Consider the following 57,039-nt stretch of genomic DNA (forward strand, 5'->3'; position numbering starts at 1 on the left):
AGAATTATAGGCTTTCCTGAAATTTGTAAACCGCTTTTCAGGGAAGCCTATTTGGCTGCCACTTTGGGCAGGCCAATAATCAAAATCGCGTGCCGGGCCACTTAAAGGGTGTCTTAGTTTAGCTGCCTGCTTTAAAGCAGGCGCTTGCCAATAGATACAGGCCCCGGTACAAGACCCAACCCTTGGAGAGTATCATGTCTTTAATGCGCGAAATGCTTGAAGCTGGTGTGCACTTTGGCCACCAAACCCGTTTCTGGAACCCAAAGATGGCACCTTACATCTTTGGTCAGCGTAATAAAATTCACATCGTCAACCTTGAGCAAACTGTTGCCAAATACGCAGAGGCCACCAAGTTTGTGCGCCAGATCGCGGCCAAGGGGGGCACCGTGCTTTTTGTTGGTACCAAGCGCGCTGCGCGTGAAACCATTGCCGCTGAAGCTGCGCGCTGTGGTATGCCTTATGTAGACAGCCGTTGGCTGGGCGGCATGATGACCAACTTCAAAACGGTCAAAAGCTCGGTCAAGCGCCTAAAAGAAATGGAAGGCCAGCTCGTTGAAGGCAGCACAGAAACCGCCAGCAAAAAAGAAGCCCTCATGTTCGAACGTGAACTTGCCAAGCTCAATAAGGGCATTGGCGGTATCAAAGACATGAACACGCTGCCTGATGCGCTGTTTGTCATTGACGTTGGCTACCACAAAATTGCTATTGCCGAAGCCCGCACTTTGGGTATTCCGGTGGTCGGCGTGGTCGATACCAACCACTCGCCAGACGGCGTTGAATATGTAATCCCCGGCAACGATGACTCGGCCAAGGCAATCGTTCTGTACGCTCGCGGCATGGCTGACGCCATCCTCGAAGGTCGTGAACAGGCCCTCAATGGTCTGGTCGAAGAGATCTCCGAAGGCAACGAAGAGTTCGTCGAAGTCGAAGACGAGCGCGAATAAGCTGCTACGGGCGGGCGGGGCCCGCCCCGTCGATCAGGCCAGCCCGACCGGCACCCAGTGTGTCGCGCCGGGCGTGCGTTTAAGGTCGGCACATCCCGCCGCACGGCGTTGGTGACGGGTCTGTCTGTCACCCGCATTTGCCCCGGCCTGTCCGGGGCGTGTCTTAAAATACTGGAGAACATAGTGGCTCAAATTACCGCATCCATGGTTAAAGAACTGCGCGTGAAAACCGACGCTCCCATGATGGAGTGCAAAAAAGCGCTCACCGAAGCTGAAGGCGATATGGCCCGCGCCGAAGAGATTCTCCGCGTCAAGCTGGGCAACAAAGCTAGCAAAGCCGCCACACGCGTTACCGCTGAGGGCCTCATTGGCCTTTACATCGCTCCCGACAGCAAAACCGGCGCTGTAATCGAAATTAATTGCGAAACCGATTTTGTGGCTAAAAACGACGATTTCATCAGTTTCGTCAACCAGTTGGCCACGCTCGTTGCTGAAACAAATCCGTCTGACACAGCCGCATTGTCTGAACTCCCTATGGGTGAAGGTACGGTTGAAACCACTCGCGCAGCTTTGGTAGGCAAAATCGGCGAAAACCTTGCTGTGCGTCGTTTCCAGCGTTTCGAAACCACCAACCGGCTCGCCAGCTACGTTCATGGCGGCAGAATTGGTGTATTGGTTGACTTTTCCGGCCCAGAAGAAACAGGTAAAGATCTGGCCATGCACATTGCTGCCACCAAGCCTAAGGCGCTTGACGTCAGCGGTGTTGAGCCTGAGGCGATCGCCGCTGAACGTTCGGTTGCCGAGCAAAAAGCTGCCGAATCAGGCAAGCCTGCCGAGATCGTCGCCAAAATGGTAGAAGGCAGCGTGCAAAAATTCCTCAAAGAGGTTACTTTGCTTTCGCAGCCGTTTGTCAAAAACGACAAACAAACCGTTGAGCAGATGCTTAAAGAAAAAAATGCCAGCATTTCGCGTTATACGCTTTATGTTGTGGGTGAAGGCATCGAGAAAAAATCCGAAGACTTCGCCGCTGAAGTTGCTGCTGCAGCAGGCGGCAATTAAGGCGTAATGCTTCTTCAGGCAGGCAAGCTCTTGCCTGTTTTCACCAGGCCCGGTCGAGCCTGGCTCGATCGGCGACTGGTCAGGTATTTTCCTTCAGCCGCCTCCGACCTGCCGCAGCCTCATCAGGCTTCGGCGAAATAATCCAGGTCTGTGTATACACGCGGGCCTGGGTCTGGCTTACACTTTCGTTGGATTGTTCACCTGGGAAACTACCTATGACCACGAGATCGTATAAGCGCGTCTTGCTCAAACTGTCCGGCGAAGCGCTGATGGGCGAAGATGCCTTTGGGATCAACCGCGCCACCATATTGCGCATGACTGAAGAGATAGCCGAAGTTGCGACGCTGGGCGTCGAGTTGGCCATTGTCATCGGCGGCGGCAATATTTTTCGAGGCCTGGCGCCTGGGGCCCAGGGCATGGATCGCGCCACAGCCGATTATATGGGTATGATGGCTACGGTCATGAACGCGCTTGCCTTGCAAGATGCCCTTAAACACCGCGGCATAGACACCCGTGTCCAGTCCGCACTCAACATAGACCAGGTCGTCGAGCCCTACATACGTCCTAAAGCGCTGCGTTACCTCGAAGAGGGTAAAGTGGTTGTGTTCGCTGCGGGTACCGGCAACCCGTTTTTTACCACTGACACGGCAGCAGCGCTGCGTGGCGCCGAGATTGGCGCAGAAATCGTGCTCAAGGCGACCAAGGTTGACGGCATTTATAGTGCCGACCCCAATAAAGACCCCGATGCCACACGCTATGCACGCATCAGCTTCGATGAGGCCATTGTGCGCCGTCTTGAGGTTATGGATGCCACGGCGTTTGCATTGTGTCGCGACCAAAAGCTACCCATCAAGGTATTTTCTATTAATAAGCCAGGAGCCCTGAAACGTGCCGTTTTGGGCGAAGACGAAGGCACCCTGGTACACGTTTGACGAAGGAATTGTAATGAGTCTCTCAGAGGTCAGAAATTCGGCAGAGTCACGCATGGGCAAATCGATAGATACGCTCAAGGCCAACCTTGCAAAAATTCGCACCGGCCGTGCGCACGCCGGCATTCTTGATCACATAATGGTCGAGTACTATGGCTCGCCCGTGCCTGTCAGTCAGGTTGCCAATGTCAACCTGGTTGATGCCCGCACTATTAATGTGCAGGTATGGGAAAAAAACATGGCGGGGCCTGTTGAAAAGGCCATCCGTGATTCCGACCTGGGGCTCAACCCCATCTCCATGGGCGAAAGCATTCGTGTGCCCATGCCTGCGCTTACCGAAGAACGTCGGCGCGATCTGACCAAGGTAGTGCGTAACGAGGGTGAAGACGCCAAAATCGCCGTGCGAAATATTCGCCGCGAGTCTAATGAAACCCTCAAAAAGCTGGTCAAAGACAAAGAAATCAGCGAAGACGACGAGCGTCGCACACAAGATGACGTGCAAAAGCTCACTGACAAACACGTAGCTGAAATTGACAAGCTCGTTGCGGCTAAAGAAGCCGAGATCATGACGGTGTAGCCGCCAGTTTTGAAACGCTATATGCCCGGCAGTTCTACCACATTAGTCATTCCGGATAACACCGACGTCCCGCGCCATCTTGCCATAATCATGGACGGTAACGGGCGTTGGGCTACAAGCCGGTTTCTGCCCCGCACAGCGGGGCATGTACGAGGCGTGCAAGCTGTACGGCGCGTTGTCGAAGCCTGTGGCCGCCACGGTATCAAATACCTGACACTGTTTGCGTTTAGCTCCGAAAACTGGCGCAGACCGGCCGAAGAAGTATCGTTGCTCATGCGGCTTTTTATTCAAACCCTTGAAAAAGAAGTCAACAAGCTCGATAAGCGCGGTGCCAGGCTGCGCATTGTGGGCGACCTCTCGGCATTCGAGCCCGGTCTACAAAAACTTATTCGTGAGGCCGAGGCGCGCACGGCTCATAACTCAGCGCTGGTTCTTACCATTGCGGCCAACTATGGCGGTCGCTGGGATATCCTCCAAGCGATGCGGCGCTTACTTGAAGATCGGCCCGACCTCGCGCAGAATCCGGCCGACCTTAACGAGGCAGCGCTGGCACCGTATTTATCCATGTCCTATGCGCCCGAACCCGATCTGTTCATTCGTACCGGTGGCGAGCAGCGCATTTCCAATTTTCTCATCTGGCAACTCGCCTATACTGAGCTTTATTTTTCGCCCGATTACTGGCCTGATTTCGGGACGGCGCAGATTGACGCCGCCATCGATTGGTATAAGGCTCGGGAGCGCCGCTTTGGGCGCACCAGCGCCCAGCTCGCCGCAAAAAACTAACAGAGGTTGTTGAATGCTCAAGCAGCGCATCATCACTGCCATTATCCTTCTCGTGATACTGCTGGGGGCATTGCTTGCTGCCAGCCCATGGCCGTTGGTGCTGCTACTTACCCTTACGGCGGGTTGTGCGCTCTTCGAGTGGCTGCGGCTCACCTGGCTAAAGACGTCAGGTGCCATGCCCGCCATACTGGGCGTGCTCATGGGGGTCGCAATGTTGGCAGTTGCCTACCAATGGCTTGCCGCAACGCCCGCGCCCTGGGCGCTTGAGCTGCGAAGCGGGCTTAATTACTGGGTTATACCTGGTGTGGCCATTATCTGGGTTGCAGCGGCCACGGCCATGGTTGTGCGTGGGCAGGCGCAGCGCAAGGCGCATTGTGTCTGGCTTAGTTTGTTTGGCATCTTCGCCGTTGTGGCCGTCTGGGCGTCACTGGTGCAGCTCTATTTGCTGCACGGCGCTTGGTATCTGGTATCTCTGTTGGCCCTCATCTGGTTTGCCGATATCGCCGCCTATTTTGTCGGCAGGGCGATAGGGCGCCATAAACTGGCCCCCAAGGTTAGCCCCGGCAAAACCTGGGAGGGTGCCGTGGGCGGCGTTGTGGCTGCCACGGCCTGGGTGTTAATCAGCGCGTATTGGCCCGGAAGTTTCGGTGCGACACTGGCCTTGCGTTGGCCGGTCGGCATCGTCATACTTATTGCCATTGGGCTGGCAGCGATCTCCATAGTGGGTGACCTGTTTGAATCATTGCTCAAACGACGTGCGGGTGTTAAAGATTCCAGCCAACTCCTGCCCGGCCATGGTGGTGTCTACGATCGTATTGATGCACTGTTGCCCGTGGCGCCACTGGCTTTGTTACTGACGGGGCTTCCAATCTGATGAAATTTCAACGCGTGTGTGTGTTGGGCTCTACCGGTTCTATTGGCGAAAATACACTTGACGTCATCGCTCGCCATCCTGACTCGATGGCCGTGTATGCTTTGAGCGCACACAGCCGCGTTGAGCGGCTGGCTGCCCAGGCAGCCGCCACATCGGCCCCCGTTGTTATTGTTGTCGACACAGCCGCCCGTGCGCGCTTTATACAGGCCTGGCCAGCCGCTAGGCCGCTTCCTGAAATTCGCGTTGGCGCTCAGGCACTGGCCGATACGGCTGCCGATCCCGAGGTTACGACCGTCATGGCCGCTATTGTCGGCGCTGCAGGCTTGCCGTCGGCACTTGCTGCGGCCCAGGCGGGCAAGCGCGTGCTGCTGGCCAACAAAGAAGCGCTGGTGGCTGCGGGCGGTTTGTTTATGCGTACGGTGCGCAATCATGGGGCCGAACTGCTGCCCATAGACAGCGAGCACAACGCCATTTTTCAGTGCCTGCCAACCAATGCGTCGGCGTCGGCGCCGACCGAGCCGGCAAAAGGGGTGCGCCGCCTGCTGCTTACGGCTTCGGGTGGGCCGTTCCGGTGTACGGCACTTGACCAGCTAGATCACGTTACGCCCGATCAGGCATGTGCGCACCCAAACTGGAGCATGGGCCGTAAAATTTCGGTTGACTCCGCGACCATGCTCAACAAGGGGCTTGAGGTTATTGAGGCTCACTGGCTTTTTGCCATGCCTGTTGATCGCATCCAGGTGTTGATTCACCCGCAGAGCATGGTGCATTCCATGGTCGAATACGAAGACGGTTCCATTCTTGCGCAATTGGGGCAGCCCGACATGCGTACGCCCATTGCTTACGGTCTGGGGTTTCCGCAGCGTATCGAAAGCGGGGTGGGCTTGCTCCAGCTTGCTGCACTGGGTCGCCTTGACTTCGAACTCCCCGATTACGCCCGGTTCCCTTGCTTGAGGCTGGCGTTTGAGGCGCTGGTAGAGGGGCAGGCATCCTGTGTTGCCCTAAATGCAGCCAATGAAGTGGCTGTAGATCGATTTCTGAAAGAACAAATTGGCTATACTCAGATCGCGCGCATTATTGAGGCGAGTCTTGACCGGGTTGCCCGGCAGAGTTTGCCGGGGCCTGACACGCTCGAAGATGTGCTCGAGCTCGACGCACGTGCCCGAGGCATCGCTATAGAGCTTTGTACGTCGGTCGTCTGACGCGCGATTTTTTCCAGGATTCCATGCTTTTTACCCTGATTGCCTTTGCCCTCGCACTTGGCGTTTTAGTTACCTTTCACGAACTGGGCCACTATTGGGTCGCCCGGCTTTGTGGCGTTCGCGTACTGCGCTTTTCGGTCGGGTTTGGCAAAGTGCTTGCACGTCGTACCGACAGGCATGGCACAGAATGGGCACTTTCGGCCATACCTCTGGGTGGGTACGTAAAAATGCTTGATGACGCCCCTGAGGGGGCATCGCCTGCCGAGGCGGATCAAGCGTTTAACCGTAAAACCCTGGGCCAGCGCAGTGCCATCGTCATGGCTGGCCCTTTCGCCAATCTGTTACTGGCGGCCATACTGTATACGCTGCTGAACCTGATGGGCACAAGCGAGCCTGCAGCCGTGCTTGCACCTCCTGCGCACAGTACAGCGGCAGCACAGGCCGGCCTGTTGGGTGGGGACCGCATATTGGCGGTCAACGACCAACCCGTCAAGTCCTGGAGCGAGGTGCGCTGGCAGCTGCTTGACGCGGTTACCAGCGGGGGTGAAGCGAGTGTAACGGTAGAGGGCGAGAGCGGCGCGCAGCGAGAACGTGTCTTGCGTTTTCAGGCAGAACAGATCGAGCCCGATGGTGCAGACCCCATGGCCGAGGCGGGGCTTGCCCTTGCCTTGCCACGGCCGGTCGTAAAAAGCGTCAATGTGGGCAGCCCTGGTGCGCACGCTGGCTTGCGCGAAGGCGATATTATCCTTAGCGTTGAAGGTGTCCAGCAACCGACCGCACAGGTGTTTATCAAGCACATCCAGGAGCATGCGGGCAAGTCTGTGCCATTGACGGTGCTGCGAGATGGTGCGCCCGTTGCACTAAACGTGGCACCCAAGGCAGAATCAGGGGACGACGGTCGCGAAGTGGGGCGCATTGGCGTTATGCTGGGCGCTGATTTTCCAATGGTTACCGTTCGTTATGGTCTGTTTGATAGTGCCAGGCGCGGCGTTACACGCACGGTTGACACCGTTTGGTTGTCGCTAAAAATGATGGGTCGCATGGTTGTTGGCGATATCTCGCTGCGAAATGTTAGCGGCCCGGTTACTATCGCAGATTACGCCGGTCAGACGGCGCGTATCGGCCTGGCAGCCTATATAGGGTTTCTGGCACTAATCAGCGTCAGCATAGGCGTGTTAAATTTGTTGCCGATCCCCATGCTGGACGGCGGGCATCTCATGTACTACGCTGTCGAAGCTATTCGCGGCAAGCCTGTTCCTGAAAAATGGCTCGAAAACGGGCAGCGTGTTGGGCTTGGTCTGCTTGTTGCGTTGATGGGCCTGGCGTTCTTTAACGATTTTTCGCGCCTTTTCAGCTAGAGGCGTTGTGTCTTACAATCTTCCACTATTTAATCGCCCGAGGATCCTCCAGGATGTCGTTTAGCCGGAAACTACACTTTGTCAGACGCGGTCTTCCCGCATTGCTGGCAGCACTGGTCATACCAGGCATTGCAAATGCGTTTACACCTTTCGTGGTGCGAGACATCCAGGTACAGGGCATTCAGCGCGTCGACGCAGGCACGGTTTTCAGCTATCTGCCTGTTAAAGTCGGCGAGCAGTTTACCGAAGCCCAGGCCGCCGAAGCCATACAGAAGCTTTACTCCACGGGTTTCTTCAACGACGTGCGTATTGATACCAGCAATAATGTGCTGGTGGTTACGGTCGAAGAGCGCCCCACGATTGCATCGGTAACGTTTAATGGCATGCGCGAGTTCGACGCCAAGGCCATTACGCAGTCGCTGGCCAAGGTCGGTTTTGGGCAGGGGCGTGTGTTTGATAACGCCATGCTTGAGCGCGCGCGTTTCGAAATCGAGCAACAGTATCTGTCCAAGGGCAAGTACGGTGTTGAAGTTAATCCAATTATTACGCCGTTGCCGCGTAATCGCGTGGGTGTAAGTTTCGAGATCTTCGAAGGTGGCCGCGCCAAAATCCGAGAAATCCACGTCGTGGGCAATAAGGCCTTTAAAGAAGGTACCTTGCTCAAAGAAATGGATCTCACGACTAACGGCATGATGACCTGGTATACCAATACCGACAGGTATTCGCGCGAAAAGCTCGAGGGCGATGTAGAGCGACTTCGCTCCTTTTACCTTGATCGTGGCTATCTCGAGTATTCTGCCGAAGCGCCGCAGGTATCGATCTCCCCAGACCGCGAGAATATTTTCATTACCTATACGGTTCACGAAGGCGAGCCCTATACCGTACGTAGCGTAAAGCTCGCCGGCGAGCTGCTTGACCTTAACGACAAGATCGAGCCCTTGGTAAATATCAAGGAAGGCGAAACATTCTCGGCTGCCAAAGTCAACCAAACGGTCAAGGCCATTACCGAGTACCTCGGTACGTTGGGGTATGCGTTTGCCAACGTCAACCCCAACCCGGTGCTTGACCGCGCTACGCACGAAACCGACCTTACGTTTTTTGTTGATCCTGGCCAGCGCGTTTATGTTCGACGCATACAGGTTGGCGGCAACACGCGTACGCGTGACGAAGTCATACGGCGTGAATTGCGTCAGCAGGAAGCCGCCTGGTACGACGGTGATGCCATTAAAGCCTCACGCGATCGCGTTGATCGTCTTGGCTACTTCAACGAAGTCAACGTCACTACTGCACCGGTGGCCGGGTCAACCGATCAGATCGACATCAACGTCAACGTCAAAGAGAAGCCCACGGGCCTTATCAACCTGGGGGTTGGTTACGGGTCTACCGATAAGCTCATGTTGTCTGCAGGCATTAGCCAAGACAACATCTTCGGCAGTGGTAACACGCTTTCTCTGCAGGTCAACACCAGCGAAACCAACCGCGCTGTGGTTGTTTCGCATACTGATCCATACTGGACCCGCGACGGCGTCAGCAAGACAACTTCTCTGTACTATCGCCGCACCACGCCTTATGACAACGACTATTCTGATGGCGACTATCGGGTAACGGCGATGGGTGGTGGGCTTAATTTCGGCGTACCCATTTCAGAAAGTGATCGTGTTTTTGCAGGCGTTAGCTTCGAAAACAACAAGCTCAGCCGGTTGCGCGACACTACACCTCAGGCATATAAAGACTTCGTCGAGCAGTACGGCGAGTCTACCAACGCCTTTATTTTTAACGTGGGTTGGTCCAAAGATACACGCGACAGCGCTCTGGTTCCGAACAAGGGCAACTACACGCGTCTGTCTGCAGATGTTTCCACCCTAGACCTCCAGTACTACATGCTCAGCGCGCAGCAACAGTACTATCTGCCACTAGGCCGCTCCTTTACTCTGGCCTTTAACGGTTTGCTCGACTGGGGCCGTGCCTATGGCAACAAAGACTTTCCGGTCATCAAAAACGTGTACGGTGGTGGCATCGGCTCGGTCCGTGGTTATGAGGGGGCATCACTGGGTGGGCGCGATACAGGTTCTAACGATTATCTTGGCGGCTCCCGTCGCATGGTAGGTAACGTACAGCTATACTTGCCGTTTCCTGGAGCTACGCGTGACCGCACTCTGCGCTGGTTCATCTTTGCCGATGCAGGCCGTGTAGACAACACCGCAGGTGGTTGTATGCGCGGTGTTGACAACTATGCCGAAGATCCATGCGGCTGGAAGTACGCTGCTGGCTTAGGTTTCTCATGGCAATCGCCACTGGGGCCGTTGCAGCTGTCATGGGGCCGGGCACTCAACGCCAAGAGGGGCGACGACAAGCAGGCATTCCAGTTCCAGATCGGCACTGGTTTCTGATACAGCGTGTTTAATGGCACAATAGCTTTTTTATCTATGCATTTTCGCAAGGTAGATTTTTCATGAAGTCTAAATTCGCATTAAAACTTACTTCCGTTGCCAATGGCATCGGTCGCAGCAATCGGGCACTCGTGCTGGCAGCGGCACTTGGTATGAGCGTTGCTATCGCGGCACCCGTTCATGCACAGGCCACCAAAATCGGCTTCGTGAGTACTGAGCGCATTTTGCGCGACTCCAAGCCAGCCAAAGCAGCACAGGCCAAAATCGAGGCTGAATTCAAAAAGCGCGACACTGAACTGCAAAGCCTTGCAAACCAGTTGCGCAGCGAGGCGCAAAAGCTCGACAAAGACGCTCCCGTCATATCCGAGTCTGACCGCATCAAGCGCCAGCGTAAGCTCGCCGACCTTGACTCTGATCTGCAGCGCAAACGTCGTGAGTTCCAAGAAGACTTCAACCGCCGCCGCAATGAAGAGTTCTCCAGCATTGTCGAGCGTGCCGATGCAGCCATCAAAAAGATTGCTGAAGCGCAGGGTTACGACCTTATTCTGCAAGACGCCGTCACTGTCAGCCCACGGGTAGACATTACCGATCAGGTCATGAAAGCCCTGGGCGGTTAATTCAAGATGCCGGTATTGCTAGCGCCTGAACAGGCGCCTACGTTGCAGCAGTTGCTCGCTGAAGCTAATACCGCAGGTCTGGAGTGGCAGCTGGTTGATTCCGCCGACGAGCCCGGGCCCCTGATCAGGGGCTTGGGCTCTTTGGTGTCGGCTGGCCGCGATGAAGTCAGTTTTTTGGCTAATTCGCGCCTGCACGAACAGCTGAACCACTGCAAGGCGGCTGCTGTCATCATGACGCAATCCGCCTATCAGGCTTACACGACGCCTGATCATGGCTATCGTGTGGTCTTGTGCAGTGAGCCTTATCTTATGTATGCCCTGCTGGCGCAGTGGTTTGACCAGCACAGGCTTAATGCGCTCGAAAAAGGCATTCACCCCAGTGCCATCGTGGCAGCGTCGGCTCAAATCGGCCCAGGTGTCAGCATAGGCCCCCTGTGTGTCATCGAAGACGATGTGCACATTGGTGAGGGTACGCGTCTGGGGCCAGGGTGTGTCATTGGCGCAGCAAGTTCGCTAGGCCGCGACTGTTTGCTTCATGCACGTGTCACGCTCTATCACCATGTCAATGTGGGGGACCGTGCCATTTTGCATTCGGGCTGCGTGCTGGGGGCAGATGGCTTCGGTTTTGCACCTGATCCGCACAACGAGCCTGGAGCCTGGGCCAAAATCGCCCAGATCGGCGGTGTTGAGCTGGGCAATGATGTCGAAATCGGCGCCAATACCACGGTTGACCGTGGCGCACTCGAAAACACGCTGGTTGGCAATGGGGTCAAACTCGATGACCAGATCATGATCGGTCACAACGTAAAAATTGGCGATCATACCGCCATGGCGGCGTGTGTGGGTGTGGCGGGCTCAACCACCATAGGCAGCCGTTGCACCATAGGCGGGGCGGCAATGCTGTCAGGCCACCTGGTGCTGGGCGACGATGTGCATGTGTCGGGGGGTACTGCCATTACATCCAATGTTTCCAAGCCGGGGCGTTACACCGGGGTTTACCCGTTTGATGAACATGTCCAATGGCAACGAAACGCAGCCGTACTCGGGCAGTTATCGCAATTGCGCCGCCGTGTCAGGGCCGCTGAAAAAAACAAACCGTAATTATTTTTCCACCAAGCGCCACGCTCATGCTGGCGCCGCAAGCAGGCAGGATACCCAAAAAAAAATGGAACTCGACGTTAAACAAATCATGGAGCGCTTGCCGCATCGTTATCCGATGCTGCTGGTTGATCGCGTGCTCGAAATGGTGCCAGGCAAGAGTATTGTGGCCATCAAGAACGTGTCAATGAACGAGCCTTTTTTTACCGGGCATTTTCCGCATCACCCGGTGATGCCTGGGGTGCTCATTATTGAGGCTCTGGCGCAGGCCGCCGCGTTGTTTTCATTTGAAGGCCAGGAAGATGTTAATCCGGCCGATAAAAAAATTGCGTATTACCTGGTTGGGGTGGATGGCGCGCGCTTTCGTCGCCCAGTTGTGCCGGGAGATCAATTGCGTTTAGAAATTACCGCAGACAAAATCAGCCGTAAAATCTGTAAATACACCGCTACGGCGACTGTCGATGGGCAGGTAGCGGCAGAAGCCAAAATCATGTGCGCCATTCGCGTGCTCGAAGACAATGTCTGAACGAATACACCCCACCGCCATCGTTTCGTCCGGAGCAAAACTGGCCGATGATGTCACCGTTGGCGCCTATAGCATTATTGGGGAATATGTAACTCTGGGTGCGGGCACCACTGTTGGGCCGCACTGCGTGATCGATGGTCATACCACCATCGGCGCCAACAATATGTTTTACCGGTTCTGCTCCATTGGTGGCGCACCGCAAGACAAAAAATATGGCGGTGAGCCCACGCGGCTTGAAATCGGCGACCGCAATACCGTTCGCGAGTATGTAACCATCAATACGGGAACAGCCCAAGACGTTGGCGTGACGCGTCTGGGTGATGACAACTGGATCATGGCATACGTGCATATCGCGCACGATTGCCAGGTGGGTAATCAGGTTATTTTGGCCAATAGTGTTCAACTTGCAGGCCACATTCATATTGGCGATTGGGCAATTGTGGGTGGGCTGTCGGCCGTACACCAGTTTGTACGCATCGGCGCGCACACCATGATCGGTGGCACCAGCTCCATACGGCAAGACATACCCCCGTATGTTATTGGTGCAGGCGACCCATTTCGCCCTGTAGGCATCAATTCTGAAGGTCTCAGTCGCAGGGGCTTTAGTGCAGAAGCCATTGCGGCACTCAAGGAAGCCTACAAGCTTGTATATCGTCGCAAGCTGTCGGTCGACGAGGCTTGCGCGCAGATCAGAGTGATCAGCCAGCAACAGCCCGCCACCGCCGAGGCGCTTGCGCCATTGGTTGATTTTCTGGCCGCATCTTCGCGCGGCATTGCCAGGGCATGACCATGCATATCGGCATGGTAGCGGGTGAACCATCTGGCGACCTGCTGGCGGCCCGCGTTATGCAAGGCCTGCAGCAACAGGCCCCTGGAAGTCTTTACACCGGTATCGGTGGCCCGGCCATGGCGCGCCAGGGGTTAGATGCCTGGCACAGCATGGATGCGCTGACTGTTTTTGGCTATGTTGATGCATTCAAACGCCTGCCGGGGCTGCTAAACACGTATTTCAACGTTAAAAAACGTTGGCTTAACGACAAGCCTGACGTGTTTGTCGGCATAGACGCCCCAGACTTTAATCTGCGGCTCGAACATCAGCTTAAGCAGGCGGGTATTCCGACGGTACATTTTGTGGGCCCATCAATATGGGCCTGGCGTTACGAGCGTATACACAAGATACGCGCAGCCGTGTCCCACATGTTGGTGCTGTTTCCATTTGAAGAAGAAATCTATCAGAAAGAAGGGGTTCCGGTTACCTATGTAGGGCATCCGCTGGCAGGTGTCATCCCTATGCAGCCTGACAAGGTCACTGCCCGTAAATATCTGGGTGTAGACCCTAGGGCTCGGGTGCTGGCCATTTTGCCTGGCAGTCGCTCCTCAGAGATCAACCTGCTGGCACCCCGGTTTCTTCAGGCAGCACAAATATTGGCCCGGCAAGACCCTAATCTGCAGTTTTTGGTGCCCATGGTCAATATCAAGCGCCGCAAAGAGTTCGAAGCCATACTGCGCAGTTACCCTTTGCCCAATTGCCGCATCATCGACCAACATTCGGGCGCAGCAACGCAAGACCCCATTACGGCTCAGCTGTTCGCCGCAAACGACGCACGCCCAGCTGCCTGGAACGTGATGGAGGCTGCTGACGCCGTACTTGTTGCAAGCGGTACGGCAACTCTGGAAACCAGTCTGTTCAAGCGGCCTATGGTTATTTCGTACGTACTTTCACCCATGATGAAACGGCTGATGGAATGGAAATCGGGTCAGGCCCGGCCGTCTGTACCATGGGTTGGGCTGCCCAATATTTTGGCGCGTGATTTTGTGGTGCCTGAACTGCTGCAAGACGATGCCACGCCGGCAGCGCTGGCTGAAGCTTCCTGGAAGGCGCTTACCGATCAGCACTATGCCGATCAGGTGGCCGAAGGCTTCATGCTTATGCATGAAACGCTTCGTCGTGACACGCCCGCATTGGCCGCACAGGCTATCTTGCAGCAGGCAGGTCATGCCTAGGCGCGCGGCCCAGCCTGGTCTGTTCAGCACCGACGATCATTTTGGCCTGCACATTGCTGGCATTGACGAGGCGGGCAGGGGGCCACTGGCAGGGCCCGTGTATGCGGCTGCCGTTATTCTGGAGCCAGGCTGTCGCATCATAGGGCTAAATGACTCCAAAAAGCTGACGGCATTGCACCGTGAGGCACTTAGCCTTGTCATTCGAGAACAGGCTGCAGCCTACTGCATTGCCAGCGCTAGCGTTGAAGAAATCGACACACTGAATATTTTGCAGGCCACCATGCTGGCGATGCGACGTGCTTGTGAAGGCCTGTCTGTGCAGCCCGATAAAGCGCTAATCGATGGCAATCGCGTGCCGCAGGGCCTGGCCTGTGTGGCCGTGCCCGTAATCGGTGGCGATGCGACAGTGGCGGCCATTGCCGCTGCCTCGATATTGGCCAAAACCTCGCGTGACGCAGATTGTATGCTGCTGCATCAACAGTACCCTGAGTACAGCTTTGATCAGCACAAAGGGTATGGCACCAAAATGCACCTTGAAAGGCTGCAAGCTCATGGCCCATGCGCGGCCCACCGACGCAGCTTTGCACCCGTACGGCGGCTGCTCGATCTTGCGGTCCGTTCATGAAGCACATAAGTTCGCGCGATAACCCGCTCTTCAAACAGCTGCAGCGTATTGCCGCTGGCAAACGAACCCTAATAGATAAGCCCCAAGTGTCTGCGGTCGGGCATACACAGAACGACGCTGTTCCTTACGGCGTCCAGGTTGAGAGCTACGATGAGGGTCGCCCCATTCTGCTCGAGGGTGTTCATTTATGCCAGGCTTGGCTGCAGCACCAGGGCATGCCTCAAATTGTCTTGTTTGATGCGGAGCGCTTGGCGGCAAATACTGAGTTGCAGGCCTTGGCTTCCATGCTTGCGCATTGGGTAGGCTACACCTGCGACCCACGCCTTGCACATGTGTTGTCACAGGTACAGCACGGGCAGGGCGTATTTTTTGTGGCGCAAACGCCGGTTTCGCAAATTCCAGCGCGTATCGAGCACAATTGCATCTGGCTTGACCGGGTACAAGATCCTGGCAATGCAGGCACCTTGCTGCGCACGGCGGCAGCAGCAGGTATCCAGCATGCGTATTTTTCAGAGGGGTGTGTAGCGGCTTGGTCGCCTAAAGTTTTGCGCAGTGCCCAAGGGGCCCACTTCGTCATGGCGATATACGAGCACGCAAATTTGCAGGGCTTGCGTGAGCGACTCGATATCCCCTTGGTGGCCACGGCGCTGGAGGGTGCCGAATCACTGTTCACGGCAACGCTGCCCGCACGCTGTGCGTGGTTGATGGGCAATGAGGGTCAGGGCGCATCTTCTGAGTTGCTGGCGCTGGCAGACCTGCGTGTGTTTATTCCGCAGGTTGCCGAGGTCGAATCACTAAACGTTGCGGTGGCAGCGGGTATTTGCCTGTTTGAACAGCGCCGCCAGGCCTTGTTGGTATATTAATTTGCAGCAACGAACCACTGCGCAGGGCGAGCAGGGTGGTGGATATGGCTGATCAGACGCTTTAGGCTTTAGCGGATTTTAAAGCGCCTGTGCTTCAGCGTTAATCGTATTAGTAAATGCGGCGGTCTAGTCCCACCTCGTCAAGCACTTTGGTAGAAATCTCTTCAATCGACTTAGTGGTTGTCGACAGCCAGGGGATCCCCTCCATGCGCATAAGGCGCTCTGCATCGGCGACCTCTTGGCGGCATTGTTTAATGGATGCGTACTCGCTATTGGGGCGTCGTTCGTGGCGCACTTCGGCCAGGCGGTCAGGATGAATAGACAGGCCAAAAAGCTTTTTGCGATAGGGAGCCAGTGTGGCGGGCAATGAGTCGCGATCAAAGTCTTCGGGAATAAGCGGAAAATTGGCTGCTTTGACTGCATACTGCATGGCCAAATAGAGACTGGTGGGTGTTTTTCCGCAGCGTGACACGCCTACCAGAATCACGTCTGCCTGCTCCAGGCCGTGTACAAACTGCCCATCGTCGTGGGCCAGGCTGAAATTGATGGCGTCAATACGGGCGTTGTACTGCTTGGATAGCCCGCCCATATGGGAACGACCCACCGAATGGCTGGACTTCATGTCCAAAGCCTGCTCGATGTGTTGCACAAATGTGCCGAATAGGTCGAGAAACGTGCAGTTGGATGAACTGATGATGAGTGCAACCTCGGGATCAACCAGGGTGCTGAACACCAAGGGTGGTGCCTGTTGTTCCTCGGCGCAGCGATTGATACGCACAGCAGCGGCTTTGGCTTTGTCGAGCGTGTCAATGAAAGGAATGCGAATGGCTTCGAATTTAACCTTGTCAAACTGCGAAAGTACAGAATTACTGAAGGTTTCGGCAGTGATGCCAGTGCTGTCAGAAACGACAAAGACGGTGCGTTCGATTAGGGTTTCAGGCATGGGAGAGGAAACAGGAAGTAAAGTGAGCGCATCAGGGCCGATAAACGGTACAATCGCGAAGGTTAACAGCGATTCTGGTCGCCGTAAACGGACTAGGTAGTGTAACGCCTAGGCTAACATCAGGCCATAACGCGGTTTCAGTGTCAACAAGCATCATCCAAGGGCATTCACTGCCCTGTAGACACAGCCTGCTGCTCATGGTCACCGAGGCAGCGGGTAAGGCTGGTTTGCCTAGCGCATGTGGCCCATATCCTATTCAGGGTCATGGTGCGCTAAGCAAACTTGCTTTTTTTTACTTATAGGTGACTTATGTCTTATGTAGCGTCTTTCGAGCAACTCCGCATGACGGATGTCGACTCGGTAGGAGGTAAAAACGCATCACTAGGTGAGATGATCAGCCAATTGGCTGAAGCCGGTGTCAGAGTGCCAGGCGGGTTTGCAACCACCGCCGACGCCTTTCGCGACTTTTTAAAGTCAACCGGTCTGGATCAACGCATTGCCGATAGGCTTAGCACACTCGACTCTGACGATGTGCGCGAGCTGGCGAGTGCCGGGTCTGAAATTCGCCAATGGATTGTTGATACGCCCTTTCACGCCGACTTCGAGCAAGCGATCCGCACTGCGTTCGCCGAGCTCGACGCCGACGGCAAGGGCAGCTTTGCCGTGCGTTCATCGGCAACCGCTGAAGACCTTCCTGATGCGTCATTTGCTGGCCAACAAGAAACGTTTCTTAACGTGGTTGGTATTGACGACGTGCTTGATAAGATCAAGCACGTATTTGCGTCGTTGTACAACGACCGCGCTATTTCATACCGCGTTCACCGGGGTTATGCGCATGCCGAGGTGGCCCTGTCGGCTGGCATTCAGCGCATGGTGCGCTCAGACTGCGGCAGCGCCGGCGTTATGTTTACGCTCGACACTGAATCAGGCTTTAAAGACGTGGTGTTCATTACCTCGTCGTATGGCTTGGGCGAAACCGTCGTGCAAGGCGCCGTCAACCCTGATGAGTTTTACGTTTTCAAGCCTACATTAAAGTCAGGCCATTACCCCATCATCAGCCGCCGCATTGGTTCCAAACTGCTTAAAATGGAATTTGACGCCGAGCGTGTTTCCGGTGAGGCCGTGCATATTATTGACGTGCCTGTTTCGGAGCGCAATCGTTACTCGCTGACTGACGAAGAGGTCATCGAGCTTGCTCGTTATGCCGTCATTATCGAAGACCACTATCAGCGTCCCATGGACATTGAGTGGGGCCGCGATGGCATAGACGGAAAAATCTACATCCTTCAGGCACGTCCTGAAACCGTCAAGTCACAAACTTCACACAATGACGTGCAAGAGCGTTATCGCTTGAAAGCGACTGGCGACGTGCTGATCACCGGGCGCGCCATTGGCCAAAAAATCGGCTCGGGCCGTGTGCGTGTTGTGGCTGACGTCTCCGAAATGCATAAGGTTAAGGCTGGCGATATTCTTGTTACCGACATGACAGACCCTAACTGGGAACCCGTCATGAAGCTGGCATCTGCCATTGTTACCAATCGTGGGGGCCGCACCTGCCACGCCGCAATTATTGCGCGTGAGTTGGGCATTCCGGCAGTTGTGGGCTGCGCGCATGCTACCGACGTGCTGGGCAATGGGCTCGAAGTTACGGTTTCCTGCGCCGAAGGCGACGAAGGCCGTATCTATGACGGCCTGATCGAAACCGAAATCGAAGAGGTCAAATGGGGGCAAATGCCCGAAATCGGCCTCAAGATCATGATGAACGTGGGCAACCCACAACTGGCCTTTGATTTCTCGCAAATCCCCAATGACGGCGTAGGGCTGGCCCGACTTGAATTCATCATTAACAACAACATTGCCGTGCACCCCAAAGCGGTGCTCGACTACCCAAATGTTGATGGCGAACTTAAGCTGGCTGTTGAGTCTGCTGCCCGTGGCTATGCCAGCCCACGTGCCTTCTTTGTGGAAAAATTGGCCGAAGGCATAAGTACTCTGGCTGCGGCGTTTTACCCCAAGCCCGTCATCGTGCGTCTGTCTGATTTCAAATCTAATGAATACCGCAAGCTGGTAGGCGGTTCGCGTTACGAGCCTGAAGAAGAAAACCCCATGCTGGGCTTCCGTGGCGCGTCGCGTTACGTCTCCGAAGAGTTCGAAGAGTGCTTCCGCATGGAATGTGAAGCGCTCAAGAAGGTGCGCGACGAAATGGGGCTTACCAACGTCGAGATCATGGTGCCGTTTGTGCGCACCTTGCCACAGGCAGCCAAAGTGGTCGACTTGCTGGCCAAAAATGGTCTGGCCCGCGGTGAAAATGGGCTGCGCGTCATCATGATGTGCGAGGTTCCATCCAACGCCATTCTTGCTGAGGAGTTTCTTGAGTATTTCGACGGTTTCTCCATAGGCTCTAACGACATGACTCAGCTTACCCTGGGGCTTGATCGTGACTCAGGCATGGAGCTGCTGGCTGCCGATTTTGACGAGCGTGATGCGGCTGTGCAGTTTATGTTGCGTCGTTCCATACAGGCGTGCCTCAAGGCGGGCAAGTATGTCGGCATTTGTGGTCAAGGCCCCAGCGATCACCCTGATCTGGCTGTTTGGTTGCGTGACGAAGGTATTTTGTCGATGTCGCTCAACCCGGATACCGTGGTTGATACCTGGCAGCGCCTGGCCATCGCCAAGTAAGCGGGCAGGCGTAAGGGCGATATTCTTAGGGGTATCGCTCTGCAGGCAGGCTGCACAAAGCCTCACGTAGTACATCACACCCCAAACCCCGGATTTCTCTTCCAGTGTTTGGGGTGTTTTTTATGGGTAAGTGTTGCGTGGGATGGTGGGGCACGCGCAAGCGGCATCAGCTCGCGTCGGTATGCAAACGACCTATTCAGACAGCCGCAGAGGTTTTATCTGCCCAGGGCAACAATGTGCTCACGGTGGTGCCTGTAAGCTTGCTCTGTAGCTTAGCTTTACAGTGTGCCCGGATGGTATTTGCAAGTTTGCGCTATAGGTTCACTTTATCGCAGCATGAAAGACATGGCAGACAGGCTGTTCAGCATGCGTATGATGTGTTCCATACTATTGGCGTCAAAAGATAAAGAGGTTGCATCGAGTCGCTTTAGCATGGGCAACTGGCAAAACAAATCTGCTTGCCCGCTGGTTTGCGTAGCGAGATCACAGCTGAAGGTATTGCCAGGTAGACGGTAGGGCTGCAGAGATGAAATCAACGACATCGCCTCGGCGGCGGCCTTGCGTATCAAGCTGCAGGCATGCACTGGCGACAGCGATACACAGCTAGCCTGCCCGTGCGCTTGTTTAGTCTGCACCGCCAACGCGCCCGGAAATTGTTGTTGTGTTTCGGCGATGAAAACATCATCGCCTGTCATAAGCGCAACAGGCACGCCCATTTCACCTGCCAGCGCTCCGTAAAGCCCCGCCTCATTGAGCTCGATTCCGTTTACGGCGACACGTCTGAACGCGAAACTATTGATGGTATGGGCCAGCACGCCGCGCGTGCCAGCTCCTGAGTGGTACCCGACGAGAAATACCGCATCACATTTTTGCTCCAAGCCTGACATCATGCCCAGATAGCGCGGCTTGCCGGTAATACTCTGCACGCGTTCGTCCAAGTGATCGAGCAGCAGATTGCGAAAGCCTCCGTGTGAGTCATTAACGAACACTTCTGTGGCACCGCCATCAAATGCCCCCCGTATAGCGGCGTCGGCTTCAGCCGTCATCCACTTGCGGGCCCGTTCGTATTCAGGGTTGCCGCTGCGCACTTGCTCAGCGTGCGTAACGCCTGCAATGCCTTCAATATCGACAGAAACAAGGATTTTCATAGTTGGCTTCAAAAGATGATGGAAATAGGATGCAAGACGTACGCGATTGATGAAATTCGGTCGTAGTGAACCGGGGCCGTAAGCCAGGCTTAGGGCTTGTGGCTTGTAGTTTGTAGCTCATGGCTTATAGCTTGTAGCCTATGGTCTACGGCTGGTAGCTGGTAGCTTGTAGCTTATGGTTTATGGCCCGTGGCCTATGGCTTATGCAGAAGAATGTACTCATGGTTTTACAGCGAGGTGTGCGCGCCAGTTCGGCAACAGCTCAGTGATAGCTCTGCGTCGGTGCCCGTCCCGGCCTGTTACTGTGGCGGCAGACCACAGCGCGTTAACAATCGCCTGTTCTGTTGCTTCGGCAGTGGCTTCAAATAAAGCATCAAGCTCAGTTTCATGCAGCATGGCAAGTGCGGGCATAGGTTGGGAAGCCAGGGCAGGGATGCGATATGCGTTACTAAAAGCCAGTGCGATGTCACCGCTGCCATGTCCATAGACGGAACCTGTGCGCGCAAGGCCCGCGGCTGCACGTTTGGACACCCGACCAAGCTGGCGCGTGTCCAGCGGCGCGTCTGTCGCCAGCACAATGATAATGGAGCCCTTGTCTTGTTCTCGCAAATCATCTGGCGCTCTCGCGAATAGCTTGGCCGCCAGATCAGCGCCTAGTGGCTGCCCAGCGACTATTAAATTGGACAGCCGGCCAAAATTGGCAAGAACCAATGCGCCAACCGTGTATTGGCCATCGGTGCACGCTGCAATGCGGGAGGCTGAGCCGATTCCGCCCTTGAGGTGAAAACTTGACATACCGCGGCCAGCACCTACGGCCCCTTGTTGGAAATTGGGCGCGGTGTTGAGGCAGGCTTCGTGATAGTGTGTTTCGTTAACCGAAAATGCCTGGATATCGTTTAGATAGCCATCATTGCATTCGAGCACCAGCGGGTTGGCTGTTGGCCATTCGCGGCCAATCTGCGGATGCTGCGCGATGGCCTGACGCAGTTGCGCCGTAGCGATCTGGCCAACTGAAAACGTGTTGGTTAGCGCAATTGGCGTTTCGACGACACCCAGTTCATGTACCTGTATTAATCCAACGCTTTTGCCAAAGCCATTGATGATGCATGCTGCGGCGGGAGTTTTTTCCAGAAAAAGATCGCCGTCGTGAGGACGAATGACGGTAACGCCGGTCTGGATATTGCCGTCACAGAGCGTAGCATGGCCCACGGTTACACCTTGTACGTCGCTTATGCTATTGCGCTTGCCCAAAGGCAAACGTCCGACGCGAGGCGCTTCAAAAGAATTGCTATTTTTCATAAGGGGATACGGTCATCGATCTATTTTTGGATCCAGCGCATCGCGCAAGCCGTCACCCAACAGATTAAAAGCGAGCACTGTTAAAAATATTGCCAGAGCTGGAAAAATTGCCACATGCGGTGCCAGCAGCATGTCGGAGCGCGCCTCGTTGAGCATGGCGCCCCATTCGGGCGTAGGCGGTTGTGCACCCATGCCAAGAAATGACAAGCTGGCCGCGGTGATTATGGAGGTGCCAATGCGCATGGTGCCGTACACCACAATAGGGGAGATCGTACCCGGAAGAATATGGCGAAATATAATGACCGCATCTGAGGCCCCTATGCTGCGCATGGCCTCGATATAGGTCATGCTTTTAATCGCCAGGGTACTGCCGCGTACGAGTCGTGCAAATGCCGGTACGCTGAACACGGCAACGGCAATAATAACGTTCACCATGCTCGAGCCCAGTACCGCAACAACCCCAATCGCCAGAAGAATGCCTGGGAAAGCCAGCAACACATCTGACACACGCATGGTGATACGATCCCACCAGCCTTCATAATAGCCAGCAAGCAACCCCATAACCGTGCCAACCAGCGCTCCCATCGCCACGGATACAAAGCCTGCTGCCAGCGAAATACGGGACCCCATAAGTACCCGGCTAAAGATATCGCGACCTAACGAATCTACGCCCATCCAGTGCATCCACGAAGGGGGGCTGTTCAGAAAGTCGTAGTCGAAATAGTTTTCGGCGTCGTAGGGCGTAATCAAGGGTGCGAAAATGGCCAGCAATATCAGCAGCAGCACGAAGACGCCTGCCCACATTGCCAGCTTTTGCTTGCGGAATTTACGCCAGAACTCCCGCATCGGAGTGCGCACAGGCGCGTCAGACTGAGTGGACGCAGGGCTTATGGAGGCGGTTGGTGTCATGGCGGGCAACTATTTGTAGCGTATGGTTGGATTGATCAGGCCGTACAGCACATCGACGACCAGATTGATGACGATGAATTCGAGCGAAAACAGCAGAATCAGCCCCTGAATAACAGGGTAGTCACGCATGTTGACAGCATCGATCAGAAGACTACCCATGCCCGGCCAGGCAAACACGGCTTCGACGACAATGGAGCCGCCCAGGAGAAACCCAAACTGCAGTCCCATCATTGTGACGACGGGAATGAGGGCATTGCGAAACGTATGCTTAATAATAACAACCCGTTCGGCGAGCCCCTTGGCACGTGCCGTGCGGACATAATCTTCCTGCATCACTTCGATGAAGGCCGCTCGTGTAAAGCGTGCCATAACGGCGGCCACACCGGCACCCAGAGTAATGGAGGGCAGCACATAATGCAGCCAGCTTCCTGCTCCAACCGTAGGAAACCATCCGAGCTGCACAGAGAATATCTGCATCAGGACCATGCCCAGCGCAAAAGCAGGAAATGAAATACCCGAGACTGCGGCTGTCATCCCGATGTGATCCGGCAAGCGGTTGCGCCACACAGCTGAGATGACGCCAACCACGAGGCCAAACACAACTGCCCAGACCATGCTGGTAAGCGTTAGCAGCATCGTGGGCATGAAGCGTTCACCGATCTCAGTGGCCACGGGACGTCGCGTACGCAGCGAATTGCCCAAATCACCATGCAGCAATCGTTCTACGTAATGAATAAACTGTTGAGGCAGGGGCAGATCAAGGCCGAGCTTGTGGCGCACCACCTCTATTGTTGCCTGATCGGCCTCGGGGCCGGCGGCGAGCCTGGCGGGGTCGCCAGGCAAAGCATGCACGAACAGAAAAACCACCACTGCAACCAGAATCAGTGTTGGGATCATGCCGAGCAGTCGTTTGATGATGTATGTGATCATGGTAGTGCTGAGCGCGGCCACCCCTTTTTCAGATTGGGGTAGCCGCGCAAGAGTCCCGTATCAGGGGTTAAGATCTACGTCTTGAAACTGAAAAGACCCATCGGGCATGACATTGAAACCCGTCAACTTCTTGCTGTGTACTGACAGAAGTTTGATGGTGGTAAGAAATGCCCACGGCGCATCGTTCCAGATTTGATCCTGGGCGGTGTCGTAAAGCGCTTGTTTCTTGGCTTCGTCTGTTGTCAGCAATGCATTTTCAACGGCATCGTCAACCTTCTTGTTCGAGTAATACGCCGTATTATTAAATACAGGCGGCCAACCACTGGTTGTCAGCAAGGGGCGTATTGCCCAGTCTGCTTCGCCTGTAGATGCAGACCAGCCTGCATAATACATACGTACTGGTGCAGTCTCGGGGTCTTTGGCTGACTGCACGCGCTGAACACGCTGGCCAGACTCCAGCAGCTCGACCGACACCTTGATGCCAACCTGGCCTAATTGCTGCTGCAAGAACTGCACGACTTTGGCTGAAGTGCCATCGTTATAGGCAGACCACAGAGTGCTTGAGAAACCATCAGGGTAGCCAGCCTCTTTCAGAAGCTCTTTCGCCTTTTTTACATCATAAGGCCAGGGGTCCATCTTCTTGGCATAGGCGACCCCTTGTGGAACCACCCCTTGCGACGGGAAGGCGTAACCGGCGAAGGCCACTTTGGCCAGTGCTTCTTTGTTAATTGCATAATTAATGGCTTGGCGAACGCGCACATCATCAAAGGGCTTGTGCAGCATGTTCATCGAGATATAGCGTGCGATGATAGACGGTGCCGCCACAACCTCAAGTTTGTCGTTCTTCTCGAGAAGCTTTGCCTGCTCAAAGGGCAGGGGGTAGGCAAACTGCGCTTCGCCAGTTTGCACCATCGCTGCCCGCGTGTTGTTGTCCGTTACGGTGCGGAATGTCAGTGTGTCAATCTTTGGGTAGCCTTTGTTCCAATACCCATCGAACTTCTTGACCTTTACGTATTCAGCCGGCTTCCAGTCAACAAACTCGAAAGGCCCGGTGCCGACAGGATGAAAGGTAATGTCCTTACCCCATTTTTTGAGGGCTGTCGGTGAAATCATCATGGCCGACGGATGGGCCAGCGCGTTAACGAAAGCGGAGAACGGCTCTTTCAGCGTGATCTTGACCGTGAGCGGGTCGATTACGTCGACCTTTTCAATACGGCTGAACTGGTTGTAGCGAGCCAGACCGTTGGATTTGTCCAGCACACGGTCCAGATTGACCTTGACCGCCTCTGCGTTAAAGTCTGTGCCATCCTGAAACTTAACGCCATCACGCAGCTTAATCGTGTAGCTTAAGCCATCGTCGCTAGGTTGAGCGCTTTCAGCGAGCAGGGGCTGCACTTTAAGGTCTTTGTCGAACTGAAACAAGCCTTCGTAGTAGCTTTTTCCAACTGCTTGCGCGAGTGTAGAGTTGGTGTTGTAGGGATCGAGTGAATCCAGGGCAATTTCAACCGCTACGGTCACGTCTTCATTTGCCATAACTGGCAATGCACCGAATATACCTGCGGCGAAGCTTAATGCCAGTATCGAATTTTTGATCTTGAAGTGTTTCATGCTTGGTCCTCCAAACAACTAAAAAAGCATCGGGTTAATGGTGTGCTACATAATGACCAGCCGTTACTTCAATCAAAGGCAGGACGACGGGTTCGTCGCCAACGCTTCTTATTGGGCTGGGAACTTCTCCGACCAGTAGTTTCCGGTCGAGGTGACGGCGCGAGGGGTCCGCGATGGGCACTGCTGCCATCAGTTTCTTGGTATACGGATGCTGCGGGTTTTCAAATATTGAACGTCTGGGTCCGATCTCAACGATCTGGCCCAGGTACATCACGGCAACACGATGGCTGATACGCTCGACCACCGCCATGTCGTGCGAGATAAAGAGAAAGGCAATGCCCATCTCGCGCTGCAGATCCATGAGCAGGTTCACGATCTGGGCCTGTATGGAGACATCAAGCGCAGAAACGGACTCGTCTGCGATGACAACCTTGGGGTTGAGCGAAAGTGCCCTGGCGATGCATATACGCTGGCGCTGGCCGCCTGAGAATTCGTGTGGATAGCGTTGTGCCGCGTCGGGCGGCAGGCCGACCTTATCCAGCAGCCATGTCATACGTTCTCTGGCCTGGCTTGGCGACATCACTTTATGAATTAGTAATGGTTCGACAATTGAATAGCCTACGGTCATACGCGGATCAAGTGATGCAAAGGGATCCTGAAAAATAAACTGTATGTTTCGACGTAAAGTCTGCAAGTCCGGGCCGCGCATCTGGGTGATTTGCTGGCCCTGAAACTCAATTTCGCCGCTCTGGCTTTCAACCAGCCTTAGCAAGGATCGACCGGTTGTTGACTTGCCACAACCCGACTCACCCACGAGTGCAAGTGTTTCTCCCGGGTACAGGTCGAAACTGACTTTTTCGACGGCATGCACGCGTCGCGTTACACGACTGAAGATACCGGTACGGATATCGAACCGTGTACACAGTTCGCGCACCCGCAGTATCGGCTCGCCTCGCTGCATTGTGGCTGCGCTGATGTGGCCAACTACGCTTTTAGGCTGGATGAAGTCGGTCCCGATGTCTGCGTTGGTGCCCGTGCCTGTACTGCTGCTGTCTGCGCTCGTGTCTGGGTTGGTACTCCTGCCTGTGTTCGTGCCTGTGCCTGTGTTGGTACCTGTACCTGCGTCTGTGCTTGCATCTGTACTTGCGCCTGAACCTGTATTTTTCTGCCGTGCTGCATACTCGTCGCGTTGTGCCGTGGCATAGATTGCCGCTTCTGCGTCACTGGCTGTCGCGGACAGCACCGGGAAATGTTCTGGTGCATCAGTTCCACGCATGGAGCCCAGTCTTGGAACCGCAGCCAGCAATGCGCGCGTGTAGGGATGGGTGGGTTGATCAAAAATCTGTTGGGCAGGGCCTGATTCAACTTTGTCGCCGCGCAGCATGACCAGTACGCGATCCGCCACCTCAGCAACAACACCCATGTCATGAGTAATGAAGATGACGCCCATGTTCATCTCACGCTGCAGCTCCCGGATTAACTGAAGTATCTGCGCCTGTATCGTGACATCAAGGGCTGTAGTCGGCTCGTCTGCAATCAGCAAGGCTGGCTTGCATGCCAGTGCCATGGCAATCATGACACGTTGTCGCATGCCACCAGATAACTGGTGGGGATAACGCCCAAGCACGTTTTTGGCATCAGGAATACGCACCAGATCAAGCATGCGCAAGGCTTCGGCCAAGGCCTTGCGCATGCTCATGCCCTGATGCAGGCATAGTGTTTCGGCGATCTGGTCCCCAACCGTAAATATGGGATTGAGCGACGTCATGGGCTCCTGAAAAATCATCGCCATATCTGCACCGCGTACGGCACGCAGCTGAGCCCCCTTTGCAGTGGCCAGGTTAATGACCTGACCATTTCGCCGGGACAGCAACATAGTGCCGCCTAACAGGTGGCCGCCACCGTAATGGACGAGTCGCATCAGTGCCAGCGACGTTACTGACTTGCCGGAACCAGATTCCCCTACGATAGCCAGCGTTTCACCACGGTCTACATGAAAAGACAGATGCTTAACCGCGTCCAGCGTGCGTTCTGCACTCTTAAACTGCACGCTCAAGTCATCAACGCGCAATACGCGATTTTCTTCCAGCGAGAGGTTAGAGGTATTTGCTGCCGTCATTAACCCAGTTCATCCATAAGAATAGTTTTCTACAGGGCGGAAAGCACATAGCAGGGGTCATGGCCCGCCAAACTCCGCCTGCACTGCAAAGTTTTAATTACCGGTGTATGGCTACGAACGGCGTCTGACCCGACACTACATAGGCGCGATACATGCCCTCGGTATTGAAAGGCATGGCTATATTGCCTTGGGCATCAATAGCGATCAGTCCACCCGCACCGTCCATCGCAGGTAATTTGCTGTGTATCAACTGATTTGTTGCCTGCTCTAGCGAGTGGCCCGCATATTCCATTTGTGCAGAAACGTCGTAGGCAGCAACGGCCCGTATGAACGCTTCTCCCTTGCCTGTCGTGGAGACCGCGCACGTTTTATTGTTTGCGTAGCAACCGGCCCCGATGATGGGGCTGTCACCGATGCGCCCTGGCCATTTGTTTGTCATGCCGCCTGTGGAGGTGGCAGCGGCGAGATTGCCATAGCTGTCGAGCGCTACGGCTCCTACTGTGCCCATTTTGTTGCTTTCGTCGATTGGCGCTGCTGTCTGACCAAATGTGTTCGATACCGCCGAATCATGATCCAGAATAATGGTTTCACTTCCCGATCGTTGTGCCGCCTCAAGCTGCTCACGTCGTTCTGTTGTGGAAAAGAAAGTTGGATCTACGCACGCCAGACCTTGGGCGCGGGCAAATGCGTCGGCATTTTGGCCAACGAAGAAAACATGAGGGCTGTGATCCATGACGGCTCGCGCAGCGAGAATAGGGTTGCGCACCGTTCTGACGTTTGCAACAGAGCCACAGCGCAGTGTCTGCCCATCCATGATTGCGGCATCTAGCTCATGTTCTGCGTCACGGGTAAAAACGGCGCCATGCCCTGCGTTAAATAAAGGGCACTCTTCAAGCAGGCGCACAGCTTCAGCGACAGCGTCCAGCGCGAGCCCACCCTCTGTGAGCACGCGCTCGCCACCAGCCAGAGCGTGGCGCAACGCGTCTTCATACTGCTTACGTGTTTCAGGTGTTATCTGGGCGCGGGCAATGGCACCAGCGCCGCCATGTATCGCCAACACAGGCTTAATCATTCTTTCTTTCTCCATGAATCAGCCAGGGCATCACCGACTCGGTGAGCAAGGCAGCCGCAGTAACGGAATGCGAGGATTTGTGGGCAACAGCAGCAGACAGTGCTTCGATCATGCCCAACACCGCAGTTTCGGAGTTGGACAGCAGCTGGCGCTGGCTGTGTGCATACAAGCAAATATCGGCCAGCGGTGCGAGTGGCGACGAAGGTTTATCGGTTATAGCGAGTACAGCAACGCCCTTGCTTTTGGCCGCCCTGACCAATGTAATGGTGTCGGCCAAATAACGCGGGAAGGCAATGGCAATGACCAGGTCGTCGGACCCAATACGTGAAAGTTCGCGCGCTGCATGGGAGACGCCTCCCGGGCCCGCCAATGACTCGACCATGGCGCAGTGAAGGCTGAGACCGCGCTGAAGCAGGCCAGCCAGGAAGCCGCTGGATCCGAAACCAATAATGAAAACGCGTTTGGCGTCCAGGACTGCCTGTACAGCACGTTCGCATTGCTCTGCACTCAGGGACATGCGTGTGAGCTCTGAATTGCGCTGATCTTCATAGATTGACGCGGCGAAGATATCAGCGGCTGAGGCGGCCTTGCCTCGCTCCAGGCGCAGGCGCTCCACAGGCTTCAGGTTTTCTTCGAAGCCGCGTGCAAGCTCGGCCCGGAATTGCGCATAGCCTGGCAGCCCAAGTGCCCGTGCGAAACGGTTAGCCGTGGCAATCGACACTTGGCATTCTTGCGCAAACTCGTCGATGGTCATCATGGCCACTTTGAATGGATGTGCAAGCACGTAGTCGGCCATGCGTCGATGTGACGCACTAAGGGTCGACATCGTGCTTGAGATCCTCCCGGCAATCGTTACGGGCTCGGCATGCGCGGATGAAAGGTGCGAGTTCAAAGTAGTGAAAGGCCTTGGGGCTGGTGTGAAGTGGCGTGATTTTAGGATAATGAATTTACATGAATGTAATCGATATGAAAACAAATTTTCATAAGGATAAACCCGAAGTGCCCGCTAACTAACTGGTGTTAGCAACGGTGATTAGTGGTGAACGAAAATATTTATCGCTTGGCCCGAAAAATCTTTTAGACTCTGTTATGATTGCGCCTCTCTTGTTAGAGAGATTGATGCGAAAATATGGTCTAGTTACCATGCTAAGCATGCAGTGCCCAGGTGGCGGAATTGGTAGACGCGCATGGTTCAGGTCCATGTGCCGCAAGGTGTGGAGGTTCGAGTCCTCTCCTGGGCACCACCGAATACAAAGATTGGCTGTCGAAAGACGGCCAATCTTTTTTTTGGTGCCCAGGAAGCGATGTGCACTGCGCACATCGCGTGAGGACGAGAAAGGCCGGGCCTGCATGCCCGGCCGGGGTCGCGCCCGTGCGACCGAGCCTCTTCTGGGCTGAAAAAGTGATGTGGTTGGCGCGGTTACGCCTGCGCCAGGCCTTCGGTGCGCTGCAGGCCGCGCCGTGCACGGTAGATCAGCATCATCATGATGCTGGCATTGAGCAGGTTCCAACCTATACCGTTGATGAAGGCGGCCTTGTACGAGCCACTGGCGTCATAGATAACCCCTGACATCCAGCCGCCCAGAGCCATGCCAAATAGCGTGGCCATGAGTACGACGCCCACGCGGGCACCGGCTTCGCGCGGCGAAAAATACTCACGTACAACCAGTGCATAGGCGGGCACGATGCCGCCCTGAAACAAACCAAACATGCCTGAGATTACATAAAGCGAGACCAGGCCGTTGCCTGCCAGAAACATGCATAGCGCCAGACCCTGTAATGCGGAACCAAGCAAAAGCGTGCGCAGGCCGCCAATATGGTCGGAGATCCAGCCTGAGCCCAGGCGACTGATTATGCCCAGACCCAACATCAGTGACAGCATTTGTGCGCCGCGTGCCGCGCCAAAACCCAGATCCATACAATAGGCCACGATATGCACCTGAGGCATGGCCATGGCTACACAGCACGCAACGCCTGCAACGCATAACAGTGCCTGCAGAGCACTGGGGCTAAAGCCTAGCGGTCGTGCCGGGTTTGAGCTGGCGGCTTCCTGGGCGAAACGACGAATTGGGCCATTGCTGTGCGTTTTAAGGCCTGTGCTGCTTACAGGTGGACGAAGCCTGCACATCCAGGACAACGCAAGCATGCTGACCAGGCAGAACAGACCTGTACCTTGATAGGTCAGGCGCCAGCCTGCTGATTCAATAAAATGCTGTACGACGGGTGGCCAAAGCGTACCTGCCAGGTAGTTGCCGCTCATACAAATAGCCACCGCTATGCCACGACGCCGATAAAACCATTGTGACGTGTCGGCAACCAGTGGTGTGAAACTGCCCGCTGCACCAATGCCGATAAGCAAAGCCTGGGCTATGGAAAAAGCCAGCAGGCTTTGTGCAGCACCCGCCATCCAATACCCGCCGCCCAGACACACCGCGCCAAAGATAATGGTGCGAAAAATGCCGAACATATCGGCAAAGCGGCCCATGAGCACCGAACCCAGGCCAAAGCCTATCATCGTCAGCATATAGGGCAGGGATGCGTCGCCCCGACTTACCGAAAACTCGGTTTCAATTTGTGGCAATACGACGGTAATCGTATACATGCCAGAACTGCCTATCGTCATAATAAGCAGCGAAACAAATAGCCGCGCCCACGCATAAGGCGATTCAATGGCGTCGGGTGAGGCGTGGCGGATTGTCATGTTTGGTATTGAACACCAAAAACCAGCGTTTGTGGGGAGATAAACGCCCAAGGTGCGGTAATATTCGGCCGCGTCATGCGTTTGATCTGTGTGCCGCAAAGGGCGTGCAACCGCGAAACCTCGTGTTTTAATATCAACTTCTACTTCCAAGGGCTAGGTGCGTAATGACGCAACCATTACACCGTGTAGTCATTGTCGGCGGAGGCGCCGGCGGCCTCGAACTGGCGGCTAATCTGGGCCGGCAATACGGGCCCAGGCATGTATTTTTGGTCGACAAAGATGACACCCATATCTGGAAGCCATCGTTGCATGAGGTTGCCGCAGGCACACTCGATATACACCGCGAAGGGCTTTCGTATTTTATGCTGGCCAAAGACTGCGGCTTCTCGTTTGTGCATGGGGCGCTGCAGAGCCTGGATCGTGCCGGCAAACACATAACGATAGGGCCAGTTCATGCCGACACAGGCGATGAGGTGTTGCCTGAGCGCGTGCTTGCGTACGACACCTTGGTGATGGCAGTAGGCAGCAAGTCAAATTTTTTCGGAACACCGGGCGCCGCCCAATATGCCACCGCACTTGATTCTACCGAGCAGGCTGAGCGTTTTCGCTTAAAGCTGCTGCATGCGCTCAGCATGGCCAACCGAAACAAGGCGATGGGTGAAGGCAGGCCTATAAACATTGCTATCGTGGGTGGAGGAGCAACCGGCGTTGAGCTGGCTGCTGAGCTGCTTGAGGCTTACGCCAGCTTTACCTATTACGGGCTTGACCAGCTTGATCCAGGCCATGACTGCCATATAGCCTTGCTTGAAGGGGCTGATCGCATTCTGTCCAATCTACCTCCAAAAATGTCCACGGCTGCGCGCTCGCTGCTTGAAGAACGCGGCGTCACCGTTTATACGTCAGTACGCGTTGCTGCGGTTGAAGAAAAACACCTGATCGACAGCGAGGGAGGGCGTTACCCCGCTGATTTGTGTGTTTGGGCAGCGGGCATCCAGGCTCCGCTGTTTCTGACCGGGCTTGGTCTTGAAACCAACCGTATCCAGCAATTAGTGGTTGATGCACAGCTTCGCACCCAAGACGCCGATATTTTCGCGATAGGTGACTGCGCGCAGGCCCCATGGCTGGGCCAAGAGGGCTACTTGCCGGCGCGTGCGCAAGTGGCGCACCAGCAGGCCAGTTTTATGCTCAAACTTATCAAGTCGCGTATTGCTGGTCAGCCCGAGCCGGACACTGTCTTCAAATTCAAAGACTACGGTTCACTGGTGTCAGTAGGGCACAGTCGCGGGGTGGGGAGTTTGATGGGGGTGCTGTCGGGCAAAAGCTGGTTTGTTGAAGGGTTGCTGGCGCGGTTCATGTACATGAGCCTGCATCTACTGCATCACAAGGCCGTGTTGGGTCCGGTGCGCACCGCATCGCTGGCACTTGGGCGCTTGCTGATGAAACGGGGTGCGCCCCGCGTGAAATTGCATTGATAAGGCCGGCTTGCGGGGTGTACCCGTTGCCGCGCCATGACGGGAGTTACAGAGGTGGCATTACATGCTCAATTTATTTCGCTGTTGGGTCCGATTTTACTGAGTGCCGAGCGTGATCAGCTGACCGGCCTGTACTTTATCGGGCAAAGTGATTGCCCGGTAATTGATGGGCTCGACCGATCTTCGACCATTGATATGTTTGAAGCCGCTGAGGCGGGAAAAGAGGGCAACGTGCCCTGTGAGACGGCGGTGCGTACGGGCATGAATGGGGCAATCGCTGGTCAGTCTGGCAAGGCCGATGGTTCGGGCCCGAGCTCAGGCATGCATGCGGGCATGCCCATAAAAGATTTCAAGATACGCCGCCGCGACCTTAACCATGACCTGTTCAGCCGTGAAAATATGCTGCGAACCTGCGGTGAGACGCCTGATAAACCGTTTGCCGTAAAGCAGGGGGCTATTGTGCCCTTGCAAGACAACACCCCGGCGGCGACGCATGACATGTTCTGTGAGGTGCACAGTCAGTTGCAGGCGTATTTTGAGGGTAGGCGTGAAGTGTTTACCGTCCCCATGTTGTTGCAGGGCTCGTCGTTGCAAAAACGGGTTTGGGAGGCGCTGTTGACTATTCCGTACGGCCAGTATGTGTCCTACGGCGATGTGGCCGTGGCTGCCGGGCTTACGCGACAGCACAGCCGGGCAGTGGGCAAGGCGGTCGGGCAAAACCCCATTAGCATCATGGTGCCCTGTCACCGTGTACTGTCGGGCACGGGCCGACTCAATGGCTATTCTGGTGGCCTTGATCGCAAGGTCACGTTGCTTGAAATTGAAGGGTTTGACGTGTATTGATGGCCTTTACGCCAAAGCTATACAGCACGCAGCATAAAACGCGCAATACGCGGCAAGCAGCAAGAAACAAGCAACAAGTAGCAGGCCGAAATTCCCCCTTTTCTTGACAAGAAAATAAGCTAAGTCAGACGGTAGGAATACTGCACAAGTTTGCGTAGCCGCGTTTGGCATTTGCGTAGTCGCGTTTGACAGCCAAATCTGGCCACCAATGCAGCACTGCCTGCTGTGCGGTGTGCCAGGCACAACTCACGCCCCACGACCGAAGGCGAAAGAGCGAAGCCCTGCGACCGAAGACCGACCACGCCTGCGCGTGCCCATGCTTATGCACAGAACGGAAAACTTGTCTTTCCCGTGTGCATGGCGGTTAATGGCTTAAGACGAAGAGCAGGCCATACACGGCCGTTTGCGATCAGCCTACTGCGGCTTTGCGCGCGTATCGTGCTTCATGATGCGCTCTTTTTCACGCTGCCAGTCTTTGTCGCGCGACGTGTCACGCTTGTCGTGCAGCTTTTTGCCGCGCCCAAGACCAAAATCGAGTTTGATGCGCCCGTTTTTGTAGTGCAGGTTAAGAGGCACCAGCGTATAGCCACGCTGCTCTACCTTGCCAATGAGCTTGCTGATCTCTTCGGCACGCAGCAGCAGTTTGCGGGTGCGGGTGGCATTGGGGTGAATATGCGTGGATGCCGTGGATAGCGGGCTGATGTGCATGCCTATAATCCACAGTTCGCCATCGCGAACGATGACGTAGGCTTCTTTAAGCTGTACATGCCCTGCACGTATGGCTTTTACTTCCCATCCTTCAAGCACGAGGCCCGCTTCGAAGCGGTCTTCGATGAAGTAGTCGTGGGATGCTTTTCGGTTGTCAACGATGCTCATGAATCTGAAACGGCCATAAACGGTAAAATCAGTACATTCTATCGACTAACCAACTCTCATGCATGCATAAAGTAGAAAGATCTGTTCTGGTGCCCTACAGTAAGGCCCAAATGTTCGACCTGGTGGCCGATGTGGCCCGATATCCCGAGTTTTTGCCGTGGTGCGGCGGCACGGTTGTGCATCAGCACGATGAACGCGGCATGGAGGCTTCGATTACGATCAGCCTGGCGGGTATCAAGCAAACCTTTACCACTCGCAACGAACATGACTACCCCAACCTTATTACTGTCAATCTGGTCGACGGGCCATTCTCACAGCTCAAGGGTACCTGGGCGTTTCATGAACTCAGCGCCGATGCCTGCAAAGTAGCCTATACCATGGAGTACGCATTCGCCAGTCGGGCGCTCGCAGCCGTGGTCGGCCCCATTTTCAACCGCATCGCAACCAGTTTCATTGACTCGTTTACGCACCGCGCGCAAGTGGTCTACGGTGAATAAACGTATATCCGTAACCGTGGTGTATGCATCGGCGCCAGCTGACGCGTACACTGCAGTAACAGCCGCTGGCATCTGGCAAAAAAGCCTGAGCCTGGCATTTGGCACGACGGTAGGGCAGGCTATTTCAGAAAGCGGCTTTTTTGATTGCCACCCACAGTACTCGCGGCAAGCATTGGTCGTCGGCATATACGGCAAGGCGTGTGCGCCAGAACGCCAGCTGCTCGATGGTGATCGTATTGAAATTTATCGCCCGCTTAATTTCGACCCCATGGAGTCGCGGCGGCGGCGCGCCCAGCATAAACAAAACCGATTGTCGCAAACATGACAAAACACGCGCTGCAAACGCGCTATGGTTAACGGCATTCGTTAAATAGCACGTATACGGCAGCCCCGACTGCTGGCACAAGGAGACAAAAAAAATGGATTTTCGCCTTAGCGACGAACAACAGGCTTTTGCACAGGCCGCCCGCGATTTTGCCGTTGGTGAGCTGGAGCCCAATGCGGCCCGCTGGGACGCAGAAGGCATCTTTCCTAAAGAGACCTTTGCCCGTGCGGGTGAAATGGGGTTTTGCGCCATTTACGCGCCTGAGTCCATTGGTGGCCTTGGGTTGCCTCGCCTTGATGCCACATTGGTGTTTGAGGAAATGGCCGCCTATGACCCGTCAACCACGGCGTTTTTGACCATACACAATATGGCAACGTGGATGATAGGCTCGTGGGCTACAGTTGCCGTTCGCGACGCGTGGGGGCCCTTACTGGCCAGCGGCGAAAAGCTGGCTTCATACTGCCTTACTGAACCCGGCTCAGGCTCAGACGCCGCGTCGCTCAGCACCCGCGCCGAAAAACGCGGCAATGCCTACATACTTAACGGCGCAAAGGCGTTTATCTCGGGGGCAGGTGATACCGATGTGCTGGTCGTCATGGCGCGCACGGGCGGCCCAGGTGCCAGCGGTATATCCGCATTTGTCGTACCGGCAGACACGGCGGGCATTACCTATGGTCGCAAAGAAGAAAAAATGGGCTGGAACAGCCAGTCAACGCGGTCTATTACTTTTGATAATGTCGAAGTGCCGGCCGACCACCTGCTGGGTAAAGAGGGCGAAGGGTTTAAGTTTGCCATGAAAGGGCTGGACGGCGGGCGCATCAACATTGCTACGTGCTCGGTGGGTGCGGCCCAGGGTGCCTACGATGCCGCACGCCGCTATATGGGCGAACGAAAGCAGTTTGGCCAGGCTCTGGCAAGCTTTCAGGCGTTACAGTTCAAGCTGACTGACATGCTTACTCATATTGTGGCGTCGCGCCAAATGGTGCGGCTGGCGGCTGCCCGGCTTGACGAGGGCGACCCGCAGGCAGGCTCCTACTGCGCGATGGCCAAGCGGCTTGCCACCGACTTGTGCTTTCAGGTTTGTCTGGACGCGCAGCAAATCTATGGGGGCTATGGCTATCTGAAAGATTACCCGCTTGAGCGCCTGGTACGCGACACCCGTGTACATCAGATTCTCGAGGGTACTAATGAAATCATGCGTGTTATTTTGGCACGGCAAATTTTGGACAAAGGAGCAGACATTCGATGACTTCCCAGGTGCAATTCCAGATTCTGGACACAGCCGGCAGCAAAAAAATCGGCATTGCCACGCTTAACAGCCCGCAAACGCTCAACAGTCTGACTCTCGAAATGTGCGAAGCGCTTGCCGCACAACTGACAGCCTGGCAAGACGACGATAGCATCGGGGTGGTTGTGCTAAATGCAGCTGGCGACAGGGCGTTTTGTGCGGGTGGTGATCTGCAGGGTATGTATAAAGGCATACTCGACAACACCACCGGTGACGCCTGGAACAATGCCTACGCCCGTGAGTTTTTCGATGTTGAGTACCGGCTCGACTATCAGATACATACTTATCCCAAGCCTTTGCTGTGCTGGGGTAGCGGTATTGTGATGGGCGGCGGCGTGGGTCTGATCATGGGTGCCAGCCATCGCGTCGTCACAGAAACCACACGTTATGCCATGCCTGAAATCTCTATAGGCCTGTTTCCCGATGTGGGCGGCACATGGATGCTTTCGCGCCTGCCTGATGGTGTGGGTGTGTTTATGGCACTTACTGGCGCCCAACTGGGTGCAAGTGACTGCCTGGCCCTGGGCCTGGCTGACTATCAGCTTGATACCGGTGGCTGGGACACGCTTATAGGGCAAATGGAAGAAACGGTGTGGTCTGACGATAGCACCCAAAACAGTCATGTGTTGCATCAGTTGCTGGGGACCTTAGGCTCCGAGCTTTCGACCGAGCCAGGGCCGCTGCAGACGCATTTTTCATTAATACGCCAGGCCTGCGGTGATGCAGACTTTGACGCCGTGTGTGCAAGCATTGCCAGCTGGGCGGAGCATGATGACCCTTGGTTGCAACGCGCTGCTAAAACGTTTGGGGCGGGCTCGCCTGGTTCGGCGCGACTGAGCTTTACGTTGCTGCGACGGGTTAAGCTAATGTCGCTGGCTGATGTGTTTCGCGAAGAGTACATCGTATCGCTGCAATGTGGTGTCAAGGGTGACTTGCAAGAAGGCATTCGAGCGCTCATCATCGATAAAGACAAACAACCAAAATGGAATCCGGCAACTTCGGGCGAAGCCACCCACGAATGGGTGCAGCGCTTCTTCGAAGCACCCTGGGGCGATCCGGCCGATCATCCGCTGGCCGACCTGGGTACGAGCAAAGTTAAAGTTAGCTCGTAATCGGGTTGTAGCCCTGCAGTGATCAGGCGGCATCCGTTTTAGCCTTGCTGGTTAAGGGCAGTGTGCTCGGTGCCTGCTGCCTCCATAGCATAGGGGTGCGAGTTGGAAACCTGCCCGCGCTTAGCGTGTGAAAATTCGCTGAGCGTATAAGAATTAAGAAGCAAACTATACAAAATTTAACGTACACAGGAGACAAAAAATGAGTCATATTGCATTTATCGGGCTGGGGCATATGGGTGCGCCCATGGCACTCAATCTGCTCAAAGCCGGGCATACGCTGTCTGTATTTGACCTGGTGCCAAGCGCCGTCAAAACGCTGACTGACGCAGGTGCCAGTGCTGCCGAGTCGGCACAGGCTGCCGTCAAAGGCGTTGATGCGGTAGTAACCATGCTGCCAGCCAGTAAACATGTTGAAGGCCTTTACCTGGGCGAGACCGGGCTGCTGCAGCACATTGCCGCCGGTACCCTAGTGATGGAGTGCAGCACCATTGCTGCCGTTTCTGCCCGTAAAGTGGCTGAAGCGGCTGCCGCCAAGGGTGTACGCATGATTGATGCGCCGGTCTCGGGTGGCACAGGCGGGGCTGTGGCCGGCACGTTAACGTTTATCGTTGGTGGCACCGAGGCGGATCTTGAAGCGGCCATGCCTTACCTGGAAAAAATGGGCAAGAATATTTTCCATGCAGGTGCGGCAGGTGCGGGGCAAGTGGCCAAGATCTGCAACAACATGCTGTTGGGCATTTTAATGGCGGGCACCTCTGAAGCCCTGGCACTGGGTGTCGCAAATGGGCTGGATCCTAAGGTGTTGTCCGATATTATTGCAAAGAGCTCGGGGCGTAACTGGGCCACAGAACTGTACAACCCCTGGCCCGGTGTCATGGAAAATGCGCCAGCATCCAAGAGCTACTCGGGCGGATTCGGGGTTGACCTAATGCTGAAAGACCTTGGTCTGGCGGCCGAGTCGGCATTAAATACGCGTTCAGCTACACCGTTGGGTGAGCTGGCCCGCAATCTGTATTCAATACATAGCAGCCAGGGAAATGGCGGGCTGGATTTCTCCAGTATTTTGAATCTGTATAAAAAGTAGATATCGGGCCAGCCTGATTCTGGCTGAAGCAGCCTTGATAAGGCTAGGCTCACTGGTTAGGCCAGCAACCGGCTGCTTGCCGTATGCGGGGCCTTGTGTACGGACGCCTCCCACGGGTGTATTGTGAGAGGGTAGACATTAACTACCTACGTGCGCTTTAGTGAGTGACAGATATTGTCGTACCTAGGCCGTGACCTTGGAACGTGCACTAAGCGTTTGCAGCATGCCTTTACGGCAGGGATTGGTTGTGGGCACTGGGGCGATCAGCTGCCCCAGCCTGTAACCGTTGGCGGCTGGCGATGTGCGCTAAGCGATCGCTGCAAGCTGGTATGGCAAGGCGTGTTCACGGATGCTGGGGCCATCAGCGGCTCCCAGCCTGAAATCGGCCTGGCCCAGGTCAGCCAGTTGGACTTCCATCAACACATACAGCAAACCGTTGGTCTGGGCTGCATTAATGATGCGGCCGCAGGGGTTGGCGGGTGATGCCGCGTTGAAGGTGTCGGTACCGGGCAAACTGGCAAGCTCCAGGCCTTGAGGCACTGGTAATACGCCGCAAGCCATGCGTCGCTTTACGGTGCCGCGGTAATGCGCGCGTGCAACCACTTCTTGGCCGGGATAGCACCCCTTGGTGAAGTTAACCCCCTCGATCAGGTCAAAATTAAGTGTTTGGGGGATGAACATGTCTTGTGTGCTGGCTTGCACCCAAGGCAACCCAGCAGTGATGTCTGCCGCCTGCCAGGCCTGGCCAGCATCGGAGTCGCTAGCCAGGCCTGCAGATTGGGCCTGCTTAGGTTCTGCCTTGTCGCTGGCCTGTTCTGAAACCAGCCACCAGCGTGTTGCGCTGCCCTCCTTGGCAGGAGCGGCGATCCAGGTGGCATCGGCATGTCGCACAAGTGTCCACGGTGCGGCGTCGTCGGGCGGGTTCGTGTCGCCCAGAAAGGCATCTTGCATGGCAGAAACGGCTGCTGAAGAAGCTGTCTGAGCACCGGGGGTATGCGGTGCCAGTGTGCTTGCAGCGATTTGTGTGGCTTCAGTATCGTCAGACGATTGCGTCGCTGCACTGGCGTCGACAGCCGGCAAGCTCAGGCCTTGTGGGGCATGCCCATAGACGGCGAGTTCAGTGATGCTTAGCTTTACCTTTGCGCGCAACACAAACATGGTCAGCCTTTTTACCAGCGCCTCGGCGAGGTCGCGCCTGACAAGTGCGCGCAATACGGGTGCCTCGTCGCGGGTGTCTTTCCAGATGACCATAGAGGCCAGCAGCCGGCCCTTGGCGGTGCAATAACCGGCAAGCCTAGCCTGGGAATCAGGCAGGCCTTCGACATCTTGTGTAAGCTGCCCATGCAAAAATGAAACCGCGTCGGGGCCAACGGCTTCAATGACAGCAAGCTCGGGAAGGGGAACGAAAAAGGGGGAGGTAGTGTCCATGATGCTATTGATAATCCAAGACAGAGAAAGGCTCAACGATTATGATAACGGGCTTCGGCAAACCTTGCCGGCCTTGTCCATGTTATTTTGGGCTGCTGTTTGCCTGTCGCCCGGCGCAGCGACTACGCTAAACTTAATTATTCATGAAACAAATCAAAAACCTGATTCTCTACCCGCTGCTTATGCTGGCGTTGCTTGCTGCAGCGGCCAGTGGTGCAGCCTGGTACTGGTCAACAAGCCCCGTCACCATGCAACAAGAGCGCATTGACTACATTGTTGCTCCGGGTGCCAGTCCTCGCGCCGTTGCCAGGCTTATGCTCAAATCGGGTATTGATGTCAATGAAGAAGGTTTCGTGCTGCTGGCGCGCCTCAGCGGCCTCGACAAACAAATACAGGCCGGCGCCTATGAAGCCTTGCAGGGTGATTCACCGCGCCGCCTGCTCGAACGCATGGTTAACGGCGACATGACGCAGGCCAGGCTCACCCTAGTTGAAGGCTGGACATATCAGCGTATACGGCAGGCGTTGCGCGAAGCCCCTCAAGTCAAGCAAACCCTTGAAGGCGTTACTGATCAGCAATTGCTGAAGCAACTGGGCGCCGAGCAGCAGGCACCCGAGGGGCTGTTTTACCCTGACACGTATGTGTTTGTTCCGGGCTCGTCCGACTTTGAGATATTGCGCCGGGCCTACGAGGCTCATGAAACCATGCTTACAACCCTGTGGGCCGAGCGAGATCCCAAGCTGCCACTCACTTCTCCCTATGAGGCCCTGGTACTGGCTTCGATTGTGGAGAAAGAAACCGGGCACGAGCAAGATCGCCGGCGCGTTGCTGGAGTATTCATCAACCGTTTGCGTCTGGGCATGCCGTTGCAAACTGACCCTACTGTCATCTATGGCATGGGTGAGGCCTACCAGGGTCGCATTCGTAAAAAAGACCTTACAACTGATACTGCCTGGAATACGTATACGCGTGCCGGTTTGCCGCCAACGCCTATTGCCAGCCCCGGGCGCGCGGCGCTGGCCGCCGTGGTTCACCCTGAATCCCACGATTTTCTGTACTTTGTGTCACGAGGTGACGGCACCAGCGAGTTTTCAAGCAATCTTGCCTCGCACAACCGTGCTGTTTCCAAGTACATTCTTGGACAAAAACAATGACTACGCACACCCCGCGAGGTTGTTTTATCTCCCTCGAAGGCCTGGATGGGGCCGGTAAAAGCACTCATGTGCCCTGGCTTGTAGATCAATTAAAGGCCAGAGGCTTGCCTGTGCTCTGCACCCGCGAGCCAGGTGGTACTCCACTTGGCGAGCAGTTGCGCCAGATACTGCTGGAAACCAGCATGCATCTGAAAACAGAAACCCTGCTTATGTTTGCTGCTCGCTGCGAGCATGTAAATTCAGTCATTTTGCCGGCACTCGAAGCCGGGCAATGGGTGGTTTGCGACCGTTTTACCGACGCCAGTTATGCTTATCAGGGCGGCGGACGGCAGCTGGGTAAGTCAGCCGTTCATGTGCTTGAACAATGGGCCATACCGGGTATTCAGCCTGACCGTACCTGGCTGTTTGATGTGCCCCTTGAGGTAGCCCGTGAACGCCTTGCACGCAGCCGCCAGCTCGATCGATTTGAGCAAGAAGGCGAAGCGTTCTTCGAGCGCACGCGTCAAGCCTACCATCAACGTGTGCAGCAGCAGCCGCATCGTTTTCATCTTGTTGACTCGACGCTTCCCATCGAAGTGGTAAGGTCGCGCCTCGCTGCAGAGATTGATGCGCTTGTAAGCCGGCATGATCGTGACATTGAAGGCGACACACCCTGAGTGATGTTGTGCTATTTCTGCACTTCATTGATCGGTTATCGGCACGAAATAGTTAAAACTGCGCGGCGTTTAGATGTCGCTGCCATCATCAAGTTACACAGTCAGCGTAGCGGCGTGCTCGAAGCCGGCTAGGAAAAACTCGCCTTTTTGGGGTAATGCGTCCTTAGGGCCTTCTTGACCAGATGGCGGAAACTGCACCAACTAAGGCGTAAGATCGAACCATCTTTTCTTAGAGTTAAACAAAAAAATTGGCGAGATAGGCCGCTTACGTAGACGGACCACTTGCTACAGGACACAGGGACATTAGATGAGGCTGCTTACAATTTTCGTAGGTGTGTTGATCGTCCTGTCGGCAATCGGAGGCATTTTTTTCTGGGGCGTGCAGTCTGGTGAGCCTCTGGCGGTGTTTGACGGCTCAGTGGATACCGCGGTGTCGCTGATCAGGTCATGGGGAGTATGGGGTGTTCTGGCCTCTATGGCGCTGATGGCCGTGCATTCATTTTTGCCGTTCCCCGCTGAGGTCATTGCACTCGCTAACGGCATGGTCTATGGTCCGATTTGGGGCACGGTCGTAACGTGGGCAGGCGCCATGATTGGTGCATCGCTCGCGTTTTGGGTGGTGCGTTCATTGGGGCGGCCCTTCATTAGGCGCTTTGTGTCTGTCCGACACCAACAGGTGTTGGAGCATTGGTCACGTGATAAGGGAGCTGTTGCCTTACTCCTGAGTCGCTTTATTCCGATGATTGCCTTTAATCTCATCAATTATGCCGCTGCGCTCACTGGGGTGTCATGGTGGACCTTTCTCTGGACCACGGGTCTGGGTATTTTGCCACTGACCATCTTGCTCGCTACTGCGGGGGACCGGGTGATGGCGCTGCCCCTGTGGGTGTCGTTGGTGATAACGCTCTGTCTGCTGGCGGGCTGGTTCATCGTGGCGCACTGGCAGCGAAGACGATCGAGAGGTAATCCCCGTTGAGGGCCCAGAGTTTCAGAGAATACGCGTTTCTACAGCTCGATCAGCAGGTTCGTATCAAGCACGTCTGCCCGATCATGAGTCACCAGGATAGTTGGAATAGTTTGAATTGGCTGCGTAGAGTTTCATAGTTCCTGCTCCAGTGTCTGGCATTCAGCCCATACTTGGTGCACGATTTCTGCACTGAGATAGTGGTCGACGCGCCCGCGTACATGGCTGATTAAGGATTCTGAGCTCAGTTCATAAGACCAGTCTTCGGTGGCAGACTCGGCTGATTTGCGCTGCGAGAGCAGGCGCCATTTGGCGCACCAGGTAATAGACCACAACCACATAGCCAGACGCAGGGGGCCATGCCAGCCGCGAGTGGCCTTAGCCGTGGCGGCATCCATGGCGTCTTCCCAGGCGGTATAGGCCGATAGTACGTGTTCATGGGTCAGTTCGGCGTAGGTCTCGGTATCCCAGGTTGTTGACGTATATAGCGTGGCGTGTGCGAGATCAAACGAGGGATAGCTATAGCGTGCCTTTTCCAGATCCACCAGAATGGCCACGTGGTTGGGTGTTATTAGAAAGTTACCGGGATGTGTGTCAAATGAAATTAGACGCCGGGGCGGCCGAGCATGCGCCTCGCAGCGCTGGGCCAGATTTTGTAGCCCCTGACGTATTTCCCGAAGGCTGATGGGTGAGAGGCACGCCTGATCTAAAAATACCGCCTGCTGACTGATTTCATCGAGCATATCCTTCAAAGGATCGATTGAGTGCCGTAGTGGCGCACGTTCGGCCTCAATAGGCAACGGCAGAGCATGAAAACTGGCCATGGCGCGGCTAATGGCACCGAGATCGGCGGGCAAGCTAGGTGTAGTTCCGATGATTTCCTCGACCAGTAAGGCCCCGCGCGGTAGCGATGGGCCAGGCAGCAGAATATCGATCAGCTTTGGCGCATGGCCACCACGCGAAACTCGCCTGAACGCGGCCGCCTGGTAGCGCAGATTATCCTGTGGGCAGAGGCTCAACTGGCTTTGCTTGGGGATGCGTGCGATCACACCGGTACCGACGATGCGCACATGCTGGTGAGCCAGACCTTTGTCGGGCATTACCTCCAAACGGCAGTCGGCATAGTCGGATTTGCTGGCCAGCAGCGCCTGCGCCAGAGAACGACTTATTGTCTGACCGGGTGCCAGTAACTCTGAAACCTGCATGTGCCTTCTCGATGGGTAAATGTGCCGCGTAGCTAGTGGCCCCTGCCGTGATCAGCATACGTTTGTCGCTGATGTCCATGACTGACATTCTAAAGTTTGTCTTGTGTTTTTGTGTTGAAGTCGTTGGCGTCGTGGCGCTCGTGCAACTGCTTGTCGGGGTCGCCGGATACGCGGTTGACCATGCGACCGCGGGCCACTGCGGGTCGCGCCAGAATCGTGTCGGCCCATCGCTGTACGTTCGTGTAGTCTTGTACCGATAGAAATTCGGCCGCGCCGTACTGCCAGCCCTTGACCAAACCCCCGTACCAGGGAAATACCGCGATATCGGCAATGGTGTAGTCGCTACCGCCCAGGTACTCGCTTTCGGCCAGGCGGCGATCCAACACGTCGAGCTGGCGCTTGACCTCCATCGCGTATCGATCGATAGCGTATTCGATCTTGACTGGCGCATAGGTATAGAAGTGGCCGAAGCCGCCGCCCAGATAAGGTGCGCTGCCCATCTGCCAGAACAGCCAGGACAGGCACTCGGCGCGCGCGGGCTGCGCCGTCGGTATCAGGGCATCGAATTTTTCGGCAAGATAGACGAGAATGGCACCGGACTCGAACACCCGCACAGGTTCTGGGCCCGAGTGGTCCATTAGGGCGGGGATCTTGGAATTTGGGTTAACGTCGACAAAGCCGCTGCCGAACTGGTCACCGTCGCCGATGCGGATAAGCCATGCGTCGTATTCGGCACCCGTGTGCCCGAGGGCCAGCAGCTCTTCCAGCATGATCGTAATTTTCTGGCCGTTGGGCGTGGCGAGCGAATACAGCTGCAGCGGGTGGCGCCCGACTGGTAGCGCCTTGTCGTGGGTAGGCCCTGCGATCGGTCGGTTGACGCTCGCAAAGGTGCCCCCATTAGGTTTGTTCCAGGTCCAGACGTTCGGCGGTGTGTACTCGGTGGAATCCGTCATGCTTTCATGCTCCATAAATGCCTGCGCCTGTCTCAAGCGACAGGAGGATAGTTGGATGGGAAAAGTGCGCGCTTTATCAAAGGGCGCGAGGTCGCTATGGCAATTGCAGTGTTGCACAGCGAACCCAGCATTGCGATATGTTGCCACTTCGTGAAACGATTGGCGCATTTTTCGCAGATATAGTCGAGTGGTCGCTTAGTGAGCGTCAGCATAAAGCATGCATGCTGCCCAATTGATGACTCTTTCATGTGGTTTACATAGGGACGCCTGCATCAAGTCGCTAATGGCCAGAGAACGGCTTTCATTACGTTTACAATGCCAAGAAGCTTGGCGGTCTAGTTTAGGGTTTGCATTTTTCGGGTGATTAGCTGTGAGTATGTGCGTAGGCGTAATGACATTTAACGTGAAAAGCTCTTTGTTGAGTAGAGTTCTTGCTAATCTATCCACACTCACCAATTTAAGTTCTCAGTGGTTTACATTGAAAGCCATACAAAAGTATGGCGCGGGTAAAAGCACTCATGTGCCCTGGCTCATAGGTCGATTCGAGCAAGAAGGCGATGCGCCATGAGTGATCTTGTGTCATTTCTCCCCTGGCATGAAGCACCTGCACGACAATGGCTGTCGCAGCGCGAGCGCTTCGCCCATGCCTGGCTGATTCACGGGCTGCCTGGCATTGGCAAGCGGCAGTTTGCGCTGGCTGCTGCGGGTAGCCTGCTGTGCGAGTCTCCGGCGCAGGGTCTAGCCTGTGGCCATTGCGTGGCCTGCCAGTGGCTGGCACACGGTAATCACCCTGATCTTCGTCGTATCCGGCCCGACGCCGTGGCCTTTGAAGAGGGGGCGGGTCTGAATGACGCAGAAAGCGCGCAGACGGGGGCCACTAAAAAAGCACCTTCTAAAGAAATACGTGTTGATCAATTGCGAGCGCTCGGGGGGTGGTTTAATACCGCCACGCATCGCGGCGGATGGCGGGTCGCGGTTATATACCCGGCCAGGGCCATGAATCAGATTACCGCTAATGCACTGTTAAAGGTGCTCGAAGAGCCTCCGGCTCATACCGTGTTTCTGCTGGTGGCCGATGCCCCAGATCGTTTGCTCCCAACCCTGGTTTCGCGCTGCCGACGCTTGCCGCTGTCTGTGCCGGGGCCGCAAGAGAGTTTAAGCTGGCTGAAACAACAGGGGGTTGACCAGGCTTCTGATTGGCTGGCTGCTGCAGGAGGGGCGCCACTGCTGGCACAGACCATGGCCGAGGCGGGAGGTAGCCCTTGTCCGGCTTGGCTGCAAGATTTTACGGCGGCAGTTATGTCGGGGCCAACCGCCGATATCGGGCCGTTGGCCGATCAGCTCGAAAAAACCTCGCCTGAGGTCTGGATTGACGCGCTGCAACGGCTTTTTCTTGATCTGTTGCTGGCGGCATCGCAGGCCTCAGTTCGATACTACCCGTCCATTAGCAAGCAGACGGTGCGTATTGCCGACCGGGCCTCCCGCGCCAACCTGGCCGATACGGCCAAATGGTTGAATCAGCAGCGCGCCGTAGCTGGTCATCCGCTCAACGCCAAGCTATTTGTGCACAGCGCCTTGCAACGGGCGGCGCTTGCCTGCGCACCACAGGCTTAAAATAGCCCTACACTGAGGGTAGTCTAGGCCATGTGTTGGGCTTTCACCTCTTTTCATTCTTTTTGTCACAAGCACTTCTATGTATGTAGATTCTCACTGTCATCTTAATTTTCCTGAACTTGCAGCTAATTTGCCCGAGATTTTGCAGCGCATGGCGCAAAATCAGGTTAGCCATGCGCTGGTCGTCAGCGTGTGCATGCCTGATTGGCCGGGTTTGATGGCTTTGGTCGAGCCGCACGATCATCTTTATGCGTCGGTAGGCGTTCATCCTGATTACCAAGACACCCCAGAGCCTACGGTAGCTCAACTGGTTGAGCTGGGGCAGTCTGACAAGGTGGTTGCACTGGGTGAAACCGGGCTTGATTATTTTCGCCTTGAAGAGCCTCTTGAGTGGCAGCGCGAACGTTTTCGTACACATATTCGCGCCAGCCGTGAAAGCGGGCTACCGATTATTATTCATACCCGGTCAGCCAGCGAAGACACACTGCGCATCATGAAGGAAGAGGGCGCTGACAAAGTGGGCGGGGTAATGCACTGCTTCACAGAGTCGTGGGAAGTTGCCCGGGCAGCCATGGATCTTAATTTTTATATTTCACTGTCGGGCATTGTTACGTTCAAGAAGGCAGAAGATCTGCAGCAGCTGGCACGCAAAATGCCGCTGGACCGCTTGTTGATTGAAACTGATTCACCGTATCTGGCACCTGTGCCGCACCGAGGCAAGCTTAACGACCCGTCCAAGGTGATGCATGTTGCCGAAAAAATAGCTGATTTGCGCGGTATAACTGCTGCAGAGGTTGGTCAGGCTACAACTGACAATTTCTTTAAGTTATTCAATAAGATAAAGAGATAACCTCATGCTAAATATTTAAAGTTAATTATTGAATTATGCTTTAAAAAATAAGTTGTTTTAAATCAAATATATATATCAACTTATTAATGTTGATAATCTAAAGTATTTTATATGATTTTGCTTCTTAAACACCTAATTTTTGGGTGAATTTGATTAATGTAAATAGTGATATATCTAACCTAATGCATTGATTTATTTGGTTTAATGTTTCTGATTTCTGATTTCTGATTTCTGATTTCTGGTTTGAGGCATATAGCATCTGGCTTTTGTTTACCGATTGCCAATTGCTGTTTGTTGTTGTTGTTGTTGTTGTTGTTGTTGTTGTTGTTGTTGTTCCTGGCTCTTGTCGTTTTTAATCTTGCCGATACCGATACCGATACCGATCATGGGCTACGCAGGTAGGAGCGGCACATGGCTGTGTAAGTAGGAACAACACTTCGCCGTGCAAAGCATGATGAAGTCGTATTTATTAATAGCTTGTTCGGGGCAGGTGGTTTTGCTTGCCCAGTTTGTTTTACCCCGACGTATTCCTTTTACCCCGTTGTTTTATCTGTATGATTTATTTTGCTTCTGGAGACCGCATGACCCGTAAACTTGCCGCCTTTGACCCCAACCATCAGGCAGAACTCCATGTGGCGACGGGCAGCCGCGCTCGTTTATCTTCGGGTGCCCGGGCGAGCCTTGCATTGGCTGGTCTGTTGGTGTGTATGGTCGCGTATGGTGCAAACCCGGCAGGCTGGTGGGTAAACATCACCAACAATCGTGCTGCTGAGGTCAAAACCATGCTGGCCAAAGGGGCAGACCCCAACGCCGTCAGCCCCGATGGGCAACCTGCCATAATGCAGGCCATCCGGGACGGCGCCTGGGACGTCTATGATGTGCTATTAAATGATAGGGGCACGGTGCTCAATGCCATTAACATTCATCGCGAAACACCGCTGATGTACCTGGCAGTGTTGGGAGAAACCAAGCGAGCACAAGAGCTTATACGGCGTGGTGCGCTGGTCAACCGGATTGGCGGGTGGACGCCGTTGCAGTATGCGGCCTCAAAGGGGCGTCTGGAGACGGTGAAAATGCTGGTCGCCAACAAGGCAATTGTTAACGCACAGGCTCCTGACGGCACTTCTGCGCTGATGATGGCAGCGTACGCCGGCAGTGAGCCTGTTGTGCGTTATCTGCTAGAGCAGGGCGCTGATGTCACCATGCAAAATCTCAATAAATGGGATGCCGCTGATTGGGCACGGCACAAAAAAAATACGTCATTGGCCAAAAAACTCGACGACCTGACGGCCTCAGAGCTGGCTAGCCGCAATGTTCAACGCCAGGGTGGTGCATCTGCACCAGTGGCCGGCGGCACTGACAGTACTGTTACGCGCGATCAGCCCGGAAGTGCGCCCGAGTCTCAGGCAAGCCAGTCGGCATCAGAGCGTGACGATACAAATGCGGCAGCGGTATCTGCTGAATCGCCCTCATCACGCTACTTTAATCTGGATCGCTTTGATAAGCCGGCTGAACACTAAGCCCTGAAAAACAGTGTAGGTTAATAGCCTGCTTTTGTTCAAATTAAGTACATTCACCATCTGTCAGTGGGGAAACGCCACCTGGTCAATAGGCCGGTGGCGCTGCCTCAAACATCGTTTTGCAAAGCGACGAAGGGGCTGTCTTAATCGTAGATTTGCAAAACGATGGGGGCTGCTTGCATACGTAGCTCGCCATTGCGGAAAGAAAAAATAACTTACCGTGCGCAGCACCGTCCAGGCGCTTGAAGATCCGTCCAGGTGCATAAAGCTCCGGCCAGCGACCCATTGCTTTTGCTGCTGCGGGTTGTTGTAACCATGCTGTTGCAGCAACCCACAGCCAACTTTATGGCTTAAGAAGGCAAAAACTCAGGCTTGAGAATGCCGCGCAGGCTATCGTACGGAATGACTAACTCTGGCTGCCCGGCAGAATAAGGCGCGATCTGGTAAGAATCATATTTGATCAACAGGCCCCGGTCGGTAAAAGCGTAGTTGGTGCTCTCCTGAAACGGCCACTGCCTGACAAAGGTGTCTAGGTCGCCGACAAGCTCCGGGTTGGCCGACAGCCAGCGGGAATGCGCTTCTTTAAGGGCAGCGTTGTAAGCCTGGCGTTGGCCCGGGCGCAACACATCGGCCAGGCTCAACACCTTGGCCGTTTTGTTATCCCAATTAAGAAACTGGGTCGCCGAAATTCCATGCGCCATACCCGTCATGTACTGCCAGGTATCCAGCTCAACGACTGTGAGGCTGCTGTTGCGATAGCGGGTTCGGGCCGACAGCAGGGTAGAGTCGCGCGGTGCTGCTGTTTTCCAGAAGTATTGTTCGTATTCTGCAATGTTTGAATAGGTTGGCACATTACTGTTGCCGATGCCTGTCATATAGGCCAGCGCGTTATCGACGAGATCGCTCAGTTTTGGGTTACCAGGAAAGACGATGGAATCGACCTTTATCGTTGGGCAGTCGCCCTTGCAGCCTGGCTTGCTGTGCTCCCATTTAACGGGCTGTGTGAACAGGCCATCTTTGCTGGTTTCCTGACCTGTTTGAACGGGTATGCGTGAAATATTAGCTGGCGGGCTGGCGCAGGCACCAACCAGGCCGCAGACCGCGAGTGCCAGCGCCAGTTTGCGTGCTCGTTGCATACCAAAGGCTCTCAAGGTGGCAAATGAGCGCCACGACAAACGCTTTCCTGTAAGCCCGATGCTGGCGTAACCAGTGGCTTGTGCTTTTACACCCGCCAAAGCCAGGGCTGGTTCAGGCTTCTGCCGGGCAATGCCGTATCGCGGGCCGGCTGACGGCATGAAATGGGTTTCCAACATGTAGTTCATCTCCTGGGCTGGCCGCATTTATCTGACTGTGTTGGCATCTTGACCGAACAGAATTTTGCGGGATTCCTCATCGCTAACCGATGGGCCAGTATTAATTTTCTCTGCAAGCGCGTACGCACGTTGCGTGGCAGGGCGGTTGGCGATTGTGTCGAACCAGCGCTTTAGGTGGGGGAAATCATCCAGGTTTTGACCTTGCCGTGTGTGGGGCACAACCCAGGGGTAGCAGGCCATGTCGGCGATAGAATAGTCGCCCGCAATGAATTCACCCTTGGCCAGTTGTTTGTCCAGTACCCCGTAAAGGCGCGCTGTTTCGCGCACATAGCGGTCTATGGCGTAGGGCAGTTTTTCGACAGCATAACCACTAAAGTGGTGGTTTTGGCCGGCCATAGGGCCCAGGCCACCCATTTGCCAGAATAGCCACTGCAATACTTGGGTACGCGTTCGCAATGTGGGGGGAAGAAACTGGCCGGATTTTTCGGCCAGGTAAAGAAGAATGGCGCCTGACTCAAAGATAGAAATAGGTGCGCCGCCGCCGTCGGGCTCATGATCAACAATGGCTGGAATCCGATTGTTGGGCGATATTTGCAGAAATTCCGGCGCAAACTGGTCGCCTTTTCCGATATTGATGGGAAAGATTTTGTACGGCAGACCGGTTTCTTCAAGAAACATCGTAATCTTGTGCCCGTTGGGCGTCGTCCAGTAATACAGGTCTATCATCGATAAAGCTTCCTGGTAATGGTATGAGAAACGTGCATGGCCGCTACTTACTGTTTGGCGGCAGCCCATTGCCGGACAGCTGCCAGCGTGCGAGGCACATGCTCATCTGGGCTGCCGCTTTGATAGCTATAGTAAACCTTGTGGTCAGGTGTAATCACGTACGAAATGCGACTTGCCTTATCGGGCATGAAAGCACTCTGGGCACCATAGGCCTTGATGACTTTGGCATCAACGTCTGAGGCCACGGCAAACTTGCCGCGACAGGCACTGACAGAAAATTCTTTTAGTTTTTCGAGATCATCGGCCGATATGCCGAGAACGGTTGCGCCCGCCTGTTGGTAGTCACTCATGGCCTCGGCAAAGTTATGCGCCTCGATGGTGCAGCCTTTGGTAAATGCCGCCGGGTAAAAGTAAAGTACAACCGGGCCTTTTTTAAGGGCGTCGTCCAGGCTGAATGGAAAGGCTTCGCCTGCGAGCGTGGCTTCAAGTGTAAAGCCAGGCGCGGCTTGGCCGGGTTTAAGTTGGGCAGCGGCTGGGCCAGAAAAAATCACGGCGCAAGCCAGTAGGGCATTTCGTAAAAATACTGCCCGGGTTGCATTCATCATGGCAAATCCTTGTGTAAAACTCGGCTAACATGTACTTTTTTAGCAATAGAAGGCGTGTGTCGACATCCATGACCAAAATCTATCATAACCCTCGTTGTGGCACTTCACGAACGGTTCTGCAAACCCTTCAAGACCGTGGGCTGCAACCTGAAATCATTGAATATCTGAAAACACCGCTAACGCGTGAAGCATTGGCCTCGCTCATTCGTGATGCCGGGCTAACCGTTCGTGACGCCATGCGGGCTAAAGAATCGATATACGAAGAACTGGGGCTGGCCGACCCGGCCCTTACCGACGAGCAACTGCTCAATGCCATGGTCGAACACCCCATTCTTATGAACAGGCCTTTTGTCTGCACCGAAAAAGGTAGCCGTCTGTGCAGGCCTGCCCCGGTTGTCGAAGAGATTCTTTAATCGCACCCGTTCATGACAACTAGGGCTGATAGCCCATCAGTGACACTTCGCTATGACGCTTGAAGCGTTTCTGCTGGTTGTGTGCGCAGCCGCACTACACGCCACATGGAATCTTGTGTCTAAAAAAGCCGCCGGTGCTGCCGGTGACTTTGTTTTTACCTATCGATTAATTTCCATGGTGCTTTACGCGCCGTGGGTGGCCTATATTTTGTGGTTCGACGGCATGCAGTGGAATGCTACGGTGGTGCTGTTTGTTGTTCTGGCCAGCGTACTGCACTTGGCCTACAGCCTATGCCTACAGCGCGGCTATCAGGTTGCCGACCTGTCTGTCGTGTATCCCATTGCCAGAGGTACCGGGCCTTTGCTGTCCAGCCTGGGCGCATTCATTTTGCTTGGTGAGCATTCATCAGGTTCAGGGCTTTTGGGCATTGCCTGCGTTGTCGCAGGCATTATGCTGATTGCATCAGGTGGGCAGTTGCGTCGCTTTTTGACGCCGGCGGCCATGCAGGGCATACGCTGGGGGTTGTTCATCGGTTTTTTCATCGCGCTGTACACGCTCGTCGATGCATATAGCGTGAAAGTTTTGCTGGTCGCGCCGGTGGTGCTCGACTGGCTGTCAGCGCTGGGCAGTGTCATTCTCATGACGCCTCGAGCAATTGTGCGACGCAAAACAATGATGGTGCAGATGCAGGGGAAGTGGCGTTATGCGTTTATTGTTGGTCTGCTCTCGCCTTTGGCCTATATTTTGGTGCTTTATGCCTATCAGATGGGCGGCAACGTCAGTTTGATCGCACCGCTGCGGGAAATGTCGATGATGATGGGCACGATTGCAGGTTTTTTCATACTAAAGGAAAAAGCGTCGCCCGCACGCATTATGGGCTGTGTCATTATCATTGCTGGCGTGATCCTTCTGGCTGCGTGAACCGGTGTATCGGCATGGCGTTTTCCGTGTACGGAGAGTAAACTATCCGTAATCGGAGAAAATAATGAGTTTTGCCTACGCATACCCCCTCAGCCGTTTTGAACCTGCCGTTGTACCAGACCTTAATCACCGGGCCTCCCGCGAAAGGTTGACGGCTTCGGCACTTAAAGGTTTTTTCAAGCTTGCCCAAGCCTGGCAGCTTCGTGATGAAGACGCCTGCACGTTGCTTGGCGGGCTTTCGAGCAGTACATTTTACGAATGGAAAAAAAAGCCGGCGCGTGTGCTCGAGGTTGACCGAATTACACGTATTTCATACCTGCTGGGCATCTACAAAGCCTTGCATATTTTGTATGGCAGTAAGTTGGCGGATCAATGGGTTGGCATGCCTAACCGCAACCTGCTATTTGGCGGCAAAACCCCGCTGGCGTTTATGCTAGAGGGCGGCTTGCCTGCCATGCAGACTCTCCGACAACTGCTGGATGCACGCCGCGGCGGCATGTAACCGCCCATGCCCGCATCTAACCCACACAGACCAGGCTGGCGTGAGCCGCCGCTAACGGCTATGCGGCTGGTCGATACCTGTCGCTTGCTGCCTTCGCGTTTTGTTGACGAAGAAGATTCTGTATTAAGCGCGCTGGCTGATAATCAGGCACATTTGCAAGAATTATTCGAGCTTGATAATGCCACCAATCAGCGACTGGCGGCCGAGCGAGGTGCACGCCCGGGCATTGGTATTGATGAACTGGTATTTGGCGTGCCCAATTTTCGTATTATTAACGCGGCGTTTACCTACGCGCGCCCCGAAGGCAGTCGGTTTAATGACGGCAGTCGTGGGGCCTGGTATTGCGCGTTTGATGCAGAAACAGCGCTGGCCGAAATTATTTTTCACAAAACCGTGGAGTATGCCGAAATCGATTATTTTCAGGACAGTGTCAGCTATCAGCTGATGCTTGCTGATTTTAGTGCACAGTTTCATGATATACGCCGCGCAAAAGGCTATGGCAGTTGTCTGAATCCTGTCAGCTACATCGCTTCACAAGAGTTGGCTGCATTTCTTACCGAGTGCGGTTCTTTGGGGCTTGTATACCCCAGTGTCCGGCATGCAGAGGGCACCAATCTTGTTTGCTTCCGGCCTGCTCTGGTGAACAATGTGCGCAGAAGCTCGGCCTACCAGTTAACGTGGAATGGTTCGCCTACACCTGTCGTTTCAGTGCAAAAGGCCGTAAGACGGCGCAATAACAAAGGTAACGCTGTGACAAAACGGCAAGAGTAAGACGCTTTAAATGCGACCCGTGTTGTGGTTTGGGGTTACCCGTTGGGTGATAAATAAATGCACCCATCACGAGCAGGCAGCGTGACGGGTGCGAAGATGAAGCCTGCAGCAACGCGACGGTTTAAAAGATGCGGCGTCGGCGGGGGAATATACCCATAGTTATCGCAGGGCGTTACCGACGCTTATCCATGTTAAGCAGTAGCCTTGCCGCTGGCGTTAGTCCCAATAGCCTGGCTGGCGGTAGTAGGCATGCAATCGGGTTTCAAAATCACGATCAATGGGCGCGTCCTCATCGTACTCAGGGCTGTTTTTGATCTGCTCGCGCGTTAGCGAGGTTTGCACGGCGTTGTCCGTCCAGTCTATGCGAGTGATCCATTGTGACGATATCAGTACTTTCTTGCCGCCGGGCCACCAATTGCGCGTGTCGACCAAAATGTAGCGTATCGCCCATGCTTCATCGTCAAAAATAACGTCCTCGAGATGGCCGATTTCACCATCGGTGCCGGCAATGTGATAACCACTGATATGGTCGGCGCTGCGCAAATGGGCATCTTCAGGGTTGTCGCTGGCGCGTGCCACAACCTCATCAGGACGCAATTCGGGCGGCGCTATACCGATCGATTCGCGTAAAGGTAATTCAGGATACCCCGATGCGCCCCAAAGATAGGGGCCGCTCCAGTAATGACCATAGCCGTAATAGGCAGAGTACTCGCCCTCAAGTCGCCGCGAAACCGGCTCATGTGCATCAATTTCAGGGCTGTTTTTTACCTGATCCAGGGTTAATGACACCTGGACAACCGCATCCACATCATCGACGCGGACCACAGAGTAAGGTGACACTAAGACACTTTTTCGGGAGAACCACGAACCCGTTTGCACGATTAGATAACGAACCCCCCATTTTTCGTCGTCAAAGTAGATATCTTTGATTTTCCCCAACTCGTCGTCAGTCGCCTGGATGGCGTAGCCATAGAGCGTGCTTGCTTTGCGTAGCATGTTCTTTCTCCTTTTGTTCACAATTCTTCCGGACGTGTAGCAAGTGTCATGCCCGAGCGCTGCGACAAGGGGAAATGGCCTATGGGTTTGCTCGATCACGGTTGGCAATTGCGCTACACTGGATCGGCGCCGCGCTGTCGCTGAATCAACATGCCCAACACTTTCAGCGTGTGTACGCCATCATGTAGGAGTGCCGCATGCATCTTGATGCGCTGATGTTGTCCCGTATCCAGTTCGCGTTTACGATTTCCTTCCACATTATCTTTCCCGCCATTACCATCGGCCTAGCCAGCTATCTCGCTGTGCTTGAAGCCTGTTGGCTCAAGACAGGCCGCGCCAAATACCGTGAGCTTTATCACTATTGGCTCAAGATTTTTTCCGTTAATTTTGGCATGGGTGTGGTGTCGGGCCTGGTCATGGCTTACCAGTTTGGCACGAACTGGAGCCAGTTTTCGGCTTTTGCAGGGGGTATTACAGGCCCTTTGCTCGCGTATGAAGTACTCACGGCATTTTTTCTCGAGGCGGGCTTTCTGGGCGTTATGCTGTTTGGCTGGTCACGCGTGGGGCCAGGGCTGCATATGTTCTCCACCCTTATGGTCGCGCTGGGTACGCTCATTTCGGCTACCTGGATTATCGCCTCCAATAGCTGGATGCATACACCGGCCGGTTACGGCATTATCGATGGTCGCGTCGTTCCCTTAGACTGGCTGGCGGTTATTTTTAACCCGTCATTTCCGTACCGACTGGTGCACATGACCATTGCTGCGTTTCTTTCTACGGCGCTTCTGGTTGGGGCCTCTGCCGCCTGGCATTTATTGCGAGGCAATGATAAGCCGGCCATACGAAAAATGCTCTCCATGGCCATGTGGATGATGCTCATCGTCACGCCTATTCAGATCGTAGTCGGTGATTTTCACGGCCTGAACACCCTCAAGTATCAGCCTGCCAAGATCGCCGCGATCGAAGGTCACTGGGAAAACCAGCCAGGTGAAGCGGTGCCACTGACGCTGTTTGGCTGGCCCGATATGCAGGAAGAGAAAAACCATTTTGCGGTCGAAATTCCGCATCTGGGAAGCCTGATACTGACGCATACCTACGATGGGCAGTTTCCTGGCCTGATAGAATTCGCCCCCGAAGATCGCCCTAATGTGCCGATTGTGTTCTGGTCGTTCCGTGTCATGGTGGGGCTGGGCGTGCTAATGATAGGGTTGGGCATCTGGGCGGCATGGGCACGCTGGCGTGGCCAGCTTTATGATTCGCGGCCTTTGCTGCGTTTTGCCATGTATATGGGCCCAATGGGGTTGGTGGCGTTGCTGGCTGGGTGGTTTACCACAGAGATCGGGCGCCAGCCGTGGATTATTTATGGCCTTATGCGCACGGCCGATGCCGTCACCCCTAACAGTGCAGGGGCTGTGGGGCTAACCCTGGCCTTGTTTGTGTTGGTGTACTTTGTGATTTTCGGTGCGGGTATTGTTTATATACTGCGGCTGATACGTCAGGGGCCCCAGGCTATTGACCCGCAGCCATCAGGCAGCCACCTCGATGAGGTGCATCGCCCGGCGCGCCCCTTGTCGGCCGCTGACGATGGCCTGGATAACTCCATTATTTCTGGCAGCAGGTGACCGGCATGGGTATTGATCTTGCTTTAGTGTGGGCCGTGATCATTTTGTTCGGCATCCTGATGTACGTCATC

At 55.0% G+C, this 57,039-nt stretch carries 54 protein-coding genes and 1 tRNA gene (1 of these 55 only partly in view); 37 read left to right on the forward strand and 18 right to left on the reverse strand.

From position 1 onward, the window contains the following. The first annotated feature begins 194 nt into the window (after nt 1–194). From rpsB to FQ179_RS03855, 16 genes are all read left to right on the forward strand, one after another. Complete coding sequence (rpsB, locus tag FQ179_RS03780) at nt 195–944, forward strand: 30S ribosomal protein S2 (protein WP_149395922.1); 750 nt, start codon at nt 195–197, stop codon at nt 942–944. A 183-nt stretch (nt 945–1,127) separates the two neighbouring features. Then, entirely contained in the window at nt 1,128–2,003 is an 876-nt protein-coding gene (gene tsf, locus FQ179_RS03785; protein ID WP_149395923.1) for a translation elongation factor Ts, read from the forward strand. A gap of 215 nt (nt 2,004–2,218) precedes the next feature. After that, nucleotides 2,219–2,935 carry a UMP kinase gene (gene pyrH, locus FQ179_RS03790; protein ID WP_137237245.1) on the forward strand — a complete coding sequence of 239 codons (717 nt, stop codon included), beginning with the start codon at nt 2,219–2,221 and terminating at the stop codon, nt 2,933–2,935. A gap of 13 nt (nt 2,936–2,948) precedes the next feature. Continuing rightward, nucleotides 2,949–3,509 carry a ribosome recycling factor gene (gene frr, locus FQ179_RS03795; RefSeq protein WP_149395924.1) on the forward strand — a complete coding sequence of 187 codons (561 nt, stop codon included), beginning with the start codon at nt 2,949–2,951 and terminating at the stop codon, nt 3,507–3,509. A 21-nt stretch (nt 3,510–3,530) separates the two neighbouring features. After that, nucleotides 3,531–4,292, forward strand: coding sequence for a polyprenyl diphosphate synthase (gene uppS, locus FQ179_RS03800; RefSeq protein WP_149395925.1), 762 nt, complete (start codon nt 3,531–3,533; stop codon nt 4,290–4,292). Nucleotides 4,293–4,305: 13 nt separating this feature from the next. Continuing rightward, entirely contained in the window at nt 4,306–5,166 is an 861-nt protein-coding gene (locus FQ179_RS03805) for a phosphatidate cytidylyltransferase (protein ID WP_149395926.1), read from the forward strand. Beyond that, on the forward strand, nt 5,166–6,368 hold the full coding sequence (locus tag FQ179_RS03810) for a 1-deoxy-D-xylulose-5-phosphate reductoisomerase (RefSeq protein WP_370459831.1): 1,203 nt from the start codon (nt 5,166–5,168) through the stop codon (nt 6,366–6,368). Before FQ179_RS03805 ends, FQ179_RS03810 begins: the two co-directional genes overlap by 1 nt. Before the next feature lie 23 nt (nt 6,369–6,391). Further along, nucleotides 6,392–7,726 (forward strand): RIP metalloprotease RseP, encoded by a 1,335-nt coding sequence (gene rseP / locus FQ179_RS03815; RefSeq protein WP_149395928.1) that lies wholly within the window; start codon nt 6,392–6,394, stop codon nt 7,724–7,726. Between the two features lie 53 nt (nt 7,727–7,779). Beyond that, nucleotides 7,780–10,116, forward strand: coding sequence for an outer membrane protein assembly factor BamA (bamA, locus tag FQ179_RS03820; RefSeq protein WP_149395929.1), 2,337 nt, complete (start codon nt 7,780–7,782; stop codon nt 10,114–10,116). A 62-nt stretch (nt 10,117–10,178) separates the two neighbouring features. Continuing rightward, nucleotides 10,179–10,733 (forward strand): OmpH family outer membrane protein, encoded by a 555-nt coding sequence (locus tag FQ179_RS03825; protein ID WP_149395930.1) that lies wholly within the window; start codon nt 10,179–10,181, stop codon nt 10,731–10,733. A gap of 6 nt (nt 10,734–10,739) precedes the next feature. Continuing rightward, a complete protein-coding gene (gene lpxD, locus FQ179_RS03830; RefSeq protein ID WP_149395931.1) occupies nt 10,740–11,834 on the forward strand; it encodes a UDP-3-O-(3-hydroxymyristoyl)glucosamine N-acyltransferase in 1,095 nt (364 codons plus the stop codon). Between the two features lie 64 nt (nt 11,835–11,898). Then, complete coding sequence (gene fabZ / locus FQ179_RS03835; RefSeq protein WP_149395932.1) at nt 11,899–12,357, forward strand: 3-hydroxyacyl-ACP dehydratase FabZ; 459 nt, start codon at nt 11,899–11,901, stop codon at nt 12,355–12,357. Continuing rightward, nucleotides 12,350–13,144 carry an acyl-ACP--UDP-N-acetylglucosamine O-acyltransferase gene (gene lpxA / locus FQ179_RS03840; RefSeq protein ID WP_149395933.1) on the forward strand — a complete coding sequence of 265 codons (795 nt, stop codon included), beginning with the start codon at nt 12,350–12,352 and terminating at the stop codon, nt 13,142–13,144. Before fabZ ends, lpxA begins: the two co-directional genes overlap by 8 nt. Beyond that, nucleotides 13,141–14,361: a lipid-A-disaccharide synthase gene (gene lpxB, locus FQ179_RS03845; protein ID WP_149395934.1), complete on the forward strand. Its 1,221-nt coding sequence runs from the start codon at nt 13,141–13,143 to the stop codon at nt 14,359–14,361. Before lpxA ends, lpxB begins: the two co-directional genes overlap by 4 nt. Continuing rightward, nucleotides 14,354–14,986: a ribonuclease HII gene (rnhB, locus tag FQ179_RS03850; protein ID WP_149395935.1), complete on the forward strand. Its 633-nt coding sequence runs from the start codon at nt 14,354–14,356 to the stop codon at nt 14,984–14,986. Before lpxB ends, rnhB begins: the two co-directional genes overlap by 8 nt. Beyond that, nucleotides 14,983–15,849, forward strand: coding sequence for an RNA methyltransferase (locus tag FQ179_RS03855; protein ID WP_149395936.1), 867 nt, complete (start codon nt 14,983–14,985; stop codon nt 15,847–15,849). Before rnhB ends, FQ179_RS03855 begins: the two co-directional genes overlap by 4 nt. Nucleotides 15,850–15,958: 109 nt before the next feature. Here the strand turns inward: FQ179_RS03855 and FQ179_RS03860 are convergent, their stop codons facing one another. Beyond that, complete coding sequence (locus FQ179_RS03860; protein WP_149395937.1) at nt 15,959–16,792, reverse strand: pyruvate, water dikinase regulatory protein; 834 nt, start codon at nt 16,790–16,792, stop codon at nt 15,959–15,961. Nucleotides 16,793–17,101: 309 nt separating this feature from the next. Here FQ179_RS03860 and ppsA point away from each other — a divergent pair, with 309 nt between their 5' ends. Beyond that, nucleotides 17,102–19,471, forward strand: coding sequence for a phosphoenolpyruvate synthase (ppsA, locus tag FQ179_RS03865; protein WP_149395938.1), 2,370 nt, complete (start codon nt 17,102–17,104; stop codon nt 19,469–19,471). Between the two features lie 326 nt (nt 19,472–19,797). Here ppsA and FQ179_RS03870 read toward each other — a convergent pair whose 3' ends face one another. From FQ179_RS03870 to FQ179_RS03905, 8 genes are all read right to left on the reverse strand, one after another. Continuing rightward, complete coding sequence (locus FQ179_RS03870) at nt 19,798–20,619, reverse strand: M55 family metallopeptidase (protein WP_149395939.1); 822 nt, start codon at nt 20,617–20,619, stop codon at nt 19,798–19,800. Nucleotides 20,620–20,838: 219 nt separating this feature from the next. After that, a complete protein-coding gene (locus FQ179_RS03875; RefSeq protein ID WP_149395940.1) occupies nt 20,839–21,918 on the reverse strand; it encodes a P1 family peptidase in 1,080 nt (359 codons plus the stop codon). Nucleotides 21,919–21,930: 12 nt separating this feature from the next. Continuing rightward, nucleotides 21,931–22,827: a glutathione ABC transporter permease GsiD gene (gene gsiD, locus FQ179_RS03880; RefSeq protein WP_149395941.1), complete on the reverse strand. Its 897-nt coding sequence runs from the start codon at nt 22,825–22,827 to the stop codon at nt 21,931–21,933. Nucleotides 22,828–22,836: 9 nt separating this feature from the next. Continuing rightward, complete coding sequence (gene gsiC / locus FQ179_RS03885) at nt 22,837–23,757, reverse strand: glutathione ABC transporter permease GsiC (protein WP_149395942.1); 921 nt, start codon at nt 23,755–23,757, stop codon at nt 22,837–22,839. A 60-nt stretch (nt 23,758–23,817) separates the two neighbouring features. Then, nucleotides 23,818–25,365, reverse strand: coding sequence for a glutathione ABC transporter substrate-binding protein GsiB (gene gsiB / locus FQ179_RS03890; RefSeq protein ID WP_149395943.1), 1,548 nt, complete (start codon nt 25,363–25,365; stop codon nt 23,818–23,820). Between the two features lie 34 nt (nt 25,366–25,399). Next, nucleotides 25,400–27,484, reverse strand: a complete 2,085-nt coding sequence (locus FQ179_RS03895; RefSeq protein WP_149395944.1) for a dipeptide ABC transporter ATP-binding protein — start codon at nt 27,482–27,484, stop codon at nt 25,400–25,402. Between the two features lie 97 nt (nt 27,485–27,581). Then, on the reverse strand, nt 27,582–28,556 hold the full coding sequence (locus FQ179_RS03900) for an isoaspartyl peptidase/L-asparaginase family protein (RefSeq protein ID WP_149395945.1): 975 nt from the start codon (nt 28,554–28,556) through the stop codon (nt 27,582–27,584). Further along, entirely contained in the window at nt 28,549–29,448 is a 900-nt protein-coding gene (locus tag FQ179_RS03905) for a MurR/RpiR family transcriptional regulator (RefSeq protein ID WP_370459832.1), read from the reverse strand. The genes FQ179_RS03900 and FQ179_RS03905 overlap by 8 nt, the downstream gene beginning before the upstream one ends. A 267-nt stretch (nt 29,449–29,715) precedes the next feature. On the opposite strand from FQ179_RS03905, the gene FQ179_RS03910 reads away from it, so the two are divergent. Next, a tRNA-Leu gene (locus tag FQ179_RS03910) sits at nt 29,716–29,800 on the forward strand. A 176-nt stretch (nt 29,801–29,976) separates the two neighbouring features. Here FQ179_RS03910 and FQ179_RS03915 read toward each other — a convergent pair. Beyond that, complete coding sequence (locus FQ179_RS03915) at nt 29,977–31,257, reverse strand: MFS transporter (protein WP_149395947.1); 1,281 nt, start codon at nt 31,255–31,257, stop codon at nt 29,977–29,979. 164 nt (nt 31,258–31,421) lie between these two features. On the opposite strand from FQ179_RS03915, the gene FQ179_RS03920 reads away from it, so the two are divergent. Both FQ179_RS03920 and FQ179_RS03925 read left to right on the forward strand, forming a co-directional pair. After that, a complete protein-coding gene (locus FQ179_RS03920) occupies nt 31,422–32,729 on the forward strand; it encodes an NAD(P)/FAD-dependent oxidoreductase (protein ID WP_149395948.1) in 1,308 nt (435 codons plus the stop codon). A gap of 36 nt (nt 32,730–32,765) precedes the next feature. Continuing rightward, nucleotides 32,766–33,572, forward strand: coding sequence for a methylated-DNA--[protein]-cysteine S-methyltransferase (locus tag FQ179_RS03925; protein ID WP_149395949.1), 807 nt, complete (start codon nt 32,766–32,768; stop codon nt 33,570–33,572). 414 nt (nt 33,573–33,986) lie between these two features. On the opposite strand, the gene smpB is transcribed toward FQ179_RS03925, so the two are convergent. Further along, nucleotides 33,987–34,448: an SsrA-binding protein SmpB gene (smpB, locus tag FQ179_RS03930; protein ID WP_149395950.1), complete on the reverse strand. Its 462-nt coding sequence runs from the start codon at nt 34,446–34,448 to the stop codon at nt 33,987–33,989. 62 nt (nt 34,449–34,510) lie between these two features. Between smpB and FQ179_RS03935 the strand changes: the two genes are divergently transcribed. From FQ179_RS03935 to mmsB, 5 genes are all read left to right on the forward strand, one after another. After that, nucleotides 34,511–34,945, forward strand: coding sequence for a type II toxin-antitoxin system RatA family toxin (locus tag FQ179_RS03935; RefSeq protein ID WP_149395951.1), 435 nt, complete (start codon nt 34,511–34,513; stop codon nt 34,943–34,945). Beyond that, nucleotides 34,938–35,270, forward strand: coding sequence for an RnfH family protein (locus FQ179_RS03940; protein WP_255474821.1), 333 nt, complete (start codon nt 34,938–34,940; stop codon nt 35,268–35,270). Before FQ179_RS03935 ends, FQ179_RS03940 begins: the two co-directional genes overlap by 8 nt. A gap of 94 nt (nt 35,271–35,364) precedes the next feature. After that, entirely contained in the window at nt 35,365–36,519 is a 1,155-nt protein-coding gene (locus tag FQ179_RS03945; protein WP_149395952.1) for an acyl-CoA dehydrogenase family protein, read from the forward strand. Further along, nucleotides 36,516–37,670: an enoyl-CoA hydratase/isomerase family protein gene (locus tag FQ179_RS03950; RefSeq protein WP_149395953.1), complete on the forward strand. Its 1,155-nt coding sequence runs from the start codon at nt 36,516–36,518 to the stop codon at nt 37,668–37,670. Before FQ179_RS03945 ends, FQ179_RS03950 begins: the two co-directional genes overlap by 4 nt. Before the next feature lie 199 nt (nt 37,671–37,869). Continuing rightward, on the forward strand, nt 37,870–38,754 hold the full coding sequence (gene mmsB, locus FQ179_RS03955) for a 3-hydroxyisobutyrate dehydrogenase (RefSeq protein WP_149395954.1): 885 nt from the start codon (nt 37,870–37,872) through the stop codon (nt 38,752–38,754). Nucleotides 38,755–39,060: 306 nt separating this feature from the next. Here mmsB and FQ179_RS03960 read toward each other — a convergent pair whose 3' ends face one another. After that, nucleotides 39,061–40,182, reverse strand: a complete 1,122-nt coding sequence (locus tag FQ179_RS03960; protein ID WP_149395955.1) for a folate-binding protein YgfZ — start codon at nt 40,180–40,182, stop codon at nt 39,061–39,063. A gap of 143 nt (nt 40,183–40,325) precedes the next feature. Between FQ179_RS03960 and mltG the strand changes: the two genes are divergently transcribed. The 3 genes from mltG to FQ179_RS03975 all read left to right on the forward strand — a co-directional run bounded on the left by mltG (nt 40,326) and on the right by FQ179_RS03975 (nt 42,968). Then, nucleotides 40,326–41,336, forward strand: a complete 1,011-nt coding sequence (gene mltG / locus FQ179_RS03965) for an endolytic transglycosylase MltG (protein WP_149395956.1) — start codon at nt 40,326–40,328, stop codon at nt 41,334–41,336. Further along, nucleotides 41,333–41,992, forward strand: coding sequence for a dTMP kinase (gene tmk / locus FQ179_RS03970; protein ID WP_149395957.1), 660 nt, complete (start codon nt 41,333–41,335; stop codon nt 41,990–41,992). The genes mltG and tmk overlap by 4 nt, the downstream gene beginning before the upstream one ends. Before the next feature lie 307 nt (nt 41,993–42,299). Then, nucleotides 42,300–42,968: a TVP38/TMEM64 family protein gene (locus FQ179_RS03975; RefSeq protein WP_149395958.1), complete on the forward strand. Its 669-nt coding sequence runs from the start codon at nt 42,300–42,302 to the stop codon at nt 42,966–42,968. A 122-nt stretch (nt 42,969–43,090) separates the two neighbouring features. On the opposite strand, the gene FQ179_RS03980 is transcribed toward FQ179_RS03975, so the two are convergent. Next, nucleotides 43,091–44,161, reverse strand: coding sequence for an aminoglycoside phosphotransferase family protein (locus FQ179_RS03980; RefSeq protein ID WP_149395959.1), 1,071 nt, complete (start codon nt 44,159–44,161; stop codon nt 43,091–43,093). An 89-nt stretch (nt 44,162–44,250) separates the two neighbouring features. Beyond that, nucleotides 44,251–45,114: a glutathione-dependent disulfide-bond oxidoreductase gene (yghU, locus tag FQ179_RS03985; protein ID WP_149395960.1), complete on the reverse strand. Its 864-nt coding sequence runs from the start codon at nt 45,112–45,114 to the stop codon at nt 44,251–44,253. A 564-nt stretch (nt 45,115–45,678) separates the two neighbouring features. Here yghU and holB point away from each other — a divergent pair. The 3 genes from holB to FQ179_RS04000 all read left to right on the forward strand — a co-directional run bounded on the left by holB (nt 45,679) and on the right by FQ179_RS04000 (nt 49,098). Next, nucleotides 45,679–46,728, forward strand: coding sequence for a DNA polymerase III subunit delta' (holB, locus tag FQ179_RS03990; RefSeq protein WP_149395961.1), 1,050 nt, complete (start codon nt 45,679–45,681; stop codon nt 46,726–46,728). Nucleotides 46,729–46,807: 79 nt separating this feature from the next. After that, the gene (locus FQ179_RS03995; protein ID WP_149395962.1) at nt 46,808–47,578 is read left to right on the forward strand and encodes a TatD family hydrolase; all 771 of its coding nucleotides are present in this window, start codon (nt 46,808–46,810) and stop codon (nt 47,576–47,578) included. Nucleotides 47,579–48,159: 581 nt separating this feature from the next. After that, on the forward strand, nt 48,160–49,098 hold the full coding sequence (locus FQ179_RS04000; protein ID WP_149395963.1) for an ankyrin repeat domain-containing protein: 939 nt from the start codon (nt 48,160–48,162) through the stop codon (nt 49,096–49,098). Nucleotides 49,099–49,448: 350 nt separating this feature from the next. Here the strand turns inward: FQ179_RS04000 and FQ179_RS04005 are convergent, their stop codons facing one another. From FQ179_RS04005 to FQ179_RS04015, 3 genes are read right to left on the reverse strand one after another with little or no spacing between them, the layout of a single operon-like run. Continuing rightward, on the reverse strand, nt 49,449–50,411 hold the full coding sequence (locus FQ179_RS04005) for an RsiV family protein (protein WP_255474822.1): 963 nt from the start codon (nt 50,409–50,411) through the stop codon (nt 49,449–49,451). 27 nt (nt 50,412–50,438) lie between these two features. Next, the gene (locus FQ179_RS04010) at nt 50,439–51,137 is read right to left on the reverse strand and encodes a glutathione binding-like protein (RefSeq protein ID WP_149395964.1); all 699 of its coding nucleotides are present in this window, start codon (nt 51,135–51,137) and stop codon (nt 50,439–50,441) included. A gap of 47 nt (nt 51,138–51,184) precedes the next feature. Then, nucleotides 51,185–51,739: a peroxiredoxin gene (locus tag FQ179_RS04015; RefSeq protein WP_149396900.1), complete on the reverse strand. Its 555-nt coding sequence runs from the start codon at nt 51,737–51,739 to the stop codon at nt 51,185–51,187. A gap of 71 nt (nt 51,740–51,810) precedes the next feature. On the opposite strand from FQ179_RS04015, the gene arsC reads away from it, so the two are divergent. From arsC to FQ179_RS04035, 4 genes are all read left to right on the forward strand, one after another. After that, nucleotides 51,811–52,155: an arsenate reductase (glutaredoxin) gene (gene arsC, locus FQ179_RS04020; protein ID WP_149395965.1), complete on the forward strand. Its 345-nt coding sequence runs from the start codon at nt 51,811–51,813 to the stop codon at nt 52,153–52,155. 52 nt (nt 52,156–52,207) lie between these two features. Next, nucleotides 52,208–53,077, forward strand: a complete 870-nt coding sequence (locus tag FQ179_RS04025; protein ID WP_149395966.1) for an EamA family transporter — start codon at nt 52,208–52,210, stop codon at nt 53,075–53,077. Between the two features lie 64 nt (nt 53,078–53,141). Further along, the gene (locus tag FQ179_RS04030; protein WP_149395967.1) at nt 53,142–53,579 is read left to right on the forward strand and encodes an MbcA/ParS/Xre antitoxin family protein; all 438 of its coding nucleotides are present in this window, start codon (nt 53,142–53,144) and stop codon (nt 53,577–53,579) included. 6 nt (nt 53,580–53,585) lie between these two features. Further along, nucleotides 53,586–54,350 carry an RES family NAD+ phosphorylase gene (locus FQ179_RS04035; RefSeq protein WP_149395968.1) on the forward strand — a complete coding sequence of 255 codons (765 nt, stop codon included), beginning with the start codon at nt 53,586–53,588 and terminating at the stop codon, nt 54,348–54,350. 216 nt (nt 54,351–54,566) lie between these two features. Here FQ179_RS04035 and FQ179_RS04040 read toward each other — a convergent pair whose 3' ends face one another. Further along, nucleotides 54,567–55,346 carry a PRC-barrel domain-containing protein gene (locus FQ179_RS04040; protein WP_149395969.1) on the reverse strand — a complete coding sequence of 260 codons (780 nt, stop codon included), beginning with the start codon at nt 55,344–55,346 and terminating at the stop codon, nt 54,567–54,569. Between the two features lie 197 nt (nt 55,347–55,543). On the opposite strand from FQ179_RS04040, the gene FQ179_RS04045 reads away from it, so the two are divergent. Continuing rightward, nucleotides 55,544–56,968, forward strand: a complete 1,425-nt coding sequence (locus FQ179_RS04045) for a cytochrome ubiquinol oxidase subunit I (protein ID WP_149395970.1) — start codon at nt 55,544–55,546, stop codon at nt 56,966–56,968. 5 nt (nt 56,969–56,973) lie between these two features. Further along, nucleotides 56,974–57,039: the beginning of a cytochrome d ubiquinol oxidase subunit II gene (cydB, locus tag FQ179_RS04050; protein ID WP_149395971.1), read on the forward strand. It continues 942 nt past the right edge of the window; only the first 66 of its 1,008 coding nucleotides appear in the window; its start codon is at nt 56,974–56,976; the stop codon falls past the right edge of the window.

The sequence above is a fragment of the Pusillimonas sp. ANT_WB101 genome, from assembly GCF_008369125.1.
In the GTDB taxonomy this organism is placed as follows: domain Bacteria; phylum Pseudomonadota; class Gammaproteobacteria; order Burkholderiales; family Burkholderiaceae_B; genus Allopusillimonas.

Excerpts from the sequence above, each read along its gene's own strand:
- FQ179_RS03805 (WP_149395926.1), top strand. The coding sequence starts at position 4,306 with ATGCTCAAGCAGCGCATCATCACTGCCATTATCCTTCTCGTGATACTG.
- FQ179_RS03950 (WP_149395953.1), top strand. The coding sequence starts at position 36,516 with ATGACTTCCCAGGTGCAATTCCAGATTCTGGACACAGCCGGCAGCAAA.
- arsC (WP_149395965.1), top strand. The coding sequence starts at position 51,811 with ATGACCAAAATCTATCATAACCCTCGTTGTGGCACTTCACGAACGGTT.
- FQ179_RS03870 (WP_149395939.1), bottom strand. The coding sequence starts at position 20,619 with ATGAAAATCCTTGTTTCTGTCGATATTGAAGGCATTGCAGGCGTTACG.
- mltG (WP_149395956.1), top strand. The coding sequence starts at position 40,326 with ATGAAACAAATCAAAAACCTGATTCTCTACCCGCTGCTTATGCTGGCG.
- rpsB (WP_149395922.1), top strand. The coding sequence starts at position 195 with ATGTCTTTAATGCGCGAAATGCTTGAAGCTGGTGTGCACTTTGGCCAC.
- FQ179_RS03825 (WP_149395930.1), top strand. The coding sequence starts at position 10,179 with ATGAAGTCTAAATTCGCATTAAAACTTACTTCCGTTGCCAATGGCATC.
- lpxA (WP_149395933.1), top strand. The coding sequence starts at position 12,350 with ATGTCTGAACGAATACACCCCACCGCCATCGTTTCGTCCGGAGCAAAA.
- FQ179_RS03945 (WP_149395952.1), top strand. The coding sequence starts at position 35,365 with ATGGATTTTCGCCTTAGCGACGAACAACAGGCTTTTGCACAGGCCGCC.
- frr (WP_149395924.1), top strand. The coding sequence starts at position 2,949 with ATGAGTCTCTCAGAGGTCAGAAATTCGGCAGAGTCACGCATGGGCAAA.
- tmk (WP_149395957.1), top strand. The coding sequence starts at position 41,333 with ATGACTACGCACACCCCGCGAGGTTGTTTTATCTCCCTCGAAGGCCTG.
- FQ179_RS03895 (WP_149395944.1), bottom strand. The coding sequence starts at position 27,484 with ATGACGGCAGCAAATACCTCTAACCTCTCGCTGGAAGAAAATCGCGTA.
- uppS (WP_149395925.1), top strand. The coding sequence starts at position 3,531 with ATGCCCGGCAGTTCTACCACATTAGTCATTCCGGATAACACCGACGTC.
- FQ179_RS04030 (WP_149395967.1), top strand. The coding sequence starts at position 53,142 with ATGAGTTTTGCCTACGCATACCCCCTCAGCCGTTTTGAACCTGCCGTT.
- FQ179_RS03935 (WP_149395951.1), top strand. The coding sequence starts at position 34,511 with ATGCATAAAGTAGAAAGATCTGTTCTGGTGCCCTACAGTAAGGCCCAA.
- FQ179_RS04035 (WP_149395968.1), top strand. The coding sequence starts at position 53,586 with ATGCCCGCATCTAACCCACACAGACCAGGCTGGCGTGAGCCGCCGCTA.
- gsiD (WP_149395941.1), bottom strand. The coding sequence starts at position 22,827 with ATGACACCAACCGCCTCCATAAGCCCTGCGTCCACTCAGTCTGACGCG.
- FQ179_RS03925 (WP_149395949.1), top strand. The coding sequence starts at position 32,766 with ATGACGGGAGTTACAGAGGTGGCATTACATGCTCAATTTATTTCGCTG.
- FQ179_RS03915 (WP_149395947.1), bottom strand. The coding sequence starts at position 31,257 with ATGACAATCCGCCACGCCTCACCCGACGCCATTGAATCGCCTTATGCG.
- holB (WP_149395961.1), top strand. The coding sequence starts at position 45,679 with ATGAGTGATCTTGTGTCATTTCTCCCCTGGCATGAAGCACCTGCACGA.
- FQ179_RS03920 (WP_149395948.1), top strand. The coding sequence starts at position 31,422 with ATGACGCAACCATTACACCGTGTAGTCATTGTCGGCGGAGGCGCCGGC.
- gsiC (WP_149395942.1), bottom strand. The coding sequence starts at position 23,757 with ATGATCACATACATCATCAAACGACTGCTCGGCATGATCCCAACACTG.
- FQ179_RS03900 (WP_149395945.1), bottom strand. The coding sequence starts at position 28,556 with ATGATTAAGCCTGTGTTGGCGATACATGGCGGCGCTGGTGCCATTGCC.
- smpB (WP_149395950.1), bottom strand. The coding sequence starts at position 34,448 with ATGAGCATCGTTGACAACCGAAAAGCATCCCACGACTACTTCATCGAA.
- FQ179_RS04005 (WP_255474822.1), bottom strand. The coding sequence starts at position 50,411 with ATGTTGGAAACCCATTTCATGCCGTCAGCCGGCCCGCGATACGGCATT.
- FQ179_RS03960 (WP_149395955.1), bottom strand. The coding sequence starts at position 40,182 with ATGGACACTACCTCCCCCTTTTTCGTTCCCCTTCCCGAGCTTGCTGTC.
- bamA (WP_149395929.1), top strand. The coding sequence starts at position 7,780 with ATGTCGTTTAGCCGGAAACTACACTTTGTCAGACGCGGTCTTCCCGCA.
- yghU (WP_149395960.1), bottom strand. The coding sequence starts at position 45,114 with ATGACGGATTCCACCGAGTACACACCGCCGAACGTCTGGACCTGGAAC.
- gsiB (WP_149395943.1), bottom strand. The coding sequence starts at position 25,365 with ATGAAACACTTCAAGATCAAAAATTCGATACTGGCATTAAGCTTCGCC.
- lpxD (WP_149395931.1), top strand. The coding sequence starts at position 10,740 with ATGCCGGTATTGCTAGCGCCTGAACAGGCGCCTACGTTGCAGCAGTTG.
- FQ179_RS04025 (WP_149395966.1), top strand. The coding sequence starts at position 52,208 with ATGACGCTTGAAGCGTTTCTGCTGGTTGTGTGCGCAGCCGCACTACAC.
- FQ179_RS04040 (WP_149395969.1), bottom strand. The coding sequence starts at position 55,346 with ATGCTACGCAAAGCAAGCACGCTCTATGGCTACGCCATCCAGGCGACT.
- FQ179_RS03810 (WP_370459831.1), top strand. The coding sequence starts at position 5,166 with ATGAAATTTCAACGCGTGTGTGTGTTGGGCTCTACCGGTTCTATTGGC.
- FQ179_RS04015 (WP_149396900.1), bottom strand. The coding sequence starts at position 51,739 with ATGAATGCAACCCGGGCAGTATTTTTACGAAATGCCCTACTGGCTTGC.
- FQ179_RS03875 (WP_149395940.1), bottom strand. The coding sequence starts at position 21,918 with ATGAAAAATAGCAATTCTTTTGAAGCGCCTCGCGTCGGACGTTTGCCT.
- FQ179_RS04010 (WP_149395964.1), bottom strand. The coding sequence starts at position 51,137 with ATGATAGACCTGTATTACTGGACGACGCCCAACGGGCACAAGATTACG.
- lpxB (WP_149395934.1), top strand. The coding sequence starts at position 13,141 with ATGACCATGCATATCGGCATGGTAGCGGGTGAACCATCTGGCGACCTG.
- FQ179_RS04000 (WP_149395963.1), top strand. The coding sequence starts at position 48,160 with ATGACCCGTAAACTTGCCGCCTTTGACCCCAACCATCAGGCAGAACTC.
- ppsA (WP_149395938.1), top strand. The coding sequence starts at position 17,102 with ATGTCTTATGTAGCGTCTTTCGAGCAACTCCGCATGACGGATGTCGAC.
- FQ179_RS03855 (WP_149395936.1), top strand. The coding sequence starts at position 14,983 with ATGAAGCACATAAGTTCGCGCGATAACCCGCTCTTCAAACAGCTGCAG.
- rseP (WP_149395928.1), top strand. The coding sequence starts at position 6,392 with ATGCTTTTTACCCTGATTGCCTTTGCCCTCGCACTTGGCGTTTTAGTT.
- FQ179_RS03975 (WP_149395958.1), top strand. The coding sequence starts at position 42,300 with ATGAGGCTGCTTACAATTTTCGTAGGTGTGTTGATCGTCCTGTCGGCA.
- FQ179_RS03980 (WP_149395959.1), bottom strand. The coding sequence starts at position 44,161 with ATGCAGGTTTCAGAGTTACTGGCACCCGGTCAGACAATAAGTCGTTCT.
- mmsB (WP_149395954.1), top strand. The coding sequence starts at position 37,870 with ATGAGTCATATTGCATTTATCGGGCTGGGGCATATGGGTGCGCCCATG.
- FQ179_RS04045 (WP_149395970.1), top strand. The coding sequence starts at position 55,544 with ATGCATCTTGATGCGCTGATGTTGTCCCGTATCCAGTTCGCGTTTACG.
- FQ179_RS03860 (WP_149395937.1), bottom strand. The coding sequence starts at position 16,792 with ATGCCTGAAACCCTAATCGAACGCACCGTCTTTGTCGTTTCTGACAGC.
- pyrH (WP_137237245.1), top strand. The coding sequence starts at position 2,219 with ATGACCACGAGATCGTATAAGCGCGTCTTGCTCAAACTGTCCGGCGAA.
- fabZ (WP_149395932.1), top strand. The coding sequence starts at position 11,899 with ATGGAACTCGACGTTAAACAAATCATGGAGCGCTTGCCGCATCGTTAT.
- FQ179_RS03995 (WP_149395962.1), top strand. The coding sequence starts at position 46,808 with ATGTATGTAGATTCTCACTGTCATCTTAATTTTCCTGAACTTGCAGCT.
- rnhB (WP_149395935.1), top strand. The coding sequence starts at position 14,354 with ATGCCTAGGCGCGCGGCCCAGCCTGGTCTGTTCAGCACCGACGATCAT.